Raw genomic sequence first — 57,671 nt, 5'->3', positions numbered from 1 at the left:
GAACCGTCACCGAAACGACGGTCGGAACGCTGGGCCCGTCGGTCCGCACCGTGGTTCCCGTCACAGCATCGGACGGGAAGGTCATCGGGCTGGTCGGCGCGGGCATCGCCGTCAAGCGGGTGAGCCTGGCGGCCGAGCGACAGGTGCCGCTCATTCTCGTGGCCACCGGACTGGTGCTCGGAGCGGCCACCGCGGGGGCGGCGCTGATCAGCAAGCGCCTGCTCCGTCAGACGCACGGCCTCGGCCCCGCCCAGATGACCCGCATGTACGAGCACCACGACGCGGTGCTGCACGCCGTACGGGAAGGCGTCCTCATCGTCGACGCCCAGGGGAACCTGCTCCTGGCCAACGACGAGGCACGGCGCCTGCTCAGCCTGAGCGCGGACGGGGAAGGACGGCCCGTCACGGCACTGGGGCTCGAACGGGAGGCCGAACAGCTGCTCGTGTCGGGCAGAGCGATCACGGACGAGGTGATCAAGGTCGGGGACCGTCTGCTGGCCGTCAGCCGACGCCCCATGACCCAGCAGCCCGGCCTGGGAGGCTGGGTCGCCACGCTGCGCGACACCACCGAGCTCAGCGCGCTGATGGGCCGGGTGGAGGTGGTCCAGGAACGGCTCAAGCTGCTGTACGACGCCGGCCTGCGCATCGGCACCACCCTCGACGTGACACACACGGCTCAGGAGCTGGCGGAGTTCGCCGTGCCCAGGTTCGCCGACTACGTGACCGTCGACATGACGGATGCCGTACTGCTCGGCGAGGAACCGAACCAGCCGAGCGCGAAGGAACTCCGTCGCGTCGCACTGCACGGCATCCGGAAGGACACACCGCTCTACCCGCCGGGTGAACTCGTGCAGTTCGCCCCCTCCACACCACAGGCCTCCAGCCTCAGTACCGGGAAGGTCACGCTGGAGGCCGACATGGCGTCCTTTTCCGGCTGGCAGGAGCAGGATCCCGACGGATCTCGCAAGCTGGTGGCCTACGGCCTCCACTCCATGATCGCCGTTCCGTTGCGGGCCCGCGGGGTCATTCTCGGCGTGGTGACCTTCTGGCGTTCGAAGTCCGCACCCTTCGCCCAGGAAGAGATCTCGCTCGCGGAAGAGCTCGTCGCCCGCGCGGCGGTGAGCATCGACAACGCCCGCCGCTTCACCCGGGAGCGCACCATGGCGGTCACGCTGCAGCGCAGCCTGCTGCCGCACGAGCTCCCCAAGCAGAGCGCGGTCGACGTGGCCCACCGCTACCTTCCGGCGGAGGCAGGCCTCGGCGGTGTCGGCGGCGACTGGTTCGACGTCATTCCGCTGCCCGGCGCCCGCGTCGCCATCGTCGTGGGCGACGTCGTGGGGCACGGACTGCACGCCGCCGCCAGCATGGGACAGCTGCGCACCGCCGTCCACAACCTCTCCACCCTCGACCTGCCGCCCGACGAACTCCTCTGGCATCTGGACGAGCTCGTCACCCGCATCGACCAGGACCGCGACGGCAACGGCGAAGCACCCATGCTCACGGGCGCCACCTGCCTGTACGCGATCTACGACCCGGTCTCGCGTCTGTGCACCATGGCCAGAGCGGGGCATCTGGAACCGATCATCGTGCACCCGGACGGCGACGCGGAGCTGCCCGGAGTGCCGGCCGGCCCCCCGCTGGGGCTGGGCGGACTGCCCTACGAGAAGACCGAGGTACTTCTGCCCGAGGGCAGCAGCATCGTGCTCTACACCGACGGTCTGGTCGAGGACCGGCAGCGTGACATCGACGAAGGCATCGAGCGCCTGCGCCACGCCGTCGCGCACGCCGGACGAACGCCGGACCAGATGTGCCAGGCGGCGATCGACGCCATGCTGCCCACGGCGCCGCGCGACGACGTGGCCCTGATCGTCGCCGGCACCCGGCTGCTCAACGGCGACCGCACCGCGTCCTGGGACGTACCGGCCGACCCCTCGGCGGTCGCCGGTGTCCGTGCCGCCGCCGCTCAGCTCCTCCAGGACTGGGGCATGGAGGAGGAGGCGTTCACCCTGGAGCTGGTCCTCAGCGAGCTGGTCACCAACGCCATCCGGCACGCGAGCGGCCCCATCCGTGTGCGCCTGATCCGCGACCGCAGCCTGATCTGCGAAGTGTCCGACGGCAGCAGTGTGTCCCCGCACCTGCGCCGGGCCGCCACCATGGACGAAGGCGGCCGCGGGCTCTTCCTGGTCGCCCAGTTCGCCGATCGCTGGGGCACCCGCTACACCTCGGGCGGCAAGGTCATCTGGACCGAACAGCAGCTCTCGGACGAGAAGTGACTCTGAAGTGACTCACCGGCCGTGACGTCCTGTCGTCGGGTCGTGTCGTCAAACTCCCGCCGTCCGCCCGAGGGGCGTGATGGGCGCCGCGCGGCTGTGGCACCTCCCACGCCCTTTAAGGCATGGGGGAGTAACCCAGAGTGCGTATGTTCTCCTGCAAGGTGTTCCTGAGTATCGGCCTACTGAGCGCCAGCGCCGCCATACATGCAAGGGGTGAGGTAGGGACGCTGGGCCTGTCGGTCTCGGCCATGTGCGTCACTGCGAGTCCTGGTCGGACCGTTCCTAAAGACTGAGCGGGATTGAGTCCTGTTGCCAGAACTCATGCTCAGCCGGACGCCCCGAACGGTGTTGGACGTCCTGGTTCCCCACGTTCGCTCCGCGTCCGGGGCGCACGGATCGTGTCCGTGGTCCGGGAATGCGGGGGCGGGGTTCCTCACGCCCCGGGGCCATCGGTTCGGCCTGGACGGTCCGATGCCCCTGCTCATCACTCCGGTGAGCAGGGGGCGGTGCCGTCCTCCCCCAGTGCCTTAAGGGCCTGGGAGGTACCCCCAGCCGGACCGGGTGTCCCAGGGCGCGCCTGCCGATCGCCACGGCAGCAACGTCGTGGCGAGTGGTGGTGCGGTTCTTGGTGGTGAGGGGCTTGTGCCAGTGCTGGGCGCCCCACTTGCTGGTGTAGGCCGGATCAACGGCGACAATGGTGATGCCAAGTTCGGCCGCCATGCTGACGAGCCGGGCCCGCAGCCTGCTGACGGGCATGCCGGAGATCAGCTTGCGGAACCGCTTGCGGCGGCCGTGCTTCTCCCGGGTCTTCTCCGCGGTGAAGTCGAGGTCCTCGATCGCAATCGCGAGGCTGTGGCGTTTGGCCCAGTGCAGCAGGCGGACGCCGCTCCAGAATGCTCCTGCTCGCAGATCTGATCCCGTCATCGGGAGGCACTCGCCAATGAAGCCGCCGCCCACTCCCGCCGACCCCGACGCCTGGAATGCCTACCTTGCCGAGGGCAACGCCAAGCAGGCCCGTAAGCGCGTGGCGGCGGACGTGCTGCTCCGCGACTCGTCGGGGCGGGTGCTGTTGGTGAACCCGACCTACAAGCCCGGTTGGGATCTTCCCGGCGGTATGGCCGAGGCGAACGAGCCGCCGGAGGAGACGGCGGTGCGGGAGCTGCGGGAGGAGCTGGGCCTGGACGTCGTCGTGCGCGGGTTTCTGGTCGTCGACTGGGTGGCGCCGCATGGGCCATGGGATGACCAGATCGCGTTCATCTTCAACGGCGGCACCATCGACGTGGAGGGGAAGCTGAAGCCTCACGACGAGGAGCTTTCGGAAGCGCGATTCGTGGATCTCGCCGAGGCGGGAGGGCTGCTGCAGGACCGGATGCGGCGGCGGCTGACGGAGGCGGTGCGGGCACTGTGGGAGGGGCAGACGGTGTATCTGCACGACGGGCAGGCACTCCCGGACTAAGGGCCTGTCCAGCCCGGTGTTCTTGTGGCTGCCGTACTCTTCATGGCCATGGTCAACTGGTGGGACGTGTTGCCGGACAACGAGCGCCAGCAGTGGTCGCTGGATCCGTTCATGGCCGTGGGGCCGCTACATTTCGGCGCAGGCCCCGATGAGGTGTCGATAGCGCTGAGCGGCATCACGACGGAATCCCAGCAGCACACACGGCACCAATCCGCGTTCGACGCCGTCTCCACGGTCGTGGAGAGCAGTTACCCGAAGTTCGGCCTGAAGCTGCACTACCGGGAAGAACGGCTGGCAGCCATTGTCGTCGACGCGCTGCACGGGCCTCAGGTCGTTGCAGACGGCATGCCACTGGTAGGGAGAGTTCCCTCGACGCTTGAGCAGTGGATGATCCACCGAGCTGAGGCTCGCGAGCCCCATGCCGAGCTCACCTACATGGACGCAGGCGTACCCGGGTCAGAATCATTGGGGGTCGTGATCGATGTGCAGCGAGCCGGCGACCGCCTGCTCACTCGACCGGTGTTCGTACCGCTCGAAGCCATGGACGACCTGTCCTACTGGCTTCCGAGAGAGGCGTGGTCACTTTGCTGAGCACTGGCTGATCACGGCCTAAGCAAAGACGCACACCCCAACAGCACCGCCCCGATGAAGGACTCGGACGCTCCAGGGACGGCCTGACGTCACAAGATCCGCTGGCCAGGCCCTGGAGATCTTCAAGGGTGTTGGGTTACGTGGGGGCGTGACGGCTGTCGTGGGTCGCATGCCGGAGGAATGAGGTATCCAGGTGTGGCGGAGGGCTGACGGCTGCGGAGCGGGCCCTGCGTCTCCGCGGGACGTTCAAGAGCTGTTGGCGTCAGAGGCGGGCGACGCGGGCCGAAGCAGTTCGCCACGGGCCAGGGCCAGGACGGTCCGGGCCGCGATGCCACCGATGAGGACGGTGACGGCCCCGAGGACGAGGTAGGTGTAGACGGCGTGGCCCGCCGGTTTAGCGGCATCGATCCAGTGCAGCGTGGTGGTGGCCACCACGGCCCAGGAGAAGGTGAAGGCCCACGTGGCGACCGTGAACCGCAGGCGCGCGTAGAGGGGGAGCAGCCGGAGCTGGACGATGACCATCAGCAGTCCGTATCCGGCCAGCACGGCCGCGATGAAGTCCACCCGGCCCTTGTCGAGTGCGAAGACGGCGACGCTGGCGATGGCGGGCGGGGCCACCTCGATCGCCATCGTCGGCAGGAGCGGCGCGGGCAACCGCGGACGGTGGAGCAGCCTTCCCGTGACCACCGAACCGAGGATGAACCAGGAGATCACGCCGAAGCCGAACATGACCACGGCCAGCAGGGTCTGTCCCACCGTCGCGGCGCTGGCGCAGGCAACCAGGCCGCCGGCCACCCCGGGCAGGTAGTAGCCGGGGTGCATCTGGTCCAGTTCCACGTGCCCGACGATCCACTGTCCGGTGAGCCACCCGCCGAACAAGACGGTCAGCACGAGAAAGACGTCCACCAGGATCCTCCCCGCCGTCGGGGAGTACGGCGCCAGCCCCAGGGACGCCATCAGCATCGGGGCGATCAGCGCCAGGGAGGCGAACGGACTGGCCACGGGATCTTCCAGGTCGGCCCGGAGCCTCCCCCTGCCGCCGCACACGTAGCGCAGATACCACCCCACCGATACCAGCCACACGACAGCTGCCAGTCCGATCAGGGCTCTTCCGACGGCCACCGGAACGTGCCCGGCCTGACCAGCGGTCACCCAGGTGCCGCCGAGACCAGCCAGGCCGAAGGCCATGCTGAAGACGTTGAGCGGGATGCGCTGCACGGCCACCGCCAACTCCTTCCAGATTTGGCCGGTGAGCCCACCGCAAGCGCATCGTCGGGCCGTGTCGGCTTTCCACACACACGCCCGCGACCCACATCACGGGTCGGACCAAGCGGATGTTCCGGATTTTTAGATCTTGCGCGAGGCCCAGCCGCCCCGCAACGCGACGCAAGGCTGACGAACTGATGAACCCTCTTCCGCTGGAGCGGTTGCGTGAGCCCTGTCTGCGTTTCAAACAGACGGGAGTTGCCCAACGCCCGCCAGCCAGCCGGTCCGTTGCAGTACTGGGGCGGGCCGCCCGCCCTCACGTTCCCCATCGCTCACCCGAACAACCGCTGTCACACACCTTGTTGGGGCGGGACTCCCGTACATAGCATCTCCCGGCAAGACAAGGTTTGAATCGTTTCAATCGTTTTCGTGCACGGTTTCGTTGTCCGCGGCGACACAGCGAGCGAGGAACGCATGGGCCAGTTCTGGAACCGGAGACTCTTCCTGAAAGGCACGACGGCGGGCGCGGGTGCCGGGTTCACCGCGCTGTCCGCCGGCCCGGCGGCGGCCACCGCGGGAACACCGGCGCGGGGTCCGCAGGACGATCGCACCGGAGCACTCCGCATCGAGCGCACCACCGTCGAGTACGCCGAGCGGGTCCTCGGTACCGACGTCGAGCACCCCCGCCTCAGCTGGGAGCTGTCCGCTCCGGGGCACGGCGCCCGGCAGAGCGCGTACCAGGTCCAGGTCGCCCTCACTCCCGGGGAGCTGACGGGCGGCAACGGGGCGGCGGCCGGGCAGGTCTGGGACTCGGGGAAGGTGGCGTCCGACCGCAGCGTGGGCGTCCCCTACGAGGGGCCCGCGCTGCGCCCCCGCACCCGCTACCACTGGCGGGTACGGGTCTGGGACGGCGCCGGGCGGGCCTCCCGCTGGAGCGAGGTCCGCTGGTGGGAGACAACGTTGTCGGAAGCCCAGTGGCAGGCCCGCTGGATCGGCGCCGACCCGTCCCCGCAGCCGCCCTCCCTCTCCGGGGCCTCGTGGATCTGGTCGCCGGACGCCACGTCCTCCGACGCCCCCGTGGGGCCGCGCTGGTTCCGGGCGGAGCTGCGGCTGCCCGACGGCACCCGGGTGCGGCGGGCCACCGTCGTCGCCACCGCCGACGACGACTTCACCCTCCACCTGGACGGCCGGGAGGTGCTTGAGGCGCCGGAGCAGCAGGACGGCTGGCGCACCGGCCGCGCGGCCGACGTCACCGCTGTCGTGGAAGAGGTCCTCGCCGCCGGCCGCCCCGTGGTGCTCGCCGCCCGTGCCACCAACCGCTCCGGCCCCTCCGTGAACCCAGCCGGTCTGCTGGTCCGGCTGCTCGTCGAGACGGAGGACGACGGAGCGGGTGGGGGCAGCGGAGGCGGCGGAGGCGAAGGACCGCACGAACTGGTCACCGGGCCCGACTGGCGGGTCTCCGCGACCGAGCCCCCGGACGGCTGGCAGCGCCCGGAGTTCGACGACGCGGCCTGGGACCGGGCCGCCGTGCTCGCCCCGTACGGGCAGGGCCCCTGGGGCAGTGATGTGAGCGTCGCCGTGCCGGAGCAGCCCGCGCCGCTGCTGCGCCGCGCCTTCACCGTGCGGCGGCCGGTCTCCCGGGCCCGTCTCCACGTCAGCGGCCTCGCCTACTACGAGGCCGAGATCAACGGCCGAAGAGTCGGCCGCCAGGTACTCGACCCCGGCTTCACGGACTACGACGAGACGGTGCTGTACGCCGTACACGACGTCACCGAGCTGATCCGGCGCGGCGACAACGCCATCGGCGTCACCCTCGGCCGCGGCTTCTTCGGCATGATCACCCCCAACGTCTGGAACTGGCACCGCCCGCCGTGGCACGGCGAACCCCGGCTGCTGGCCCAGCTGGAGATCGACCACCCGGACGGCTCCCGCACCACCGTCGCCTCGGACGGCGAGTGGCGGATCACCGAGGGCCCGACCCTGTCCAACTCCCTCTACGCGGGCGAGACGTACGACGCGCGCCGCGCCCCGGACGGCTGGACCAGCCCCGGCTTCGACGACGGCGGCTGGCGGGCGGCGGGCGTGCAGGAGGCCCCGCGGGGCGCCCTCAGGGCGCAGCCGCACGAGCCGATCGAGGTCATCGAGACGGTACGGCCGACGGAGATCTCCGAGCTGCGCCCCGGGGTGTACGTGGCGGACATGGGCCGCACCATGGCGGGCTGGACCCGCCTCACCGTCCAGGGCGCCGACGCGGGCACGGTCGTGCGTCTCGTCCATGGCGAGCGGCTGAAGGCAGACGGAAGTGTGCTCGCCGAGACCGGCCATGTCCCCGGCCGCTTCCAGACCGACGAATACATCTGCGCGGGCGGCGCGCGTGAGGTCTGGGAGCCGAAGTTCTCGTACAAGGGTTTCCGTTACGTCGAGGTCCACGGCCTGCCCGGGCGTCCGTCCCCGGAGCAGGTGCTGGGGCGGCTGGTGCACACCCGGGTCGAGGAGGTCAGTTCCTTCGGCTGCTCGGAGCCGTTCTACGAGTGGCTGGACCGTGCCATGCGCCGTACGGTCCTCAACAACCTGCACGGCATCCCGACCGACACCCCCATGTACGAGAAGAACGGCTGGACCGGCGACGCCCAGGTCGGCACGCCGACGATGGCGTACGCGTTCGGGATGCACCGCTTCCTGTCCAAGTGGCTGGGCGATCTGGCGGACAGCCAGAGCGGCGAGGGGCAGGTGCCGGTGATCGTGCCGAGCGGCGGCTGGGGCTACCGGGAGCTGGCCCCCGCCCCCGAGTGGACGACCGTGTACCCGTTCGTCGTGCGTGAGCTGTACCGGGTGTACGGGGACGAGCGCGCCGCCCGCGAGCACTGGACGACGCTGACCCGGTACCTGGACTGGGAGCTCGCCCGGCTGCGGGACGGGCTGGCGGTCACGGCGCTCGGCGACTGGCTGCCGCCCGGCTACGGCGGCGGCATCCCTCCGGAGGACACCCGGCTGACCGCGACCGCGTACCTGTACCGGGCGCTGCTGCACACCGCCGAGCTGGGCGAACTGCTGGACGAGGGCGCGGTCGTGAAGCGGTACCGGGAGGCGGCCGAGAACCTGAAGTCCGCGTTCAACGAGGCGTTCCTCGGCCCGGAGGGCCACTACCGCACGGCGAAGGACCCCGGCTACCGGCAGACCTCCAACGCGATCCCCCTGGCCTTCGGCCTGGTGCCGCCCGGCGCCCGCGCCTCGGTGGTGGACAGCCTCGTGGCGGACATCGAGGCGCGCGGCAACCACCTGAACACCGGCTGTCTGGGCACGAGCGTGCTGCTGAAGGTGCTGTCCGCCCACGACCGCCCGGACGTGGCCCACGCCGTCGCGACCCAGCGCACCTATCCGGGCTGGGGGTACTGGCACGCGAACGGCGCCGACACCATGTGGGAGATGTGGGAGCTGGACTCCCGCTCCCGCGACCACTATTTCATGGGCACGGTCGCGCAGTGGCTGTACGAGAACGTGGCAGGGCTGCGCCCCGGGGACGCCGGCTACCGCACCTTCTCGGTACGGCCCGACGCCCGTACGGGAGTGAACTGGGCGCGTACGTCGATCCGTACGGTGCGCGGCGAGGCCGCCGTGTCCTGGTCACGGCTGGACCGGGAGGTGCGGCTGTCGGTGCGGGTGCCGGTGGGCTCGACGGCCGAGGTGCACGTACCAGGCGAGACGCGCGCCCGGGTGAGCGCGCCTGAGGGCGCGGAGTTCCTGCGCAGCGACCCCGCGTTCGTGGTCTTCCGGGTCGGGCACGGGAAGTGGGACTTCACCGGCCCTGCGTGACCGGGCCCGAGGGCCGCGCGGGCGGTGCCGCCCGCGCGGCCACTCCGGGGGCGCCCCCTAGGGAGTCGTGGCGCCCGGCGGCAAGGCAGTCACCGGTGAGGCAGTCGCCGGTGAGGCGGTCGGTAACGTGGCGGTCGGTGGCGTGGTGCTGATCACCGAGATGTGGTCGCCGGGGCGGATCCGGGTGGAGAACCACTCGGCGTCGTCGGCGCCGAGGCCGATCCAGCCGTCCGTGACGTCGTAGGTGCCGAGAGCTTTCAGGTCGTCGGGTAGGGCGCCGACGTAGACCGGTTCGTCCTCCGTGTCGCGCAGTTCGACCACGTACAGGACCTTCACCGCGGAGCGGCCTTCGGGAGACACGTCGACGGCCATCTCTCTCATGTCGTACGTGGCGACCACCCTCATCAGACCCGTGGGGGTGGGCGTGCCGACGGCCCCCGAGGAGATCGGCATGACACGGTCGCCGACCGTGAGGGTGCGTCCGCGCAGATGGACCGTGCCGGTGACGGGCACCGCGGTGGCCGCGGACGGCGGGGCGGACAGGGTCGCCGCCGGGATACGGCGCCGATCGGGGTGGTCCGGGTCCGCGCCGAGGTCCAGCGTCAGCGTGAAGGCGACCACAGCGAGGGCCACGGCCCCCGTACCGAGCGCCGCGGCGGCGCGGCGACGGCGCCCCCGGCGCACCGCCCGGCTGCGAATCCCGGCCCCGCTGACAGTCGGCGCGATCGACTGAGAGGCGGCCAACTCCCTTAGCCGCGTGGAGAGTTCATCGGACACGGCCGCTCCCCCTCCGGACCGGCCGGTCGGCCTCGTCCCCCGTAAGACGCCTCGCTGACAACCGCCCGCCCACTGAACAGCCTCGCGTTCCGTCGCACCGGCCTCGGAGGCTCACACTTTCCCTCAGAGATCCGTAGTGACGTGCAGTGACGTGTCGTCTGTCGATCGTATGTGAGTGCGTGGATCGAATGCGTGACCTTTCCGCAGTCGTGTCGTTGATCGGATGACAGCACCACGGCTGAAGGGGAGGGGGCACGGGTGAGCCGGAGGCTTGCCCTCGGCGAGGGGGAGACGGCCCGCACCGCTTGTGTCCGCGGCCTGCTGCGGACGGGCGTGGTGGAGAAGACGGGCGAGGTGCTGGCGGCCACTGTGCTGGCCGAGCGGGTGGGCTGGGCTGCGGATCTGGTGTCCAGCATGGCCGCTGCGCTGCTGGCCGCGCACTGGAACGCGGCTGACGTGGGCCTGCTGGCCTCGGGCGTGGACGCCGGGGGCAGCGCGCTGCCGTCACAGGCGTGGATGGCGCTGAGACGGCTGGGCTGGACGACCAGCCCGCCCGAGGGTATCCGTGTCAATGACCGGATCGTGCGTATGGCCCAGGAGCAGGCTGGGCGCCTGCTGCGGTCGGCCGCTTGGCGGGCCGACCTGACCACCGCAGTTATCGGGACGTGGCCCGCCGACCCCGCCAAGCGGTCCGCTGACGAAATGGGATGGCGTCCGCGAGGTGATCCCCGACGGCCGGCACCTGCCCTCCGTAGTGATCAGATCCCGGACCCGGCAGATCGCCGCCTTCCAGCACCGGCACGGCCGGTTGCCGGCCGATGTGTTCGAGCTGGAGAGCGCACCGCGCGTGGCGCGGATACTGCTGCTATCGGCCTGTGATGGCCAGCAGGCCACCATCGTCCGCGCCGACGATCCGGGCCGGGCGCTGCTGAGGGTGCAGCTGCCCACCCGCCCCGACCCGCGCTCCTACCGGGACTGGACGTGGGTGGCCTGCCCGATCACGCTGCCGCCCACCGTCCCACCCCGCGCGGTGCTGCACCTGCCCACCCTGCGCATACACAGGGGCCGGGTGCGCGCCGACCTCGCCTACACCCATACCGTGCCGAGGGCCCGGCGCACCGGGCACACCGTGGCGCTGGGCGTCGACTGGGGACTGAACACACTGCTCAGCGCGGGCGCCGTCCGGCTCCACGACAACGGCACGATCACCGCGCTGGGCTGTGGCGCTCAATTTCGCGCGGCCGGAGTACTGGCCAAACAGCACCGGCTGCGCCGACAAGGCGAGTTCCTGCACGCCAAGACCGACCACTACCAACGGCTCATCGGCAACGGCGATGGCGATGGCGATGGCGATGGCGGTATCGACGGCCATCGTCTGACCGGCAAGCACGCTGTCCTGGCCGAGGAGATCCGGCACGTGTCCGCCCGGCGCTCGAACCTCAACGACGCCCTGGCATGGGCTGCGGCTCGCTGGACGGTCGACCAGGCGATCACCGCCGGTGCAAGCGTGATCTACGTCGAGGACATCCGCTCGATGGAGGCGAAGGGCATGGGCCGCACCCTCAACACCCGCCTGTCCCAGCAGGTACGGGGACAGATCGTGGCGCGGATGCGGCATCTGGCCGCCGAGGCGGGCATCGCCATCGTCACCGTCCCCGCGAGGGGCACCTCCCGGCACTGCCCCCGCTGCCTGGTCCCACTGCGCCACCGCACAGCCCCCGACCGGCCCACTACACCCGGCTGGAAGTGGGCCATCTGCCCCAACACTGCGTGCAGTTGGCAGGGCAACCGCGACACCGGTGCGTGGCAGCGCATCGCCGCACGCGGCCTCACTCACCAGACCAAGACCGTCACCGACCGCGCCAGCAGCACCATGGCCATCCGCAGTATGGTCGACAAGCTCGAAGCCGCCGCAGTGGTCGAACCGGTCACCACCGAAACCCGCGCCAAGGACCGGTCCAAGACCGGGCCCACCCGGCGCAGAACCACACGCCCCGCGCCCAGGCGACGCAGGGCACCCTCCCCCACCGGCCCCTCGGGCCCGGCGGGCAAGCGTCCGGAGGGACACGCACCAACGGGCCCAAGACGGCTGCCCCGCGCAGCCCACCGGCACCAGGGCGTGACGACGACCAGCACACCCACCACCCGCCGACACCGGCCACGCGGAGCAGCACTGGGCGCGGGATTCCATCTCCACGCTCATGCTTCCCCGCCCAGATGGGCAGAACCCACACCGGACCCTACGGTTCACATAGGTTCGCTTAGCTGATCAGAGACGCTACCCGCTCCACGCTCAGGTCGCACAGATGGTGCAGCACGATCGCCATCCGCTGCGGCTGGGCAATCGGCGCAAGCCGGCCAGAGCGGGCGCCGGCGCAGCAGGCCCGCGTCGGCGATCTGCCGGGCGAGCCGGGCGTAGTCGCTGCCTGCCTGGGTGGCGGCGGGCGATAAGCGTGTCGTCGAAGAGTGCTCCCCTTGGAAAGACCGGGCGGACTTGGCAGAACCCGGGGTGGCAAGGAGCCCCCCCGGATCCTCCCGGACTCCATAAAAACGCACTGGATGCAGAAAATCAATGCGTGCAAAAATGCGTCGGGTGCGGCATGTGGTACCGTCGCGCCATGAGTGAGGAGCCGGGCCTGCGAGAGCGCAAGAAACAGCGCACCCGACGCACCGTCATCCGGACGGCCCTGCGCCTGTTCAGCGAGCAGGGGTACGAACAGACCACCGTGGCCGGGATGGCCGCCGCGGCGGACATCGCCACCCGGACCTTCTTCAGCTACTTCGCCAGCAAGGAGGACGTGGTCTTCTTCGACTTCGCCTCACGCGAAGAGCAGGCCCTCGCCGTGATCGGCGACCGCCGGCCGGGCGAAACCGTGGCCGACCTGCTGCAGCGCACCATGGACCGGATGATGTCCGCCCCGGACTCCGACCTGGACCTGCTGCTCGAACTGGCCCCCGCCCGCGACGCGCTGGTCGCCGCCGTCCCGGCACTCCAGGCCCGGGAACTGCACCTCATGTTCGAGCTCCAGCGGAACCTGGCCAGAGCGCTGCACGAGTCCTACCCGGACGAACTCGACCTCATCGACGCCATGGCCGCCATCGGCGCCCTCGCCGGCGCCCAGCACATGGCCGCGACCGCCGCAGTCGAACGCCGCGACTCCCCCGAGCAGGTACGGCACAGCATCGACCGGGGCACCCGCATGGCGATCGACGGCCTGCGGGCACTCGACTCCTGACGACCCGTCCGCGACGCGGGGCGATGACGCACGCACACCCAGCGGATTTTTGCATTCGTTGCATTTTTTCACCCAGTGCGTTCTTATGGAGGTGAAGCGCGGCCGGACACCGACCTCGAAGGAGTGCCATGAGCAGCGCCGTACCTTCCACCCCTCCGCCGCTCCCCCTCACCCGCCGGAACCCGTTCGATCCCCCCGAAGAGCTGGGCCTATGGCGCGACGAGGCGCCCATCCGCCGCATGACCTACAGCGACGGCCATGTGGGCTGGCTGGTGACGGGACAGTCCGCGGCCCGTGCCGTGCTCTCCGACCCCCGCTTCAGCTGCCGCGCCGAGATCCAGCACCCGCCCATGGGGCCGCCCGACGACCAGCAGAGCTCACCGGCGCCGCCGGGCTTCTTCCTCCTGATGGACCCGCCCGACCACACCCGGTACCGCAGGCTTCTGACGGGCCAGTTCACCGTGCGCCGGATGAAGTCGCTGGAACCGCGGATCGCCGCCATCGTCGCCGACCACCTGGACGCCATGGCCGCGGCCGGGCCTCCGGCCGATCTGGTCCAGGAGTTCGCGCTGCCCGTCCCCTCCCTGGTGATCTGCGAGCTGCTCGGGGTGCCCTACGCCGACCGGGCCGGCTTCCAGCGCGACTCCGTCCTGCTGATCAGCTTCGACCTGCCGGAGGAGGAACGGGAGGCCGCCCTGCAGCGAATGACGACGTACCTCGCCGAACTCACGGCACACAAGCGCACCCACCCGGCCGACGACCTGCTCAGCGGCCTCGCCGCCCGCCCGGAACCGACCGACACCGAAATCGCCGGGATGGCCTCACTCCTGCTCCTCGCCGGACACGAGACCACCGCGAACATGCTCGCCCTGGGCACCTTCGCTCTCCTGCAGAACCCCACCCAGCTGGAGGCGGTGCGTGACGCCGCGACGGTCGGCGCGGCGGTCGAGGAACTGCTGCGCCACCTCAGCATCGTCTTCGTCGTCGTGCGCACCGCACGCGAGGACATCGAGATCGAGGGCCGGCCGATCAGGGCCGGCGAGTCCGTGACGGTCTCGCTGGCGGCGGCCAACCGCGATCCGCGGCACTTCCCTGCCGCCGAACGGCTCGACGTCGCGGGCGGCCGCATGGGACACCTCGCCTTCGGCCACGGCGTCCACCAGTGCCTGGGACAGCAACTCGCCCGGACGGAAATGCGCCTGGCCTACCCGGCGCTGCTGCGACGGTTCCCCGCACTGCGCCTCGCCATCCCTGCGGAACAGGTACCGCTGCGCGCCGGCACCACGATCCACGGGGTCACCCGCCTCCCCGTCACCTGGTGAGTCACCAGGTGGGTCGTCTGGTGACTCACCAGGGGAGGAGCGGCGCAGGGACGAAGGCGGGGCCTGTCGGGTGAGGTGCTCGGCGTGTCAATGGCGGTCATACTTGCGGTCACATGAGATGACTTCTACCAGTTTGCCCTTTCGGGACTCGTACTGGAACAGGAGCATCTGCATGGCATCACTGGCAACGGCCCGTAGACCCCGCCGCGGCTTGCGGCGGCTGACTGCGGTCGCGCTGACCCTGGGCACGGTCGGCGCGCTCGCCGGCGCGTCGCCCGGGGCGGAGCACACGCAGCACCGGACCAATCACGGCTTCGTGGAGCGCGACCTCGTCTCCGACATCCCGGGCAGGGCGGAGACGACCGACCCGAACCTGGTCAACCCCTGGGGTCTGGTCCGCAAGACCAACGGTGCGATCCTCGTGTCGAACAACGGCTCCGACACGGCCACCGCGTACACGGGCGCTCTGGACAACCAGCCGGTCAACAACACCGGGCTGGTCGTGCCGTTCCCCTCCGGTGCCGCTCCGGACGGGGTGGTGCGCAACGACACCGACAACTTCCGCTTCAGTGTCGCCGGGAAGTCCGGCCCCGCCCGGTTCATCTTCTCCTCGGAGAGCGGCTCCCTGTTCGCGTTCAACCCGGACGTGAGCCCGAACGCCATCCAGGTCGCGTTCGAGCCCAGCGGCAACAGGAACGCCGTGTTCAAGGGCCTGACCCTGGTGCCCGGCGAGAAGAAGGGCAAGGAGCACGACAAGAAGGACCACAACAAGGACAAGAAGTCCAAGCCGCGCATCCTCGTCGCGAACTTCCGTGACGCCCGCGTCGACAGCTTCAACACGAAATTCAAGAAGCTGCCGAACGACCACCGCTTCAAGGACCCGAGCCTCCCCGCCGGCTTCGCGCCGTTCGACATCAAGAAGATCGGCGACAAGGTCTTCGTGACGTACGCCCTCCAGGACGCCGCCAAGCACGACGACGTCGCCGGTCCGGGCAACGGCTTCATCAACGTGTTCAGCACCGAGGGCAAGCTCCTCAAGCGCTTCGCGAGCCGCGGTGTGCTCAACTCGCCCTGGGGCCTCGAAGTGGCGCCCAAGGGATTCGGGCAGTTCGCCGGTGACCTGCTCGTCGGCAACTTCGGAGACGGCCGCATCCACGCCTTCGACCTGAAGACGGGCCGGTTCGAGGGCACCCTGAAGAGCCCCGCCGGGAACCCGATCGTGATCCCCGGCCTGTGGGGGCTGCAGCGCGGCACCGACCAGTCCGGCGGCAGGCACACCATCTGGTTCGCCGCGGGTATCGAGGACGAGAACCACGGGCTGCTCGGAACCCTGCGCGCCGCGGGATGACCCGTCGTCACCGCACCTCGGGTGCCCGCCGGGCGGCCACACGGCCGGGCGGGCACCTGCCCTGACCCCGAGCTCTCGCGCTCGCCGGTCCTGCCGGCTCAGTCCGCCCGCAGGGCGAGCATCGGTGACCCCGTCGCGGTGCGGAAGGCGGGGAGACGGACGCGAGCGTGATCGCGCCGGCACCGTCCCGTCCGGGCGATTACGGCCGGTCAGGACTCTTCACGCACGGCGCCGCACATCCGGACAGCTGACCTCCTCGGAGGCGCCGTACGGCTCGACGAAGGTACGTGCGCCCGTCACGCGGCCGGACAGGCACAGCTGACCGCCCATCACCCGCAGGTCGAGGGTGAACTCCACGCTCTCACCGGAGCGTTGCGGGCCGTGGATCCGCTCGTCGATGTAGCCGAGGCCCCGCAGGACGTCGCCGACCTGCCCCGGCGTCGGGTCGGCCGTGTCCTTGAGCGCCTTCGTGATGCGGCGGGTGTGGATGCGGGCATCGCACTTCTCCACGGAGCTCAACTCCACCTCCTTCCTGGCGGACTCGGGGTCCTGGGGTTCACCTGCGGGCGGCGGCTCGTCCGGGAGGGACGGCTCGGGGAGGGCAGTGGTGGGCGGGGCCGCCGTATCCGTATCCGGCTCCGGCTCCCGCTCGGGAGGCGGCTCCGGGTCCGGAACGTCCTTCAGGCACGGCTTGGCGAGGGAGGTGAGCATCTCCATGAAGGCGAGGAACTCGGCGTCACCGGAGTCGGCATCGCCGCCCCCGGCGCGGGACGCCGCCGGCGAACCGGCCTTCGCGTCCTCGTCACCCGCCCGCTCGGTGCCACAGGCGGCGAGGGTGAGGGCGCACAGCGCCGCCAGCGCCGCGCCACGCCGGGCGCGGGAGGCGTGGCGCGAGGGGCGGACGATACGGCCGATAACGGGTTTTTCCCCGGAAAGTCGTCGCATGTTCGCAGTGTGGGTGCGAGCGGTGAATCGGGCATGAGTACGGCTACTCAGAGCGAGGCCGTACGTACTCATCCGGGGGATCGACTCGCGGCCTGCGCTCGATACCGCCCCGGCGTCGTACCGAACTCCCTCTGGAAGGCGTGTGAGAGCGCGTAAGGGCTGCCGTAGCCGACTCGGTCGGCGATGGCGGCCAGGGTGTCCGGGGTGTCCCGGAGCAGGGTGGCGGCGAGGATCAGGCGCCACCACGTGAGGTACGCCATCGGAGGGCGGCCGACCAGGGTGGTGAACCGGCGCGCCAGGGTGGGACGGGAGACGCCCGCCTCCGCGGCCAGGCGGTCGTTGCTCCACGGCGCGGCCGGGTTCGAGTGCAGCGCCCGCAGGGCGGCAGCCGTCACCGGGTCGCCCAGTGCGCTGGGCCAGGCTCCGCTGGTGGTCTCGGTCATCCAGGAGCGGATCATGTAGACGAGGAGGAGGTCGAGCAGGTTCGGCAGCGCGATGCAGGAGCCGGGCTGCCTCTCGTCCAGCTCACCGGCGAGCAGGTCGATCGCGGCACGGAGTTCGAGGTGACGTCCCACTCGGTTGGGAAGGTGGACGATCTCGGGCAGCTCTGCCATGAGCGGGTGGATGCGGCTGCAGTCGAGCCAGTACTTGCCGCAGAGCATCTCCGTCTCGTCATGATCAGGCTGGACTCGCGGCCCTGTCTGCCCTGTCTTCCCTGTCTCCTCAAGCCATTGCCCGAACGGCACCGCCTTCTCCTGCGCGACCGCCGCATCGACGGGGGAATCGGCGATCACATGGCCCGCCCCATGAGGCAGCAGCACCGCGTCCCCCACGCCGAGAGGTACCGGTGCGCCGCCGTCGGGCAGCAGCCAGCAGTTGCCCTTCAGGACGACGTAGAAGCCGGCGCCGTCGTACGGGTCCAGCCGTGCGCACCAGCTCCCCCTCGTCCGCACCCGGTGGGACGCGGGGTGCCCGAGGTGCACGACAGAGATCGCGTCGCTCACCACATCCATCCACCCAAAGTATCTGCCGTACAGAGCATGAGACGGATTCTTATTTTATTGAGCTGGATGCGCATTGAGAGGATCGTTCGGGCCTTCTTAGGGTCGAGCACATGACGAACGAGAACGCGAGCGTGCAGAGCATGGTGCTGGGGGATGTCGAGGTCATCCGGGTCGTTGAGTGGCACAGACCCTTCGCGCCTGCTTCCGGCATGTTTTCAGGAGCTACTGCCGACGTATGGAAGGACAACGAGGACTGGCTGGCACCGGACCACTGGGAGCCGGACAGCGACTGGGCGGTGCTTGCCTTGCAGACGTGGGTGCTGCGCAGCGGTGGGCGGACCGTCGTGGTCGACACCGGAGCGGGCAACGGTCGCGAGCGGCCCGGCATGCCGCCGTTCCACCAGTGCCAGGGGGATTTTCTCGGTCTTCTGGCCAGGGCCGGTGTGCGCCCACAGGATGTCGACGTCGTCGTCAACACCCACCTCCACGTCGATCACGTCGGCTGGAACACCGTCGACGCGGACGGGGAGTGGGTACCGACGTTCCCCAACGCCCAATACCTCATTCCGGCCGCCGACGACTTCCACTACGGCCCGGACAATGCATACGGGAACGGCCTGCAGCAGGTCGACCGCCTGATCTACGAGGACAGTGTCGCGCCCGTCCACCAGGCCGGACAGACCCTGCTGTGGGACGGCCTCCACCGCATCGACGAACACCTCACCCTGGAGTCCGCGCCCGGCCACACTCCCGGTTCGTCCGTGCTGCGACTCGCATCCGGGAGCGACCGGGCGGTCTTCGTCGGAGATCTGCTGCACAGCCCGGTGCAGATCCTCCAGCCCTGCTGCAACAGCAACGCCTGCCTGGCCCCGGAACAGGCGGTGACCAGTCGCCGTCGGATTCTGGAGCGGGCAGCCGATGAACGGGAGTTGCTCGTCCCCGCGCACTTCGGTGGTGCGGGTGCCGTGGAAGTCCGGCGGGAGAGTGGTGGGTTCGCCCTCGGCGCCTGGGCAGCAGCGTGACGCACACGTCGACCGACCGGCCCGCAACCAGAGCCGGCCGGACCCTCGTCCCGGTGCTCGCCTTCACGGGCATCGTGGTCGCGGTGATGCAGACCCTGCTCGTCCCGGTCATCAAGGATTTCCCGCAACTGCTGGGCACCGAGCCGGGCAACGCCACCTGGGTCATCACCTCGACTCTGCTCTCCGGCGCCGTCACCACGCCGGTCGCGGGCCGCCTCGGCGACCTCTACGGCAAGCGCCGCATGCTGGTCCTCAGCCTCGCGGTGATGGTCGTCGGCGCGCTCGTCAGCGCCCTCACCAGCGACCTGCTCACGATGGTCGCGGGCCGGACCCTCCAGGGCTTCGCGATGAGCGCGATACCCCTCGGCATCGGCCTGATGCGCGACACGCTCCCCAGCGAAAAGCTCGGCTCGGCGATGGCCCTGATGAGCTCCTCCATGGGCGTCGGCGGCAGTCTCGCGCTGCCCGCCGCGGCCCTGGTCGCCCAGCGCACCGACTGGCACGCCCTCTTCTACGGCGCCGCCGGCCTCGGCGTCCTCTGCATCGCCCTCACCCTTCTCCTCGTCCCCGAGTCCCCGACCCGCGCGCGGGGCACCTTCGACGTCCTCGGCTCGATCGGGCTGTCCGCCGGTCTCGTCCTCTTCCTGCTGCCGATCACCAAGGGCAGTGACTGGGGCTGGACTTCGGCCACCACGCTCGGCCTGTTCGCCGCGTCGGCGGTCGTGCTCGTCCTGTGGGGCGGGATGGAACTGCGGCTCAAGGCACCGCTGGTGGACCTGCGCACCACGGCCTCCCCCGCGGTGCTCCTCACCAACCTCGCCTCGATCATGGTCGGCTTCTCCTTCCTGGTCGTTTCGCTGGTCCTGCCCCAACTGCTGCAGCTGCCCGAGTCCACCGGCTACGGCCTCGGCCAGTCGATGGTGGTCGCGGGCGCGCTCGTGGCGCCGCTCGGCCTGACCATGATGTTCACGGCCCCCGTCTACGCCCGGCTGTCCGCGAAGTACGGCCCCAAGGCCACCCTGATCCTCGGCATGGCGATCATCGCGATCGGCTACGGCGCCGGCCTCGGCCTGATGAGCGCCGCCTGGCAGAGCCTCGTCATCACGGTGATCCTGGGCCCGGGCATCGGCCTCGCCTACGCCTCACTCCCCGCCATGATCATCGGCGCGGTCCCCGCCTCGGAGACAGGCGCGGCAAGCGGCCTCAACACCCTGATGCGCTCGATCGGCGCCTCGGTCTCCAGCGCCGTCATCGGCATGGTCCTCGCCAACACCGCGAACGACATGAACGGGGTCACGGTCCCGACCCTGCAGGGCTTCCGCGTCTCCTTCCTGATCGCGACAGGCGCGATGGCGATCGGCCTGTTCATCGCCCTGTTCCTGCCCCGAGCCCGCCCGCCTCACCACGTCCAGCGCGCTGTCCGTGCCCGGCGCGATCTGCAAACGCAGCCGAGCGAACCCACTCTCAACAACGCCCCGGGCGCCTGGTGAGGGCACCCGGGGCGTGTGCTGTCGCTCCCCGTTGTTCGAGCTGCCCGGGTTATCCGAACTGGCCGGGTTATCCGAACTGGCCGGGCTGGTAGTCGCCGGCGGGCTGCTGGACGATGACGTTGATGCGGTTGTAGGCGTTGATGAGGGCGATGAGCGAGACCAGCGCGGCGAGCTGGTCCTCGTCGTAGTGCTTGGCGGCGTTCGACCAGGCCTCGTCCGAGACACCACCGGCCGCGTCCGCGATGCGGGTGCCCTGCTCGGTCAGCTCCAGGGCGGCGCGCTCGGCGTCGGTGAACACCTTCGCCTCCCGCCAGGCCGCGACCAGGTGGAGGCGCTGCGCGGTCTCCCCTGCCGCTGCGGCGTCCTTGGTATGCATGTCGGTGCAGAAACCGCAGCCGTTGATCTGGCTGGCGCGGAGCAGCACCAGATCCCGCGTCACGGCCGGCAGGGTCGAGTCCGAGACGACCTTGCCCGCCGAGTTGATGTACCGCAGGAACTTCTCCGCGACCGGGTTGCCGAAGAGGTTCAGTCGAGCTTCCATGCTGGGCTCCTGTGTCGTCGTTGGCGGTTACACCTCACTGACGGAGCGGCCCGACGCGATGTGACAGGAACGAATGTGACGTACGTCTCCGACGAGCACCCCGCTGGTAGATGACGCTGCTGTCGCCGGGCGCGGCGGAGGCGCCCGGCGCGGAGGTCAACTGGAGAGGGGAGGTCAGCTGGAGAAGGGGACGGCGTCGGCCGGGTCGGCGTGCCAGTTCGTGGCGATGGGCCTGTCGACCGTGACGGTGTCGGGGAGGTCGAGGGTGATGGCGTTGGTCTCGTCGCCTGCGACGGAGAGGTGGAGCAGGTCGAACTGCCTGCCGTTGTTGTCGTTGGTCGTCTTGGGGTTGATGCCGGCGTACGCGGCCTTGGAGCCGGAGAGAGTGACGCTCTCGCTGACGCTGTGCTCGGCCGGCGACACCTCGGTGTCGGCGGAGGAGCCGAAGGACGCGGAGGGGAAAACGCCTTCCAGGGTGCAGGTGACGCCGGACTTGGCTTTGGCGGTGACGAGGAGGTAGCCGCCCGCCTGCGTCTCCGAGCTGACCGTGAAGGTCAGGTCGTTGGTTCCACAGGCCTGCGCGTTGCCGCTTCGGCTGTCGGCGGTGGCAGTGGCGGTCGCGGTGGCGGTGAGGGCCACCGCCGCGACGGCGGTCAGGACGAGGCGGGCGGAGCGGGCGGCAAAGCGCGAACGCATCGAGATCTCCATGGTGCGGAAGTGGGTCGTCCAGCGGGCTGCTTGGACGACCGCAGCTTGTTCCGCGGTCCGTCCCGCCCGCCACAAAAGGCGGCCACTACGGGACGCCGGAACGCTGGAACGGGCACTGACCAGCACAGACGCTGACAGCCTGGAACGGGTTGCCGGGACGAGGAGAGCCGCTGATCTCTTGCACGGGCCCATGCGATGTGCCACCCCCGCGCACACGGTCCCGTTCCGGCATCTTGCCCGATATTCGTTCATGGTGCGACACTTCGGAACCGCTGCCTGCCCGCGATCCTGTCGGTGCATCAGGCGCTGCCCCGCACGACCGGCTGATCTCGACAGCGAGGGAGTGGGTGTGTCGCGTACGCGTAGACCGTCAGGTGCCAGAAGACCGTCAGCTGCTCGTAGGGCATTACCGTTACGGGCCCGAAGGTTCGGACTGGTTCCCGTGGGCGCCGCGGCAGCCGTGCTCGCCCTCCTGCTCTCCGCCTGCGGCGGCAACGAGCCGGCCGGAAGCGGCTCCACCGCCCCCGCGAAGCTCGACCCCGAGGCGGACCTGAGCAAGCAGCGGCTCACCGTGTCGAACTGGGACGGCTACATGCCGGAGGACCTGCCCGCCAGGTTCAAGTCCGCCGTCGGCACCCCTGTCACGGTCGCGAAGCACACGACCAACGAAGAGATCGTGGCCAAACTGACCGCCGCCTCCGGCAGCGGCATCGACGTGGCGTTCGTGTCGGGCCAGTACGCGCAGGCGCTCGCGGAGCAGGGGCTGCTCGAACCCATCCACCACGAGCTGGTCCCGAACCTGAAGAACCTGGACCCGCTGGCGTCCCGTCTCGCCCACGACAAGGGCAACAAGTACTCCGTCCCCTACACCTGGGGCACCACCGGGCTCTGCTACCGCAAGGACCTCACCGGCTACACCCCCGACAGCTGGAACGATCTGCTGAAGCCGCGCGCCGCGCTGAAGAAGAAGATCACCATGCTGAAGACCGAGCGCTGGCTCTTCCTCCCCGCACAGAAGGTGCTCGGCTACTCGGTGAACACCACCGACGCCCAACAGCTCGCCCGCGTCAAGGAGTTGCTGCTCGACGCCAAGCAGGGACTCCTCGCGTACGACGACACCACGTTCGGCGACCGGCTGAAGTCCGGGGAGGCCGCGCTGGTGGAGGCCTGGGACGGCTGGTGCCCGACCGACGACAAGCGGATCGGGTTCGTGGTCCCCAAAGAGGGCAGCGACCTCTGGGCCGACACGATGGTCGTCCTCAAGTCGTCGAAGAACAAGGAGGCGGCGCACGCCTTCATCAACTACGTCCTAGACGCGAAGACGCACTCCTGGGCCGCCTCGAACATCTTCTACAAGGTGCCCAACGCGGCGGCCATGGCGGATCTCGATCCCGGCCTGGTGAAGAAGTATCCGACCCTCGCCATGACGCCCGAGGAACTGCTGAAGGGCGAGTCGGCCGTCGACCTCGGGGACGCCACGACGGACTACGCGCGGATCGTCACGGAAGTCACCGCGGGGTGATGGCGGCCGGTGGCCGTGCGGGGGCGGGCCCGGTAACGCGTCGGCTGAAGGGGGGCTCCGGAGCGCGCACGCGCACACAGGCCGGCTCCGCGGCGCGCACACGAGCCCGCCTCGTCCTGATCGGCCCCGGCTTCTCGTACCTGGTCGTCCTGCTGGTGCTGCCGCTGGCCCTCGTGATCGGCTACACCGCCTTCCGGCGGGGGCGGTTCGGCGGGATCGCGTACGAGGACGGGGTGACGGGGGACAACTTCGCGAGGATCGCCGACCCCCTGTACGCCGGCGTCCTCACGGACTCGCTGCGGATCGCGGGCATCACCACGGTGCTGGCGCTCGCCCTCGGCTACCCGACGGCGTACGCCATCACCCGGCTGACGGCACGGTGGCGTACGGTCGCCCTGGTCCTGGTCGTGCTGCCGTTCTGGACCAACTTCCTGGTCCGTACGTATGCCTGGATCGTGCTGCTGTCCAGCGAAGGCATGGTCAACAGGGCCCTCACCGGTATCGGGGTGACCGACCGGCCGCTGCGGCTGCTGTACACGGAGGGGGCCGTCGTTGTCGGGCTGCTCTACGCCTATCTGCCGCTGATGGTGCTGCCGCTGTACGCGGCGATCGAGCGGGTCGACCGACGGCTCCTCGAAGCCTCCGCCGATCTGGGCGCGCGCCCGGCCCGTACGTTCTGCAGCGTGACGCTTCCGCTCACCCTGCCCGGCGTGCTGACCGGCTGCGTCTTCGTCTTCGTGCCCAGCCTCGGCAACTTCGTGGTCCCCGAACTGCTGGGCGGCGGGCGCACGGTCATGGTCGGCAACCTGATCAGGGACCAGTTCCTGACCGCGCGGGACTGGCCGTTCGGTTCGGTGCTGGCCCTCGCGCTCATGGCGTTCCTGGTCCTGCTGCTGATGGCGCAGGCCTGGGCCGGGCACCGGACGGGGAGTCGTCGTTGATGCGCCGGACAGGGGAAAGCGCGGGCCGTCCGATGCGCCGACCGGGGCGGCTTACCGTTCGACGGCCGGGGCGGCTTCCCGTTCGGCGGCTGGCGGCGGGACTTCCGCTGTGGCTGACGTACCTGTTCCTCTACACACCCGTCGTCGTACTCGTCGCGATGTCCTTCAACCGGTCCGAAAGCCCCTACCGGTGGGGCGGGTTCGGCAGCGGCTGGTACGGCACGCTGGCCCGCGACGACGAGGTGCTGAGAGGCCTGGCGAACACGGTGATCGTGGCGGCCGGCGCCACCGTCCTGTCCACGGTCCTGGGCACGCTGCTCGCCGTGGGGCTGGCCCGCCACGCGAACCGGTCACGGCTGCTGCACGCCCTGTCGGTGATGCCCGCCGTCCTGCCGGACATCGTGCTCGCGATCGGCCTGCTGGCCTTCTACTCGATGGTCTCGGCAACCCTCGGCCTGCACTCGGTCCTGCTCGCACACACCGTCTTCGGCCTGGCCTTCGTCACGGCGGTCGTCCGCACCCGGATCGCCCATGCCGACCCCTCGCTGGAGGAGGCCTCACGCGATCTCGGCGCGGGAGAGATCAGCACCTTCCTGCGGGTGACCCTGCCAGGACTCGCCCCGGGCATCGTGGCGGGCGCGCTGCTGGTGTTCACGCTCTCGCTCGACGAGTTCGTCATCGCCTTCTTCACCGCGGGACCCCAGGACCCCACCCTGCCGATCGTCGTCTACTCGATGATCAGGTTCGGGGTGACCCCGGAGATCAACGCGCTCGCCACCGTCCTGCTGACGGTGAGTTTCACCGTGGTGATCGCAGCCCAGCGGATCAGCCGGCTCGCGGAGGCATCGTGATCCGTATCCATGAGGTCACCCGGCGGTTCGGCGACACCATCGCCCTGGACGGGGTGAGCCTGGACATAGAGGAGGGCGAGTTCTTCGCGCTGCTCGGCCCGAGCGGCTGCGGCAAGACGACCCTGCTGCGTGTGCTCGCCGGGTTCGAGACGCCGGACGGCGGCACGGTCACCCTGGACGGCCACGACCTGCTCGCCCTGGCCGCGCACCGGCGACCGGTCAATCTGATGTTCCAGTCCTATGCCCTGTTCCCGCACATGAACGTGGAGCGGAACATCGCGTACGGGCTGGCGCGCGAAGGGCTGCCCCGGGCGGAGATCAGGGAACGGGTCGCCGAGGTGCTCGACACGGTCGGGCTGAGCGCCCTGGCCCGGCGACGGCCGCAGCAGCTGTCCGGCGGGCAGCGGCAGCGCGTCGCCCTGGCCCGCGCCATCGTCAAGCGGCCCCGTCTGCTGCTGCTCGACGAGCCGCTGTCGGCGCTCGACAAACAGGTCCGCGCGGAGATGCAGCTGGAGCTGAAACGGCTGCAGCACGAGGCCGGCATCACCTTCCTCGTCGTCACGCACGACCAGGAGGAGGCGATGTCGCTCGCCGACCGGATCGCCGTACTGGACGCGGGGCGCGTCCAGCAGGTCGACACACCCGTCGAGCTCTACCGCCGCCCACGGAGCAGATTCGTCGCGGGCTTCGTCGGCGCCAACAACATCTTCGCCGGACGGCTGCTGGCCTCCGGCGGACTCGACGTACCGGGCGTCGGCGTCCTGCCCGCGGCGGCCGAGGGCACGGCGACCGGGCACACCACAGGGCTCGTCGCCGTACGCCCGGAGAGCATCCGGCTCGCCGTCCCGGATGCGGACACCCCGGACGCTGACGCTCCGCTGCACGGCACCGTGCTGGACATCAGCTTCTTCGGCGGCTCCTCACGGATCGCGGTCACGGTTCCCGGCCTGGACCGGCCGGTCCTGCTCACCGCGCCGGGCCCGGCCCCCGTGGCGTCCGGCGCCCGCGTCGCACTGACCTGGCACCCGGAGAGCGCCGTACTGATCGAGAAGACGATCGAGAAGACGGGAGAATCCCCTTGAACGGTCCCTTGAACGGACCCCTGAGCGGACCCCTGAGCGCCCCTCTGACCATCCTCTTCGCACCGGAGAGCGCCTACGGCCCGACGAACAACTGCGTCGGCATCGGAGACGTCCTGCGCCGCCGGGGCCACCGTGTGGTGTTTGCGGCCGAGGCCTCCTGGAAGGGCAGGCTCAGCCCGCTCGGCTTCGAGGAGGACCTGGTCGATCTCGCGCCGCCGCCCGAACAGCCCCAGGACGCGGGCCAGTTCTGGAAGGACTTCATACGGGACACCGCGCCCGAGTTCCGCAAGCCGACGATCGAGCAGCTGGACACCTGGGTCAAGCCGGTCTGGGAGGAGCTGGTCTCCGGCGCCCGCTACTGCGAGCCGCGACTGAAGGCGATCATCGACCGGGTCCGCCCGGACGTGATCGTCGAGGACAACGTCGTCTGCTTCCCCGCGCTGACCACGGCCGGAGTGCCCTTCGTACGGATCGTCTCCTGCAACCCGCTGGAGATGAAGGGCGAGCACGTGCCCCCGCCCTTCTCCGGGTACCCGGCCGACGACCGCACCGGCTGGGACGCCTTCCGGGCCGAGTACGACCGCACCCACCGCGCGCTGTGGGCCGACTTCAACACCTGGGTGACCGAGCAGGGCGCACACCCCCTCCCCGACCTGGAGTTCATCCACGAGGGCGACCTGAACCTCTACCTCTACCCCGAGCTCGCCGACTACGCCGACGCCCGCCCGCTGGGCCCCACCTGGCACCGGCTGGACTCCTCGGTCCGGGAGACGGAGGAGGAGTTCACCCTGCCGCCGGAGCTGGCCGACCCGGCGGGCGGTACGGAAGACAGTGCGCTGGTCTACTTCAGCCTGGGCTCGCTCGGCTCCGCCGACGTCGGCCTCATGCGCCGGGTCATCGCCTCACTCGCCCGCACCCGGCACCGGTACATCGTCTCCAAGGGCCCTCTGCACGACGAGATCGACCTCCCGCCGAACATGTGGGGCGCCGAGTTCCTGCCGCAGACGCGGATCCTGCCGCTGGTCGACCTCGTCATCACCCACGGCGGCAACAACACGACCACCGAATGCCTCCACTTCGGCAAGCCCATGATCCTGCTGCCGCTCTTCTGGGACCAGTACGACAACGCCCAGCGGATGGCCGAGCTGAGCCACGGCGTCCGGCTCGACCCGTACCGCTTCACCGACGCCCAGCTCCACGGGGCCCTCGACGAACTGCTCGGCGACACGGGCCCACGGGCCGCCCTGGCCAAGGCCTCGGAGACGATCCGGGCACGTGACGGGCTGCGGACGGCCGCCGATCTGATCGAGCGGGCCGCGTCGGCGTGAGCCGCCTGAGCCCGCTGTTCTCGTGTGGCTGCGTCGCGGAGTGAAGGAGTAATGATGGAAGGAGGAAGGTCGCAGTGTGTGCCCACCCCGAGCACCGCTCACCTGGGGAAGTGAACCGCGATGATGTACTGGTACGGACACGGCGGCGGCGGATGGATGTGGCCGTGGATGGTGCTCGGCAACCTCCTGGTCCTGGCGGCGATCGTCGTCATCGTCGTGATTGTCGTCCTGTTCTTCCGCGCTCTCTCGCAGCGTCCGGGCGCACCCGGCAGCGGGCACGGCGGCTGGGGCACCCCGCCCTCCCCGGCCCTCCGGGCCCCCGCTCCGGTCCTGAGCAGATCCTCGCCGAGCGGTACGCACGGGGCGAGATCGACGAGGAGGAATACGAGCGGCGTATGGCCACCCTCCGCGGTTCACCACCACCAGGCCCGGCACATCCCTGAACCAGACCGGCCCGTCCCTGAACCAGCCCGGCGCACCCCAGGTGCTGCCCGCGGTGATCGTCGCCGTTGTGGTCGCCGTCGAAGGTTGGGCGTTTCTTATCGGTTTCCTGGCCGCTCTCTAGCCTCCTGCTTGAGTGCCTGTTCCTAGGGTCGTGGACGTCCCCGAAACGGCCCGGACCTGCGGTGTTCCGCTGCTGTTCCGGTGCCTGCACGACGTCCCTGACACCCTTGGAGATCTTCGACATGAACGCATCCAAGCGCGCCCTCGCCGCCGCTGTGTCCACCGCCGCTCTGCTGGTCGGGCTGGTCGCCTGTGGCGGCTCGGACTCCAGTGACTCCGCCTCGTCCTCGAACAGCGCCGCGGCCGGTCAGGCCGGCGGCGACACCCAGGCCGCGGAGGGCGGTGCGCAGGCCGAGGAGGGCGGCGGTGACCCGGTGGAGACCCCGCTGACCGGTGAGGCCAAGCAGAAGGCCGAGGCCGCGGCTCTGGCCGAGTTCCCCGGCACGGTGATCAAGTCCGAAGAGGACGCCGAGAACCCCGGCACGTACGCGGTGGAGATCAAGAAGGCCGACGGCAGCGAGGTGGAGGTCTACCTCGACCCGAAGACGTACAAGGTCGTCAAGACCAAGGACGAGGCCGGCGACGACGACTGATCCGCCTCCGGAACCACCCGGAACCACGGGGTCGGCCTCGCCGGCTGCAGGCAACCTCACCGCCTGCGGCCGGCGAGCCCGACCGTCTTCTTGGGTTCTTCGAGCGGGGGCGTCCCCGAACGCGTATCAGAGACTGCCCGGATGACGACTGAGACGGATTGGCGTGATCATGGCACGCGGGACAGTGCGCTTGTGTGAGCCTGACGCCATGCAGGTGCTGCTCATCGAAGACGACGAACGGATCGCCGGCCCGCTGGCGGAAGGCCTGGCCCGCTACGGGTACACGGTGGAACGGGTGCGCACCGGCTCCGCGGCGCTGGCCGCGGACGACCCGGACATGGTTCTGCTCGACCTGGGCCTGCCGGACATGGACGGCATCGATGTCTGCCGGGCCCTGCGCCGGCGCTCGGACGTACCGATCATCATGATCACCGCCCGGGGTGAGGAGATCGACCGGGTCCTCGGCCTCGAACTGGGCGCCGACGACTACATGGCCAAGCCGTTCGGCGTCCGTGAACTGGTCGCCCGCATCCGCGCGGTCAGCCGCCGCGCCCGCCCCCAGGCCACGGCAGGTGCCGACGCCCACGGGGGCGCCCCCGACGGCACAGCCGACCTGAGCCCGCCCGCTCGGACGCCCGGCGCCACCGGCCCCGCGCCCGCGCCCGCGGGGGCACCGCAGGCAGTGGGGCCGCTGGTCATCGACCGCCGCACCCGCCAGGTCCACCTCCACGGAACGCCCGTCGCCCTGGCGCCCAAGGAGTTCGACCTGCTCGCGCACCTCGCCATGGACCCCGGGGCCGTCTGCTCGCGCCGGGAGATCGTCGACCAGGTGTGGGACCCGCACTTCTTCGGCCCCACCAAGACCCTGGACGTGCACGTGGCCGCCCTGCGCCGCAAACTCGGCGATCCCGCCTGGATCGAGACCGTCCGCCGGGTCGGCTTCCGCCTCCACGTCCCGGATGCCGCACCGCCCTCCGATGCCCCACGGCCCTCCGACGGCGCACGCGACAGTGCACGGCCCTCCGACCACGTGCACCCGGCAGCCGGTACCGGTACATGACCCGGCGTCTGCTTGCCGGCCTTCTCGGCCTGGTCCTGCTGGTGCTGCTGGGCCTGGAGATCCCCTTCGGCCTCCTGTACGCCCGCGCCGAGACGTCCCGTCTGTCCAACAGCATCGAGCGGGACGCCGGAATGCTCGCCGAGCTCGCCGAGGAACGCATCGAGGAGAAGAACACCGACGAGCTGCCGGAGCTGGCCACCGGCTACGCGGAGGGGACCGGAGCGCGGATCGTCATCGTGGACAGCACGGGTGCCGTCCTGACCGACTCCGCCTCCCTCACCCCCGTCGGCGCCGATCTGTCCGCTCAGCCGGACATCGCCACCGCCCTGCGCAACCAGCCCACCGTCGGCACCGCCCGCGATCCGGACAGCGGCACCGAGTTCCGCTACGCCACCGTCCCCGGCTCCTCCGGCAGCACCATCCGCGGCGCCCTGCGGCTCAGTTACCCCACCGACGTCCTCAACGGCCGGGTCCACGACATCTGGCTCACCCTCGCCCTGATCGGCCTGAGCGTGCTGGCGGTCGTGACACTCATCGCTCTCGCCCTGGCCCGCTGGATCATCCGGCCCGTCCACGCCCTCGAACGCGCCACCACCCAGCTCGCCGAGGGCAGCCTCACCAACCCGCCGGCCACCGACCTCGGCCCGCCCGAACTACGGCGGCTGGCCGCCTCCTTCACCCACACCGCCACCCGCCTGCAACACCTGCTCACAGCGCAGCGCGCCTTCGCCGCCGAAGCCTCCCACCAGCTCAAAACGCCCCTGACCGCGCTGCGGATCCGGCTGGAGAACTTCGAACCGCACCTCGACCCCGCCGTCCACGACAGCCTGGAAGAGGCCATCGGTGAGACCGAACGCCTCGGCCGCATGATCCAGGGACTGCTCTCCCTGGCCCGCCTGGAGGCCACCGCCACCACCCCGGAAGCCGCCGACCTGGACACCGTGGTGGCCGAACGTGCCGCCACCTGGGCCCCGTTCGCCGCCGAACACCACGTCGGCGTCACCACCGCCGGGCGCCGGGCCGGTCACGTCTGGGCCATCCCCGGCGCGCTGGAACAGATCATCGACAACCTGCTCGCCAACGCCCTGCGCGTGTCACCGCCCGGCACCACCATCACCCTGGCCACCCGCCCCGCGCCCCAGGGCATCGAACTGCATGTCGTCGACCAGGGCCCCGGCATGAGCGAGACCGAACGCCGGCGCGCCTTCGACCGGTTCTGGCGCGCCTCCGACAGCCACCACGACGGCACCGGGCTCGGCCTGCCCATCGTGGAACAGCTCACGCGCGCCGGCGGCGGCCGCATCACGCTGGAAGCCGCCCCGGGCGGAGGCCTCGACGCCGTCGTACACCTCCGCCCCGCCCGCAGCCCGGCCCGCACGATGACGTCCGGGGCTCAGCGGTAGTCCCGCCGCTCACCGAAGAAAACGAAGGAACCGGACGATCAGGTGCTCCACAGCACCCTGCCCCCGGGGGCCGCGATGACCACGTCGCCATCCTTGCGGAGGACCAGCTGCGCGCCCGGGTTGCCGTTGGTCTGTGAGGCCCAGATGGGCCTGTCGTCGCCGTTGTGGATCACGAGGTTGCCGTCCTGCTGGAACCGGGCCGTGTGGCCCTCTCCGAAGGTCATCGACGCCCAGGTGGCCTTGCCGTCCTCGTTGTAGACGACGAGGTTGCCGTCCTGCTGCATGGTCATCCTGATGCGGTTCGTCTTCCAGGACTCGCCGGTGGAGAGGATATTCGTGGCCGATATGACCGTCTTCGTCCATTCAGGGGCCTTCTTCTCCTCCGGCGCCGACTTGCGACTGACGGAAGGGGAAGGCGCCTCGGGGGAACTCTCGACCACCGGCGCCGGGGCCGGAGGGGCAGGAGCGTCGGGCGTGGCGGAGGGGCTCGGCTTCTCGGGCTTCTTCGACTCCTTGACGCTCGGGGAGGGCGAGGGCGCCTCGGGGGTCTCGCTCGCCGCCACCACGGTCTGCGCCCGCTCCTCCCGATCGTCGTCGTTCCCCGACAGGAGGAGAGGAACGACGACGAGCGCGGCGACGGCGCCCACGGCCGCGGCAGCGGCCGTCCAGGCGGTGGCGGACCAGACGCGGGGGCCGGGGTCAGACCGCGCGGGGCGCGGGCGGGCTTGCGGCGGAAGGTGTCCGCGAACCCCTTCGGGGCCCCGGGCTTCTCGGGCGGAGTTGCGGACTTGGCGGGCTCGGGCTGTGGTGAGCTGGGCTCAGACATGGCTTCGGACTCCGGGGGGTGTGTTACGGCAGGTCCTGTTCGTCCAGTTGCATCAGCTGGGCGGAATCGGGCGCGGTGAGTTCGGCGACCCTCATGGCCTGGCGTTCCGTCATGTGCTGGAAGAGCTGTCGTGCTGTTCGGCCGTTGCCGAACTGGGCGTTGCGCGGGATGAGTTCGACGTATTCGGCGAGTGCCTTGCGGGCGGCGGTGGTGAGTTCGTACCGGTGCCGCTGGGCGTGGTGCTCGACGATGCTGACGAGTTCGGCCGAGGTGTAGTCGGCGAAGGTCAGGCTGCGGGTGAAGCGGGAGGACAGGCCCGGGTTCGAGGTGACGAAGCGGTCCATGTCGTCGGGGTATCCGGCGGCGATGACGACGACCTCGTCACGGTGGTCCTCCATGAGTTTGACGAGCGTGGCGATGGCCTCCGTGCCGAAGTCGTTGGAGGCACCAGCCGGGACGAGCGCGTAGGCCTCGTCGATGAAGAGGACGCCGCCGCGGGCGCGGAGGAACGCCTCGGTGGTCTTGGGGCCGGTGTGGCCGACGTACTCGCCGACGAGGGCGCTGCGGTCGACCTCGATCAGGTGGCCCCGGGAGAGCAGGCCAAGGGCCTTGAGGAGGCGGCCGTAGAGGCGGGCGACGGTGGTCTTGCCGGTGCCGGGGTTGCCGGCGAAGACCAGGTGGCGGCTGAGCGGCGGGGCGGGCAGCCCTGCCTCCTCCCGCAGCCGGACGGTCTGCATCAGCTTGACCATGCCGCCCACGTCCCGTTTGACGCCGCCGAGGCCGACCAGCTCGTCGAGTTCGGCGAGCAGGTCCTCCAGGGTCTCGGGCTCCGGCTCGGGCTCGCCCTGCTGCCACAGTTCGTCGCCGTCGGTGGCGGAGGTGGCGGCACCGGCACCGGCGGCGGGGCCGGTCGGAGCGCCCGGGCCCGTCGGGGTACCCGGACCGGCCGGACCGGCCGGGCCGGTCGGTCCGGTCGGACGGGACGGCGGGGGACCGCCCGGCCGGTCCGTCAGCGCGGGGAGTACGGACGTACGGACGCGGATCGCCGCACAGTCCTCGAACACCGGCTCGGCCCCGTCGGCCATCCCAAGGTCCTGCCCGCAGTCGAAGACCCGGCAGCCCCGGAACCGCACCTCGGCGCCCTTGCCGACATGCAGCGCGGGGAAGGCGGAACCCGACACGTCGCAGTGGTCGAAGGTGCCGCTGACCGAGTCGCCGACCAGGATGCCGTTCTTGCCGCTGCCCTCGACGCGCACGCCGCTGACCTCGGCCGCGGCGCCCCGCCCCAGCACCAGCCCGCTCCCGGCCCCGCCCGACACACCGCCGCCCGACATCGCGAGCCGTCCCCCGGCGTCGACGGCCACACCGGCGCCCGCCGCCTGGGCGACCCGGACGCCCACCAGCACGGCGGCGGAGCCCGAGCCGATCTCGACGCCGCTGCGCCGCTGGCCGAGGAGTGAGCAGTCCCGCAGTTCGGAGGGTTCCGCGGGCGTGGACCGCACCCGTACCCCGGTCTCGCCGCCGGTCACGCGGACCGCGCCCAGCACCGCCCGGGCCTCGTCCTCGACGTGCACACCGCAGGACTGGAAGTCCTCCAGCGTGCTCTCCGTCATCTCGACATGGGCGCCGCCCACCGCGGCCAGCCCGTGGTCGCCGCCCCCGCGCACCCGGCTTCCGCTGATCACGGCGACCGCCCGGTCGCCCAGGTGCAGCGCCGTGCCGTCCGCCCGGTCGACCACCGCGTCGGCCAGTACCAGCGTCGTACCGCCCGTCGCCAGCACGCCGTGCCCGGCCGGTGCCTCGACGCGGCAGCCCCGGGCGCTGAGCCGGGCAGTGTCGGCGGCCTCCAGGCCGTTGCCGCCGGGCTCGGTGATCCGGCAGTCGGTGAGCTCCGCCCGCGCCTCGTGCGAGACCCGCACCCCGGACCGGGCGGCCCCGTCGATGCGGCACTCGGCGAGCAGGGCCACCGCGGTGTCCTGGACGAGCACGCCGTTGCGGCCCGCGCCCGTCCACGCGCAGTCCTGGGCCAGCAGCCGTGCGCCGCCCCGCACCCGCAGCGCCGACCCGGAGGTGCCCCGCACCCGCAGCCGCTCGGCCACCAGCACGGCGGAGCCGGACAGCACCACGCCGATGCCGTCCACCTCGTCGATCAGTGTGTCCTCGGCCCGCGCCCGGGCGTCACCCGCCAGGTGCAGGGCGGTGTTGCGGGCGCCGCTCAGCGTCGTACGGCGCAGCAGCAGCACACCGCCGCCGTTGACGGGGTCGGCCAGTTCGGCGGTGAGTTCGGCGTCGGGGGTGAGCGCCGCGTTGGCCGCCGCCGACGAGCCCGCCGCCGAGCCGAGCACCTCGGCCCGGCCGCCGCTCAGCTCGCAGTCCTCCAGCAGCAGCCCGGCCGCGTCCTCGACCCGGACGAGCGCCTCGGCCGGGTCGGCGCCGCGCAGCACCAGCCCGGTCAGTACGCAGTCCGGGGCGGTGACGGTGACGGCGGGCCCGGTGGGAGGGCGTACGACCACGGAGCCGTAGCCGGCTTCCGGCTCGATGACCACGCGGCGGGCGAGCCGCAGCGGCTCCGCGTACTCGCCGGGCTCGACGCTGAGCAGCGCCCCGGCGGGGGCGGCGGCCAGCGCGGCGGCGATGGTCCGGTACGCGCCCCGGCCCTTGGCGGCCACGCGTATCACCGTCATGAGGAGGGCCCTCCGTTCTGGCCCCCGGTCGAGCCCTCAGCCGGGCCACCGGCTGGGTCCCCGCCCGGATTCGTGTAGTAGTCCGGGCCGGTCGACTGGGTGAGCGTCTTGCCGATCCACAGGTTGGAGAAGAGCTTGTCGATCATCTTGCCGATGCCGCCGACGACGAAGATGTCGAAGGGGCCCTGGCGGTGGTACCAGCGACCGCCGAGGTTCTGGGTGATGATCGTCTTGCCGAGGCCGGTGGTGACACCGCCGAGCGCGCTGCCCGCCATGCCGACCAGACCGGCCAGCAGGGCGTCCCCGCCGGACAGGTGGACGGTGTTGCCGTCCTTGTCCTTCACGCCGAAGATCGCCGCCGAGGCCGCGCCGCCGATGAATCCGGACGTCATGCCGCTGAGGAGGCCCATGCCGTAGTCGTAGGTGCCGGAGCGCCAGCGGGTCACCTTCTCGTTGCCGCCGTACTCGGTTCCCCAGTTGTCGTCGTTGGGGCGGCGGGTGTAGGGCTGGCCCTGGTCGATCTGGCTGAGCCCGGTCTTCCACGGGCCGCCCCGGTAGGCGGCGAAGTGCCCGGCGGAGAAGGTGCCCTTGACGCCCGCGCTGACGCTGGCGCCGAACGCGGCCTTGGCCACGTCCATGCCGCCGAACGGGGTGCCGGTGGCGGCCGCGATGATGCCGTAGACCATCAGGTTCATGGCGAAGTCGAGGATCCACTCCTGGACCATGTCGATGGCGATCGACCGCGCGGCCCGGTTGATGAACGGAGTGTACGTGGACACGCCGTTCGTGGTGGCGCCCCATTCCCAGTTGTTGCCCTCGCGCCACATCCGGTTGAAGCCGCGGTACTCGTTGAACACACCGGTGAAGTTGGTCTCCCGGCCGATGAGGGAGACCCGGCCGAAGGTGTCGGTGTGCCAGACGAACCCGGCCATGGTCCGCTCGTCGATCATCGTCACGCCGTCGGTGCCGTAGCGGCGCCACTGCTTGTGCCAGTCCTCGCTCTCCAGGAAGGTGCCGTCGTCGAGTTCGACCTTGCGGCCGATCTCGATGCCGTTCTCGTACTCCTTCCACACATGCGGGTTGGCGTTGCCGAGTCCGGCCGGGTCGGGCACGTACTCGCGCACGCGGTGCGGGGCGTCGGTGAACCAGGAGGTGCCGGCCGGCTTGACCGGGATCTCCTGGATGACCCGGTTGCCCAGGCTGGGCACCTGGTCCTGCCAACTGGCGCCGGGACGCCAGTCGGGGATCTGGTTGCCGCCCGCGTCGAACCACTGACGGATGCGGTCGGCCCCTCCGGTGCCGAAGTTGTTGACCGTGCCGTCGGCGTCGACCTTGTTCCAGTGCCAGGTCCGGCCGCCGCCGCCCGCGTTGGGCACGGACCAGGAGTCGATGCTGGTGCCGTTGGCGGTGATCCGGTGGTCGCGGACCAGTTGGCCGGCCGCGTCGAAGTCCTGGAACGCCTCCCGGTCCCAGCCCCAGGGCGTGACGTCGCCCCGGGTGTGGTTCAGCTTGCGGATGCCGCCGTTGCCCAGGCTGTCGGTCCAGCGCACGTCGCCGTTCAGCATGTTGACGGAGGTGACCTGGATGTCGTTGCCGGTTCCCGTCGGGTTGGGCCAGGTGTCCTGGCGGCCGACGACGAGGCCGTGGTGGTCGTAGCGGGTCCAGTCGCCGTTGTTCAGATGGGCCGGGGTCTGCTGGCCGGGCGCGGGCCGGTACTCGACGACCGTGCCGTCGTCCAGGCCGGACCGGACGACGTTCCACTGCCGGCCCTGGATGTTCGGCGTGTACCAGTCGTCACCGTCGTTGAGGCCCGTGGCCACCCGGTCCTGCCAGACGACCCGGCGGCCGTCGATCGTGGGCGTCGTGAAGTCGTTTCCGTCGTAGGTGCGGTGGCCCTGCGGTTTGCCGTCGCCCTGCGACCAGGGCAGGTAGTTGTTCTGGCGGTTGATCCCGTCCGGCATCTTCACGTCGCCGACGGTGAGGGTGTCGCCGTTCGTCAGCTTGCGGGTCTCGCGGACGACGTCCCCGGTGCGGATGATGTCGGTCGTGGTGTTCTGGCTGACGAACCGCACACCGTGCACGGGGGCGCCGCCGCCCGCCGGGGTCTGCGTGAAGTGGTGCACCTGGAGCTTGCTGTCCCACTTCAACCAGGGGGCGGCGTCGAAGCTCATGGCCCGGTAGTCGCTGCTCATCAGCCAGCGGAAGGACACCGGGGGCCGCTGCTCGGCGAAGCGGCGCGTCTCCAGGAAGTCGCCGTCCTTCAGGGTCAGTCCGCGGCCGTTCTCCTTGCCGTGCGTCGACCAGGACGTGTACTCCTTCTTCGGCACGCCGTCCGCGCCGATCTCGGTCTGGTGGAAGCGGCGTACGTCGTGCACGCTCCAGGTGAAGCGGCCCCACTTCTCGTGGACGAGGACGCTCTCACCGGACTTCGGGTTGACCATCGTGTCGGTGTAGCCGCGGCCGGGACCCCAGTTCCGGGTGCCTTCCGCGATCGGCCGGAACTCGCCGTCGAAGCGCGTCCAGGTCGTCTTCGCGAAGCTCTGGGTCAGCGGCGAGTTGTCGAGCTTGGCCAGGATGTGCCCGCCGTCCGGGGTCTCCTGGAAGTGCCGGACCCGCGTGTCGATGCCCTTGGAGGTCGTCACGTCGAACCAGCTGCGGCCGCTCTCGCCCCAGTGCCGGGTGCCGAAGCGGGTCACCGCGCCGCCCGCGTCGTACTCCGTCCACACCCCGCGCTGGTTGAACTTCCCGAAGGTGCCGACTCCGGCGGGCGAGTGGTACGCGTCGACGACATGGCCGTCGGGCAGCGTGCGCCGCTGGAAGACCTCGACGCCGGAGTCGCTGGTCAGCCGGACCTGGCCGTTGCCGAGGCCCTTGGCGTCCAGCTTGCCGGTGTCGTACCAGTTGCGGGCCCCGGTCACCGGCTGTGGGTTGCCCGTCGCGTCCAGCCGCACCCGCTCCCAGGTGGGCTTGGTGACGCCGTCCGTCGGGTGGGTGACCTTGAGGTACTCGTTCGGCTTGATGGCGCCCTTGTTGACGACGTTGAACCGCTGCTCGGTGAGCTTGCCCAGGTTGTCATAGAGCTTGTACTCGCCCGCCCGGACGCCCGGGAAGCCGTCGATCCGGTAGCCGCCGCCCGGCTGCGGGGTGATGGTGTGCCCGCCCGGGGGCACCGGGGCCAGGTCGCCGTCGAGCAGTGCGTGCGTGTCGGTACGGATGAACCGGACGCCGGCGGAGTCGGAGAGCCGGACGGTGTCGAACTGATGGGTTCCCTGGCCGTCGAAGACGCGGAAGGTGCCGGTCCCGGCCGTGTCCGTGGCCGCGAAGTCGACCCGGCCGTTCGGGTTGACGAGCAGGACCTCCCCGTCCTGGCTGATGCGGAAGCCGCCGCCGTTCGGCCGGGAGGAGACCAGGACGTCGTCCATCTTGGCCAGGCTGCCGTCCAGCAGGTCGACGGCGCCACCGGGGTGGAACTGCAGGGACCGGCCGATGGGGCCGCCGCTGCCGTCGACGATGGCGCGGGTGACGTTGAAGCTGCCGCCCGGACCGGCGGTGACGGAGGCGTGCGGTACGGGGTTGCCGCCCACGTCCTTCAGGACGGGGACCGGGTTGTTGCCGGTCGCCGGGGTGTGCACCAGGCCGCTGCCCTGGGCGGGGGGAAGCGAGGCGACGTTGTCGGTGTGCACGCCCTGGGAGTTGACGACGATGTGGTCGTTGCCCTGCTGGATCCGGAAGTGGCCGTTCGGCTGCGGGACGACGATGCCGTTGTCCATACGGGGAGTGCCGTCCAGGCCGAGCCGGATGTCACGGCCGCCCAGCGGGCCGCCCTGGATGGACAGCAGGTCGTTGGTGTGCGTGCCGGTGCCGTCGTAGACGGTCGTGCGGTTGTTCGCGGCCGGAACGTGGAACTCGTTGCCGACGCGGGTGACCGCGCCCTGGTCCACACCACCCGTACTGACCCGGCCCACCGGGCCGCCGCCCGCGGTGTTCGGCACCAGCACCAGATCGTTCGTACCCTGCAACGCGACCACGTTGTGCGTCTGGACGCCACCCCCGTCGACCACCCGGGTAGGCGTACCAGTCAGGTTCACGTCCAGGCGACTGCCCGCGAGCGGACCACCCTGGATCGACACCAGGTCGTTCGTGTGCGCGCCGGTGCCGTCGTAGACGGTCGTGCGGTTGTTCGCGGCCGGAACGTGGAACTCGTTGCCGACCCGGGTGACCGCGCCCTGGTCCACACCACCCGTACTGACCCGGCCCACCGGGCCGCCGCCCGCGGTGTTCGGCACCAGCACCAGATCGTTCGTACCCTGCAACGCGACCACGTTGTGCGTCTGGACGCCACCCCCGTCGACCACCCGGGTAGGCGTACCAGTCAGGTTCACGTCCAGGCGACTGCCCGCGAGCGGACCACCCTGGATCGACACCAGGTCGTTCGTGTGCGCGCCGGTGCCGTCGTAGACGGTCGTGCGGTTGTTCCCGGCCGGAACGTGGAACTCGTTGCCGACCCGCGTGATCGCGCCCTGGCCGACACCGGCTCCGTCGACCCGGACCAGGGTGCCGGTCTGGGTGTTCGGCACATGTACCAGGTCGTTCGTGCCCTGGAGGGAGATGACGTGGTGGGTCTGGCGGCCGTCGGGGCCGACCACGATGTGGCGGTTGCCGTCCTCGATGCGGAAGGCGTTGCCCGGCTGTGGGGTCACCGTGGCGCTGGTGATCCTGGCCCCGCCCGCGTCGACCAGTTGCTGGGTGCCGCGGTTGATGTAGCCGCCGCCCTGGATGGTGAGCGCCTCGTGGGAGAAGGCGCCGTTCGTGGTGTGGACGTTGACGACTCCGGCCGGGGTCCCCTGCGTACGGACGTGGTAGCCGCCTCCCGCCGGGGTGACCGAGCCGCCGGGGTGCGGGACGGCGACCGCGTCGGTGAGCTGCAGGCCCGTGCCGCCAGGGGCGGGGATCACGTACATGTTGTTGCCGATGCCGCCGCCGGTCAGCTGCGTACCGGCGCGGCCAGGCATGCCGGTCGCCGGGTCGTACAGCTGGAATCCGCCGGTGGTCGGGATGTTGAGCTCACTGCCCACGTACCGCGCCTGGCCGGGCGGCAGCTGGGTCCCGGACACGTGCCGTACGGCGTTGGCGTTGAGCAGGTCGATACCGACCGTGGTCCCGCTGTGCGGGCCGCCCGCCAAGGTGATCAGGCGCTCGTCGCGGACGGGGCTGAGTGTGTTCGTGTTCGCGTTCAGGGTCAGGTCGAGCTGCCGGACCTCGACCCCGCTCACCGCGTGGTCGACGCGCAACAGGTCGGCGCCGTTCGGGCCGGCGCCGGGGAGGTGCTGGGTGGTGATCGTGGGCAGGCCCTGGCCCTGGACCGGACTCACCCCGGTGATCTGTCCGGGGGTGCCGCCGAACTGCACCTGGATGCCGGCGCCGTTCACGCCGGGCACGTTCAGGGTGGCGGGCGGGACGGTGTTGACGGGGGTGGGGACGGGGACGTTGGAGGAGCCAGGGGCGGCGTTGCCGGTGAGGCCCGGGTTCGCGGGCGGCATCGCCCCCAGCGCGTGGGAGTTGCCGAGCGTGCCCGGTGCGAAGTGCTGTACGCCGCCGACCGGCGCCCAGTTGTTCGCGGCGTTCAGGGAGTAGGTCCACTGGTCCGTACCGCCGTTGTTCGGCAGGGCGTGCTGCACACGGAGGACGTCCGCGCCGTTGTCGACGTCGTGCCAGGCGGTGACGCCTGGCACGCCGCCCGTGTTGACGGTGACGTTCGTGCCGTGCGGGCCCGTTCCCGGGGTGACCCGGACGCTGACGCCGGGCAGCGAGGCGTCGATGTTGGTGAACGTGTGCAGGAAGTTGAACTGCTGACCGTGCATCATCCGGACCTCGACGGTCCGGGGCACCAGCGCGGTCAGGTCCACCCGGCCCACGTTCGGCACGTCCACGATGACGGCGCCGTTGCCGGGGCCGTGCAGGTCGCCGGTGTTGGCGGGGGTGGGCATGGGGGTCGGGGTGATGTGGGAGACGGGGGTGGCGTTCAGGTCGCCGACGGGGTTGGCCAGACGGCCCGTGCCGAGGGCGTCGACCTGGGCCGGGTTCACCGACGGGGTGTCGACGTGGGAGACGGCGGACCCGTTGACAGCCGACCCGTTGACGCCTGCCGCGGGGACGTCCACCCGGGCGCCGTCCACCCCTGCGGTGTGCGCCCCGCTCGCGTTGACGGACGGGACGTCCACCCGGGCGCCGTTGACGTCGACGCCGTTCACTCCACCGGCGTTGACGGACGCGACGTCCACCCGGCCGACGTTCACATTGACGCCGCTCACTCCACCGGCGTTGACCGCCGGGACGTCCACCCGGCCGACGTTCACGTTGACGCCGTTCACCCCGCCCGTGTTGACGGACGGGACATCCACGCGGGCGATGTTCACATCGACGCCGTTCACCCCGCTCGCGTTGACGGACGGGACGTCCACCCGGGCGACGTTCACGGAGGGGATGTCCACGTGGGCGGCGCTCACCGACGGGGCGTCGACCCGGCCCGGGTTCACCGACGGGATGTCCAGCTGTCCGACCGACGGCATGTCGATGCGCGAGACCGAGGCACCCGCCGACGGGATGTCGGTGATCCGCGCGTCGACGCTCGGCATGTCGATCCGGATGGCCGTCGGGCCCGACGACACCGAGCCCAGGCTCGGCACGTTGATCTGCCCGACGGACGGGACGTCGACCTGCCCGGCGGTCGGCACGTTGACGGCGCCCACGGAGGGCGTCGGCACCGACGCCAGGCCGTCCATCTGTCCCACGCCCACCGTCGGCACGTTGATCCGCGTGGCCCCGGCACCGACGCTGCCCAGGCTCGGCACGTTGATCTGGCCCGCGTCCAGCGCACCCCCCGCGCCCAGCGACGGCACGTTCAGGCCGCCCGTCCCGGGCGTCGTCACCGAGGAGACCGGGCCCAGCTGCGGGAGGTCGATCCCGCGCACGTTGCCGAGCCCGCCCGTCGACGGGATGTCCACGAGCTTGGCGTCGATGCCCGGCACCGACGCGGAGAGCTTGCCGCCCAGCCCGTTGAAGCCGCTGAGGTTGATCGTCCCGATCGAGCCGGTCGATATCGACGGCAGATTACTGAGCCCCGACCCGACTCCGCCGCCCGCGAGGTTCGGCGTGAACTGCCCGGTGTTGATGCTGGGCAGCGCGCCGAGGCCCGCCCCGGGCCGGAACAGGTCGAGGCCGGCCGCGACCCCGCCGCTGATCTTGCTGGTGGCCCCGAGGAACTGGCCGCCCGCGAAGGCCCCGTACCGGTACATGCCGAAGATGCCGCGGTCGATGACGCCGATCTTGAGCGCGAAGGCCAGACCGTTGCCCATCTCGTCGGCGGCCACCGGCAGGAAGAACCGCAGCCCGTTGAGCCCGCGCACACCGTTGACCATGCTGTGGCCCAGCGAACTGCCCAGCCCGCGGATGCCGTTCAGGCCGGTGATCGCGGACCGCAGCCCGAAGAACGTCTTCGCGCCCATCAGGTTGATCACGGTCAGCTCGGAGGCGGCGGGGATGATGCTGAACGTCTTGCCGAACGCCCCGCCGCTCATCGTGAAGCCCTTGATGCCGGGCATGAAGGTCATGTTGGGGACCTTCAGTCCGCTGATGCCCTTCAGCCCGTTGTTCAGGAAGATGTTGGTGGCCCGGAAGGCGTCGTCGATGCCGAGGGTGAGGCGGGTGAAGAGCCCGAGCGCGTTGGGGCCGCCCAGGAACAGGTTCTTGCCGCCCTTCCAGGCACCGGCCCCGAAGCCCTTCAGGCCCTTCCACACGTTGGCGAGGTTGATGCCCTTGGTGGTGGGCGCGATGACACCGATGATCGACAGCACCAGGTCCGTGATGCTGGCCTTGCCCTGCGAGAAGTCCACCGCCGTCTTGATCAGCAGCGCCACGTTGAGCGCGATGGTGAACAGCGCCAGCGGGCCGCCGACGATCATCGCCGGGATGACGAGGATCAGCGCCAGCCAGCCCAGCGCCTTCCAGATCTCCTCGCACTCGTCCACCGGCGAGGCGATGCTGTCCGCCGCGTCACGGATGGCGTCCGCGGCCGTGCTCGCCGCGTCCTCCAGGATCTCCCTGGCGTCCTCGGCGGTGGCCTTGTGGGTCTCGCGGCCCTCTTCGTCGTCCTCGGCCAGCGCGGCCGCCGCCGTCAGCGCGGCATCCGCCCGCTGCTGCTGCTCGCGCATCACACCGGCGTACGTCCGCAGCGCCGACTGCACGTCCACGTGCGCCTGCCGGAACGTGGACACGTAGTTCCGCAGGTCGCCGTCGATCACCTCGCGGAGCGCGTCGGCCGTCTTGCCGACGAAGGCCCCGTCCGTGGTGTTCATGATCTCGGTGAGACCCGAGTCGATGGTGTCCGCCAGCTCGACCAGGTCGTCCTGGGACGTGATGACGTCGTCGATCCGGTCCGGGTCGCCCGGTGTCGGGTCGCTTCCCAGACCGAGCGCGCTCCAGTCGGCGGGACGGGCCACGGGACACACGCCCTTTCCGGTCAGAAGGTCTTCGGGAGGTCTTCAGAAGGTCTGCTGCACAGTCCACGCTCCAGGGCCGGGAAAAGGTTCAACTACTGCGCCAGATTTTTTGGTTGAGCCACGTTGAACCATTTGGGGCCGCTGTTGCGTGGAGGGACCAGAGGGAACGAACCCGGGGCGACCGGGCCAGGACCGAGCAGGAGGCGCGGTGCCCGACTTCTCCATCGACTACGGGGCCCTGCACGATGTGCAGCGGCAGATGCGTGAACTGGCCGACGCCGCGGACTCGGGCGGCGCGACCGGGGTGTTCAAGGATGTCGGCGAGGCATCCAGCTCCGAACGCAAGACGCTGTTCGGTTCCTCCGACCTCTCCTACGCCTTCAACCTCTTCTACTCCCGCTCCAGTTCGCGGACGAAGCAGGCGAAGGACGGCCTCAAGGAGCTCGCCGACACCTTCAGCGGTGTCGCCGACACCTTCTTCAACGCCGACGCCCAGCTCTCCAGCGCCGCCGGTCTGATGAGCGGCAGCATCGGCCTGGACGAGTGGAAGAGCGACAAGGAGGCGTACGACTCCTGGCAGGAGGACAAGACCGCCTGGGACGCCTACCTGGAGGAGATCGGCGCCGCCGACTACTTCGAGCAGAACCCCGACGCCGAGATCGGCAAGGTCTGCAACGCCGACGACGCCCCCGGCTGGTGCGAGACCTGGATCAACGACGACGACGCCCCCGACGACCCGGGGGACCCCCCGGAGAAGCCCTCCGAGAAGCCGCCGACCGAGTACACGTACGAGGACGAGCAGGGCAAGGTCCAGGTCTCGGTCGAACTGGACGACGACTACAACGTCATGAAGGAAACGTCCACCATCACCACCCCGGACGGCCAGTCCTACACGTCCGTCACCACCTACGACTCCGCGCCGGAGATCAAGGAACCGGAGAACGGCGACTCCTACGACGCCCGCGACTACACGATGGAGACCACCTACGCGGACGGCTCGAAGACCACCACCGAGGTCGTGATCAACGACGACGGCTCCGGAACCATGACGACCACCGACGGCGACGGAAACAAGACCGTTTCCACACGCTCCGGCCCGGACGAGGACTGGTCGGAACCCGAGGAGGAGGACGAGTAGTCCCTCTGGTCCCTCCCGTTCACCCCTCCCGGAAACCCAGCCGACAAGGCACCCGAGCCGACAAGGCACCCCAGCCACCAAGGCACTCCAGCCAACAGGGCACCCCAGTACCCAAGGCCCGCAAGGCCATGGCCCCCGAGAAAGGTCAGTCACGCATGGCAGCGAACATCTCCCTGTCGTACTCCGAGATCGAACGCGTCTCCAATCTCCTCGACACGAGCGTCGAGGACACCCTCGTCCCGCGCATGGACGAGGCCAAGACGGAGGTCGACACCCTCCTGGACAACGCCCTGGTCCTGACCCAGGCCAGCCCGGCACTCCAGGCGCAGTACGAGAAGTTCACCCAGTCCCTGAAGGACGCCACCGAGTCCATCAAGGGCTTCGCGGAGCAGTTCCGCCAGATCTCGACGTCCGTCCAGGAGATGGACAAGGACATCGCCGACAAGGTCAACAGCAACGGCTAGCAGGAGGCACAGACAATGGCAGCAACCCTCGGCAACCAGGACGTCGTATTCGACTACGACGAGATCGCCCGCGTCGCCACGAACATGGGCACCAAGCTCACCGACATCAGCACCGAGCTGACCAACCTGGAGACCACGGTCAGCAACCTCCTCCAGGACGGCCTCGTCTTCGAGAAGGCCAGCCCGGCGCTTCAGTCGGCGTACGAGAGCTTCAGCAAGCAGATGAACGAGTCCGCCGCCAACATCAAGGCCTACGCGGACAGCTTCAACGACATCGCCGAAGCGATCGCCGAGTCCGACACGACGATCGCGAACGACGTCAACGCGGCGCAACAGGGCTGAGTCCCGCCCCGGCGGCAACGGCGCGCACCGCCGGCCGTTGCCGCCGGGGTCCTGCCGTCCGGCCCGTGCCCCGGCTGCCGCCACGGCCGGGGCACAACCGTCCGTCCGGCCCGTGCCGGACCGGTCCGGCCAACGGAACTCAGGCAGTCCGGGTCGCCCCGGGCCACCGATGACGGCACCCGAGATCACCCGAGTCACTTCCTCAGACGCATCAGCAGATGACCACGGCGGAACCGTTCCCCCTCACATGGCTCACGCAGCATCCGGCCGACCTCGATGAAGCCGGCTTCGCCCGCCAGCCCCGCGAGGTCGTCGATCGACCACCGGTAGGCCGTCGTCACCTTGTGGTCGAACGCCGTGGTCGGCCCACCCTCCGACTCGAAGAAGGCGAGCAGGAGAGTTCCGTCGGGCGCGAGTACCCGACGGAACTCGGCGAAGTACGGGGGCACGTCCTGCGGCGGGATGTGAATGACCGAATACCAGGACACGATGCCTTGCAGCCGGCCGTCGTCCAGGTCCAGGGCATCCATGGAACCGACCTCGAACCGCAGGTCCGGATATGCCTCGCGGGCGAGATCGATCATCACGGGCGACAGGTCGACCCCGAAGACATCCAGCCCCAGATCCCGCAGGTGCGCGGTCACCGGTCCAGGGCCGCATCCCAGCTCGGCGACGGGCCCGGAACCGGCGGCCCGCACGGTCTCGGCGAACGCGGCGAGCACCGCACGATCCAGGGGAAGATCGTTGAGGTCATTGCGGGGGAGCTCGGCATAGACCATGGCGACGGCATCGTAGGCATCGGCTGTCGCACGGTGATACGAGGAAAGTTCAGTCACAGGCGAGGACCCTAGAGTCTTCCCCACGCTGACGACCGACTCTCGGACAGGACCTGATTGAGACGCTTGAGTCTCCAGCGGCTGGAAGGTCCAGGATCGCGCCCATGGACGACGAACGCCCCGACGTGCTCACCATCGGCCGGCTCGCACACCGCACCGGACTTCCGGTGCGTACCCTGCGCTTCTGGTCGGACGAGGGAGCGGTGCCGCCCGTGGCCCGCTCCGCGAGCGGCTACCGGCTGTACGACGCCGACTCCGTGGCCCGCGTCGAGCTGGTCCGCACCCTGCGGGAGCTGGGCCTCGGGCTCGACGACGTGTGCCGGGTGCTGAGCGGTCGGACCACGGTCGCCGAGATCGCCGACGCGCACGTGGCCGCGCTCGACGCACAGATCCGCTCGCTCAAAGTGAGCCGGGCCGTCCTGTCCACCGTGGCGACACGTGGTTCCACCGCTGAGGAGACAGCACTGATGAACCGGTTGGCGCGGCTTTCCGCCGCCGAACGCAAGCAGATCATCGACGAGTTCAAGGAGGAGGTGTTCGGCGGTCTCGACGTCGAGCCGCGCCTGCGCGACCGCATACGCACCCTCAGCATCGAATTGCCCGACGATCCCACACCTGAGCAGGTCGACGCCTGGATCGAACTGGCCGAACTGGTACGGGACCCCGGCTTTCGCGCCCGGTTGCGCACATGGATGGAGCTCAACACGCCCGTACTGGGGCAGGGTCGTCTCCCCGGGGCGTCCATCTGGTGGGCCAGGCAGGTCGTACAGACCGTCGCGGAGGTCAGGAAACGCGGGGTCGACCCCGAGGGACCAAAGGCGGCCGAGATTCTGTCCGAGCTGTTCGGCGACGCCGATCGGGCCGCCGTGCTGCACAGCCTGGAAGCCGGAATCGAGGCAGAGGCAGAGCGCTACCGCAGGCTTGTCGCCCGCGTGCGCGGGCAGGATTCGTCGCCCGACGCGACCGAGGAGCTGGAGTGGCTGGCGCGGGCCCTGCGCGCACCTGAGAGTCCCAACTGAGTCTGCATGGACGTGATCAGGGACGGGCGCTTCAGCGGAAGGCGGCGATGTTCTCCGAAACCCACTGGTCGAACGGCCTGGCGGGGGATCCGGTGACCTGGGAGACCGTGTCACGCACCGTCAGCAGTTCATCGTTGACGTCCCCACCCGTCACATCCAGCACCGCATCCGCGGCCTCGGCTCCCAAGAACGTGGACATGTCCCGGTGGGCCTCCTCCCGGCTGATCTCCGCAAACGGCACCTCCCGCCCCAACACCGCCGCGATGGCCTCCACCTGCCGGCGGGCCGTCACCCGCTCCGGGCCGGTCAGCGCATACGTCTGCCCCTGGTGACCGGATTCGGTCAAAGCTACTCCCGCCACCGCCGCAACGTCCGCCGGGTGAATCGTGGGCAGCCCGGAGTCCGCATACGGCACGCGGACCGTCTGGCGCTCACGAATTGACGCCGCCCACCACAGAGCGTTCGAGGCGAACTGTGTCGGCCGCAGAACCGTCCAGGTCATGCCGCTGTCCTTGAGCAACCGCTCGACAGCCATGTTCTCGCGGGCAGGTCCCAGATGCGGATGCGTCTGGACGGTGATGGACGACACGAGCACCACATGCTCGACGCCTGCCTGCCGGGCGGCGTCAAGGATGTCGGCGTCAGAGCCTATCCGCGACACGAGGAACAGCGAACGCACTCCTTCCAGTGCGGGCTCCAGGGAAGCCACGTCAGCGAAGTCACCTTCACTCGCTTCCACCCCCTCGGGGAACGAGGCCCGCGCAGCGTCACGGGTGAACCCCCGCAGTGGCCCGGCACCGCACGCATGCAGTTCCTGGAGCAGAGCCCTGCCTATGTTCCCGGTGGCTCCTGTCACGAGAATCATGCGCCTTCTCCTGTCGTCAGATGATCAACCAGAGAAAACGCTAGAAACTCAACAACACTTGAGGTCAAGAGGATCGCTGACAAGGTGCCTGCCGGCGAGTGCGGAGGGTGGCCGGGGGCGTGGAGCGGGCGGGTAGCGGCTCGGCGGAGCCCGGCCACCAAGCGCCGTCCCGGGGGGGCGATCACCCAGTCGCCGCGGCCCCGGAGGATGGCCGAGCCGTAGGGGGGGTCACCCGTATGGCTGGGCCGTGGCTGCGGCGGGAGGGACGACCGCCTTTAGTGATTCATGGAGGCCGCACGCCCGACGGGCGCGGCCCCGAGCGCCCCAGTGTCGGACGGCAGCACGCAACCGGTGGCGGCGGACTCTTGGTCATTTCGCCCCACGGACGAGAGGCAGGTGCCAGAACCATGGCGATCACAACCTCGGCGTTGAAGAACGAATACACCAAGCGGGCCATGCATCTGCTGGGCATCCGCAAGACCGCCCCCATACCGAAGGAGACCCCGCACTACCGGATGCCGGCGCTGGAGGCCGGCGGCGGCCATCTGGTGCTGCGCAAGTACTCCGGCCCCGAGATCCCGCCTGCGGAATGGGAGAGCCTGGAATACACCACCTACGCCACCGACCCGCACACCTTCTTCGCCCCGATCACCTCGCCGACCGGCCGGGTAGAGCTGGTCGGCGCGTGCGAGGCAGGCAAGAAGGACCTGGACTGCACGTGGACGCCGAACGCGCAACGGTGCCCGACGATCGTGGCGTGGCTGGAGTCGATCGGGGCGCAGTTCGGCCGGGTGCAACTGCTGCGGATGGCGCCGAACACCCTGCGCGAGTGCCGCTGGGGCCTGCACCTGGACGTCAACAACGCCGCTAATCCGCAGAGCAGCGGCTGGATCGTCCGGGTGTGGCTGGAACTGACCGACGACCACTCCAGCGCGCTACTGGTGCGCAGCAAGGCCTTCGACCGCTCCACCGAGACCTCCATCCGGCTCCCCAAGTACCAGCAAGCGGTCGTGGACTCCGAGAAGCTGTGGCACGGCGGCCACCATAAAGGGCCTGGCATCCGGTACGCCCTCATCGCCAGCTTCGAAAGCAGCCCCGAACTGGAGCGGTGGATCGCCTCGCAGCTGCCGTAGGGAGGTGCGGGAAGAGCGCGTCTCCTCGGGACAAGGCCGTACGGTCCAGCCGCCCTCGAAGTGCGCGGCGGGCGGTGCGTCGATACCAAAGCTGCCTCTCGGCGGGGTGGGCGCCCGGCGGAAAGTGCGACACTTCTCGGGAAAGTGTCGCATTTCGCGAGTCACCAGTAGGCCCCCGCTTCGGCGACGCAGGAACCTGGGAGACCGTGCGAGGCGTACTCACTGAGAGAACTCAGGGGACGCGCCGAGCGACACCTCTCCGAGTCCGACCTTCGCGACTGGCGTCCCAGCGGGGTGGTCGACGGTCGACCGCCGCCGAGAAGCCAACGAAACGGGGCGGCTGAGGCTGAAGACGCCGCGTAGCGCAACGCGCGGCCTCTTCAGGCGTTCGGTTCGCTCTCTTCGGGCGCATCGACGGCCGGCTGTTCGACGACGAAGGATCCCTTGCCGCGCACAGTGACGATCAGGCCACGCTCGCGGAGTTCCTGCGCGGCACGCCGTGCGGTGAGGCGTGCCACACCGTACTCGTCAGCGAGGTGGTTCTCGGAGGGGATGGGCCTGTCCGGGGCCAGCTCCCCAGACTCGATCTTTCCGGCGATCACGTCAGCCAGCTGTACGTAGAGCGGTCTCGCGCTCATCGGGTCCAGTGTGGCCTTCCGGCTGTTCCGTATCGCTCATACGTCCAACGTAGAGCGGCAGCGACCTACACAATCGTGTGGATCCCTCTGCACTTGTATACAGAGGGCTACTCGCCACCGGCACCGACGTCCTCGGCCTCGCCCGCAAGGTGCTGGACGACCCCGCATCGCCGTACACCGAGGTGCGGTACGCAGGCCTCCGCCTCGCCGAGTGCCTCACCGACGCCCTGCGCGTCGCCGAGTCCCGGGGCATGCGCCTGCCCGCACCCCAGGACGAGGAGCCTGAGGACACGGCGAGTCCCGGAGAGCGAGAAGGCACCCCGGCGACCGGACCACCCTCCCGTATCGGATCACGCCCCTCACGAGCGGCGAATCCGGCGCGATAGACATCGTCTTCATGGTGTTCGGGCCGTAAGCCCCGACAAAGACAGAGGGCGCCCCTCGCAACCTTGCGTTGCGAGGGGCGCCCTACGCGGCCGAGGAGACTAGCCGCCCAGCACCGTCAACGGCACCTGCACCATGATGGCCGTCCCCGACTCGCTCGCGGTCCAGCCGCGGCCCGCGGGGAGCGGGGTGCGGGCCTGTTCCGTGGAGATGCGGACGCCGATGAGGTCGCCCTCGGCGATGCTCTTGGGGCCGAGGAGGATGCCGCGCCGGGAGCGGCGGGCCATGCCGACCCAGCCCAGGGAGCTCATCGACTCGGGCAACCCGGCCAGCAGCAGGCCCTGCTGGCGGTCGCGCCCGGCGGCGGCGACCTGCCTGAGGACCTTGTCGGCCCGGCCGCTGAGCAGCAGGTCCGCGTCGTCCACGACGACGACCGTGGGCCGGCCCGCGACCGCCTTGAGGGCCTCGGTGACCGCGTCCGCGGAGGGGTCGGGGTCGGTGAGGACCTGGGCGAGGTCGTGGGCCGCGAGCTGCCTGAGCTGGGACTCGCGGGGCGTGATCACGACGAGCGAGGTACCGCCCAGGAGCAGCGACACGCACATGGAGGCGAGGGTGGTACTACGCCCCGTACGCGGGGGGCCCGCGACCATGAACGACCCGCCGCTGGCGGCGAAGTCGAAGCCGAGGGGCTCACCGGTGTCGCCGCCGACGCCGAGGAGCGCCCACAGCGGGCGGCGGTTCGCCTCCGGGATCTGGTCGACGGCGTCCTGGAAGCCGATCAGCGTGGGCAGTTCCGCGATGCGGAACGGGCGCCGGGTCTGTGCGATTGCCGCGTCCCGGGCCGTCGTACGGCGGCCGATCTCGCGCAGCGCGTCGCCCTGGTCGGCGCCGTCCTCGGCCGGCAGGAGCGCGATCTGGGCCTCGATGCCGCTGGGGGCGAGCCAGCCGCGGCCGGGGGGAATGTGCGCGGGAACCTTGTTGCGGCTCATCCCGGCGAGGTTGTAGTCGCTGGGGTCGGCCTGCTTCAGCAGCAGCCGGTTGTCGTTGTGGGCCGCCAGGCGACCGCCGAGCAGGACGCGTTCGGAGGTGGCGATGACGTGGATGCCGGCCGCCGTGCCCTCGCGCAGCAGCCGGACGACCTCGGTGTAGACGCGGCCCCCGTCGTAGTCGTCGAGCATGGCGCTGAGCGCGTCCCAGCCGTCGATGAGGAGCAGGAGCCGGGCCGGGCGGCGGTCCTTGGGGAGCTTGGCCCGCAGTTCGCCGAGTCCGGCGCAGTCGTGCTGCGAGATCAGCCGCTGACGTGCCGTCAGTTCGCTGCTCAGGCGGGCGATGATCCGTTCCAGCCGCTCGGTGTCGTGCCGGGAGACGACGGCCCCGCAGTGCGGCAGCGATTCGAGGGCGGCGAGACCGCCGCCGGACGCGTCGATGCCGTAGATGTGGAGATCGGAGCTGGGGATGGCGAGGGCTGCCGCACCCGCGATCGTCCGCAGTACCTGGGTGCGGCCGGAGCGGGGCGAGCCGATGACGTAGAGGTGGCCGAAGCTGGAGAAGTCGATGACGCCGAGCCGCTGTTCCTGGCGCTGCGGGATGTCCAGCAGCGCGTACGGGACGAGCGGCAGAGCGCCCGGCGGGGTCTTCGGCACCGGCGGCAGGTCCTCGATGCCGACGCTGTCGGCCATCGGGGGCAGCCAGGGGCTGGCCTGCGGCTGGTAGTCGTCCAGCATCTCCGCGGCCCGGCCGATGGCCTCGACGAGGGCGCTCAGGTCGGTGAGCGGCTCCTCCCCGGGGACCACGGCCGCGGCCAGGTCGTCGTCCTCATGGGCGGTGACCTCGGTGGGGCGGCCGAGCCGGGCCCACGTCAGTTCGACGCCGCGTACGGGCCGGGCGGCCGCCGACTTCTCGGCGGGCGCCGCACCGCCGCGTTCCGCGCCGACCCAGGCGCTCTGGAACGGGGTGGGTGCCCCGGAGCCGCGCCGGATCAGGGCCCGGCCGGGGTTGCTGGGCGAGATGCTGACCGCGTCGGGGGCGTTGATGATGTCCTGGCTCTCGGACCGGTCCGTCACCCGCAGCGCGATGCGCAGGTTGGTGTTGGCGCGGATCTCGTTGCTGACCGAGCCGCCGGGCCGCTGGGTGGCCAGCACGAGGTGCAGGCCGAGGGAGCGCCCGCGCTGGGCGAGGCTGATCAGACCCGGTACGAACTCGGGCAGTTCCCGTACGAGCGTGGCGAACTCGTCGATGACGAGCAGCAGTCGCGGCAGCGGCGGCAGCTTCGGGTCGCGGGCCCGCTTGGCCCGGTACTCGGGGTGGTCCTTGGCCTCGACGTCGGCCAGCACCTGCTCGCGGCGGCGCAGTTCGGCGTCGAGGGAGGCCAGGGCCCGCTGGACGAGGTGCCCGTCGAGGTCGGTGATCATGCCGAGGGTGTGCGGGAGCTCGGCACACTCGCGGAACGCGCTGCCACCCTTGTAGTCGACGAGGACGAAGGCCAGTTCGTCGGGCCGGTTGGCGGCGGCCAGCGAGGCGATCATGGTCTGCAGCAGCTCGGACTTGCCGGAGCCGGTGGTACCGCCGATCAGCCCGTGCGGCCCGTCCCTGACCAGGTCGAGGCGGAGCGTCCCCTCGTACCCGGAACCGAGTACGAACGCGGTGGACGCCGGGCGGCGGGTCCACTCCGCGGCCAACGCGGCCGGGTCCGGCGGCTCCTGGCCGATGAGCGGCAGCAGCCGTACCTCGGTGGGCAGCCCGGAGTCGCTGTCGACCGTGACGTCCCGCACCGGTGCCAGCGCCCGCGCGACCTCCTCGCACCAGTCGGGGGTGACGAGGTCGGCCCGGATGCCCTCGACGGCGGGGGCGCCGGAGGTCCGTACGGTCAGCCGGTTGCCCTCGGTGGTGACGACCGCGGTGCACTCCTCCGGCAGCAGCCGCTCCCGCTCGTCCACGCACAGGCTGAAGATCCGCACCGCGGGACCCTGGGTGAGCACCTGCACCACGCCGGGCACGTCCCGCAGCCGGCGGGCGCCGTCGAGCACGACGAGCACATCGGGCTCGCTCAGCAGGGTGTGGCCGAGGGCGGAGGACGCCTGGGCGGTGAAACGGGCCTGGATGTCGGCGATGAGTTCGTTGACGCGGTGGGCGGTGCTCTCCGGGTCGTTGCCGAGCGCGATGACGCTGCCCGGGCGGCCGGGCCTGAGGTGCGGCAGCCAGCGCACCCAGCTCCAGGCGTCGGCGTGCTCGTCGCTGGTCAGGACGACGATCCGCAGGTCGCGCGGGCTGTGCAGGACGGCGGCCTGGGCGACGGCCCAGCAGGCCACCGTGCGCGGGGTGTCGCCCTGTCCGGCGAGGCCGACGACGCCGAGGTCGGCGAGTTCGACGCCGAACGGCGCGTCGGCGAGGCGCCAGTGGACGTGGCGGTGGTTGGTCTCGCGGGCGTGGTCGTCGATGCGCTTGAGGGAGGGGCGGGTGACGGTGCCGACCCGCAGGGTGAGGTGGTCGGGGTCGCGGCGGCGGCGCTGCCAGAGCAGGCTGCCGGGGCCGGTGGCGGTGAGCAGCACGGTGGCCGGGTCGGGGAATGTCGTGTTGCGCAGGTCGCGTTCCTCGACGGTCGCGTCCCGCATCTCCAGCTCCAGGGCCGCCCGGCGCAGCCGGTAGACGCGCAGCGCCTCCTCGTGCGCCCTGCGGCCGGAGCGGCGGCCGATGATCCAGTTGCTGACCGCCATCATCGGCGTGAAGAAGATGAAGATGACGAAGTAGAAGGAGCGGAACAGGCTCATCATGACCAGGCCCATGACCAGCGGGGCCATCATCATCATGAACGGGAAGGGCCGGTTCCTGCGCTCACCGGGCGGACCCTGCATCCGGATCGACTCGGTGTCCAGGTGCGGGGCGATACGCGGCGGCCGGTTGTACTCGATACCGAGCCCGTCGGCCGACGGGTTGACGGCCGCGTCCGGCTCGAACGGCGGCATGAGCCGCAGCAGATGGTCGCCGAGCGAGAGGTCGGCGTACGGGGGCCAGGGCTCGGTGCCGTAGTCCGGGGCCGGCAACTGTCCGGCGGGGGGCAGCGCTTCCGGGGCCGGCAGGCCGTCGGGGCCGGGCGGGGCGGGGCGCGCGGAGTGGCCGCCGGGGCCGCCGTCGTACGGTCCGGCGGGTTCCTCGGCGGTGAGGGGGTGCCGGTCTCGGGGTCGACGGGGGGCGGCGGGGTGAGGCTGCGCAGTCCGTGGCGGGCCGGGTCGGCGTCCTCGGGGAGGCGGAAGGTGACCTGTCCGTCGTCGCCCACGGTGACCCAGACACCCTGCTCCGGGGCGTCGCCGCCGTCCAGCCGGAGGGCGCAGCCGCGGTCGGTGCCCACCTCGTGGCTGCCGGGGCCGAGCTGCCAGGACCGGCCCGCCCTGGGGCCGCCCACGTGCCGGATCTCGACCAGCACGGGGTCGGTGGAGGGGGTTCCCAGGACCGGGTGGCGGTGCTGGAGGGGGCGGGGGCGCCGAGGCCGAGGACGGCGCCGGCGCGGATGCCGCTGGCGGCGACCGACAGGTCAGGGCTGACGGGCCGGTCCCCGAGGTAGAGCCGGGGGCTCTGCAGAGCCTCGCCGAGGTCGGCGACGGTGGCGTCCTCGGGGAGGTCCAGCAGATGGTCCGCCTGACGACCGTCGACGTCGGCGGTGGTGAGGGTGAGTTTCACTGAGCGGTCCGTTTCACGGCCGGTCCACTGACGGCCTCGGCGGCGGGGAGGGGGCGATTCACTGAGCGGCTCGATTCACAGCCGGGCTCGGCCCGGCGCCCGGCGACCGTGCGGGCGCGTATCACGGGACGGCTCGATCCACAGCCGGGCTCGGCGGGGCGGGCGGCGGCGGTGAGGGTACGAATCACCGGACGGCTCGACTCACAACCGGGCTCGGCACGACGCCCGGCAGCGGCGAGGGTACGAATCACCGGACGGCTCGACTCACAACCGGGCTCGGCCCGACGCCCGGCAGCGGCGAGGGTACGAATCACCGGACGGCTCGACTCACAACCGGGCTCGGCACGACGCCCGGCAGCGGCGAGGGTACGAATCACCGGACGGCTCGACTCACAACCGGGCTCGGCCCGACGCCCGGCGGCGGTGAGGGTGCGTATCACGGGGCGGCTCGTTTCACAGCTGGGCTCGGCGCGGGGGTCTCGGGCGGAAGGGGGCGGAAACGGGGGGCGCGTCGGAACCGACAGGCCTCGGCGGGCCCGTACGGAACACCTCCGCCGACTCCTCGCCCTCCTCGAACAGATCCACATCGCCCAGCCCGCCGACGGCCTCGGCGGCCGGGGCGGGCGGCAGGACCGGCGGGATGCCGGACAGCACACGGGCGATGGCCCGGCCCAGCGCGTCGCAGCGGACCAGCAGCGGGGTGCCGGGGACGGCGAGTCGGCCGTACTGGTCGGTCAGCAGGGTCCGGACATAGCCTCGCCCGGGACCCCGGACGAGGACCCGCAGAGCAGGGGTGTCCCCGGGCGGGGCGGCCAGCTCCGGGGGCAGCGGGTCCGGCAGCTCGGCGGCGACCAGGACGGGCGCGATGCCGAGCCGGGGCGGGGTCTCGCGGGCGGCCCGGTAGGCCTCGCGCACGGGCTCGCCCGCGTGGTGGCGGTGCACCCCTTCGGCGACGACGACCAGCGGCCTGGGCAGCCGTACGTCGAGCTGCGCGGCGAGCGCCTGGACCAGGGCCCCGGACGCGCGGTCCTCGCCGGTCACGGAGAGCACGGGCGGGCCGACGGCCAGGTCGAGGAACGCGCAACTCTGCTCGCCGTCGTGTTCCGCGACGCCGACGGCCACGACGATGGGGCGGACATCGGCTGCTTCCGGCGTCACCGAGGGCAGTTCGGCACGGTCCACGGTCCAGGACTCCGGCTCGCCGCGCCCCGCCAGCAGCACCGTCACCGTGTCGACGCCGACCAGCGCGGCGTAGGGACGCGCGGGCGCGACGGCCAACCGGGCCGCGGCCAGGGCACGTTCGGCGTCGCGCCACGTGGCCGGGTTGCCGAGCCGTCGTACGAGCAGCCGCAGCGCGCGCCGGTATCGCAGCCAGGCGCGCAGGGGCTCGGCGAACGCGTAGGCCGTGACCGCCACTTCCCGGCGCAACCGCGCCCAGGCGGCGCGCCATCCGCCCCATCGCATGGCCCACATGCGCAGGAGCAGGAAGAGGAGCAGCGCCGCACCGGCGATGCCCAGCCACCGGTAGATGGTGTCGCTGTTCTCACGGAACCAGACGAAAGGGTCGGTGTTCCTCACTCGGTATTCCTCATGCCAATCTCGCCATTCCTGCTGTTCCTGCTGTTCCTGCTGTTCGTGCCGTACCTGCTGCTCTTACGGTTCCTGCTGCTCCTGCCATGACTCGCGCCGTGCCTCATGTCATGCTCACGCTGCTGGAATCTCGCGCCGCATGGCTTCGAGTGCGTAGTGATTGCGCGACTTCACCGTGCCCTGCGGCACGCCGATCGCGCGGGCGGCCTCGGCCCTGGTGCGATCGTGCAGATGAACATGGAAGAGCACCTCGCGGTGCTCCGGCGACAGGCGTGCCAGGGCCCTCCGCACGACCTGCCGGTCGACCACGGTATCGGCCAAGTCGCCCGCGCCGTCAGGCCGGTGCAACATATCGTCGGGCAGGGCGCCCACCGGCACCGCCCGGTCGCGTCTGTGGGCGTCGACGGCCAGGTTGCGGGCGACTCTCAGGAGCCAGGCGATGCGGTGGTTCTCGTCGTGCGCGTCGAGATCGGTGAGCCAGGCCCGCAACATCGTCTCCTGCACGATGTCCTCGGCGCGGTGCAGATCACCGGAGGTGAGCCGGTTCGCATAGCGCAGCAGGCGCGCCCGATAGCGTTCAGCGGCGGGCGGCGGGACGGGTAAACCAGTGGGGCGAGCATTGGGCATGGTCTGCTCCAGGACGTGATGTCGCTGCAAACAGAAGCTATTCATACTCAGCCGCTTTTTCTTCCCTCAGTTTCCGGGAAAAACCCGACAAAGCCAAACAGAGGTAGCTCAGATCAACCTCAGAATTAATTTTCCGTCAAGTTACCAATAGCGACCAGCAACCCAAAAGCCGCCAACCGCCACAGCAAAAGCCGCACTTGCCGCCTCGCCCGACACCACGCGCGACGCCACGCGTCGCGGTCGAACACTCCCGTCACGACTCCCCGCGGGTATCAACGAGTTCACGGACGTCCCCGTGTACCGGGTGGGCACCTGCCCCTGTTTGCCCGACCTACCCCAGGGCACCCGCTATGCAACCTTCCGGCGCATAAACGAGTCTGACACCACGTCAGCGTCGAACAACCAAGGGGGAAAGATGCGACGAATCGGAGCGGCACTGGCGGCACTTGTCCTGGCGGGCGCCGGACTGGGGGCCGCGGCGACCAGCGCGGGCGCCGCACCGGCGACCGCGGCACAGGCCGCGGCCTGCCCGACGGGCTGGGGCAGCGGCACCAAGAGCGGTGCCGCCACCGGCACCGTGCCGCTGAAGAACATCAGGACGGGCCGGCACGACTGCTATGACCGCATGGTGGTCGACGTGCCCGGCGGCGGGGACGTCGGCTACCACGTCCAGTACGTCGACCGGCTCCACCAGGACGGTACGGGCGACTACATCCCGGTCGGCGGCGGGGCCGTGCTCGAAGTCCGCGTCTCCGCGCCGAGTTACGAACCGGAGACCGGCACACCCACGTACCCGGGACAGGTGGGCCGCCCCCTGCCCGGTGTGGACGTCGGCGGATACAGCACCTTCCGGGACACCCGGTTCGCGGGCAGCCTCGAGGGCGAGACACAGGTCGGTCTCGGTGTCCGCGCCCGGCTGCCGTTCCGGGTGACCCAG

42 protein-coding genes and 2 pseudogenes (2 of these 44 only partly in view) are annotated in these 57,671 nt (G+C 70.6%); 28 read left to right on the top strand and 16 right to left on the bottom strand.

What is annotated here, in order from left to right; all coding sequences use genetic code 11:
* Window positions 1-2,273, top strand: the 3' portion of a protein-coding gene (locus E0500_RS10125) for a SpoIIE family protein phosphatase (protein ID WP_131569339.1). Its footprint begins 391 nt before the window's first position; the window shows 2,273 of its 2,664 coding nt (coding positions 392-2,664); the start codon falls outside the window, past its left edge; its stop codon occupies window positions 2,271-2,273.
* Between the two features lie 282 nt (window positions 2,274-2,555).
* Here E0500_RS10125 and E0500_RS10120 read toward each other — a convergent pair.
* Window positions 2,556-3,155, bottom strand: a pseudogene (locus tag E0500_RS10120) (IS200/IS605 family accessory protein TnpB-related protein); the annotation flags it as partial.
* A 58-nt stretch (window positions 3,156-3,213) separates the two neighbouring features.
* On the opposite strand from E0500_RS10120, the gene E0500_RS10115 reads away from it, so the two are divergent.
* The 3 genes and pseudogenes from E0500_RS10115 to E0500_RS10105 form a co-directional block, all read left to right on the top strand.
* Window positions 3,214-3,729 carry an NUDIX hydrolase gene (locus tag E0500_RS10115; RefSeq protein ID WP_131569337.1) on the top strand — a complete coding sequence of 172 codons (516 nt, stop codon included), beginning with the start codon at window positions 3,214-3,216 and terminating at the stop codon, window positions 3,727-3,729.
* 42 nt (window positions 3,730-3,771) lie between these two features.
* Complete coding sequence (locus E0500_RS10110) at window positions 3,772-4,320, top strand: hypothetical protein (protein ID WP_131569335.1); 549 nt, start codon at window positions 3,772-3,774, stop codon at window positions 4,318-4,320.
* 17 nt (window positions 4,321-4,337) lie between these two features.
* Window positions 4,338-4,427 (top strand): annotated as a pseudogene (locus tag E0500_RS10105) (IS5/IS1182 family transposase); the annotation flags it as partial.
* 139 nt (window positions 4,428-4,566) lie between these two features.
* Here E0500_RS10105 and E0500_RS10100 read toward each other — a convergent pair.
* The gene (locus E0500_RS10100) at window positions 4,567-5,544 is read right to left on the bottom strand and encodes a TDT family transporter (RefSeq protein ID WP_131569333.1); all 978 of its coding nucleotides are present in this window, start codon (window positions 5,542-5,544) and stop codon (window positions 4,567-4,569) included.
* Between the two features lie 411 nt (window positions 5,545-5,955).
* Between E0500_RS10100 and E0500_RS10095 the strand changes: the two genes are divergently transcribed.
* On the top strand, window positions 5,956-9,339 hold the full coding sequence (locus tag E0500_RS10095) for a glycoside hydrolase family 78 protein (protein WP_309505011.1): 3,384 nt from the start codon (window positions 5,956-5,958) through the stop codon (window positions 9,337-9,339).
* 57 nt (window positions 9,340-9,396) lie between these two features.
* On the opposite strand, the gene E0500_RS10090 is transcribed toward E0500_RS10095, so the two are convergent.
* A complete protein-coding gene (locus E0500_RS10090) occupies window positions 9,397-10,116 on the bottom strand; it encodes a L,D-transpeptidase (protein WP_131569331.1) in 720 nt (239 codons plus the stop codon).
* Between the two features lie 721 nt (window positions 10,117-10,837).
* Here E0500_RS10090 and E0500_RS10085 point away from each other — a divergent pair.
* The 4 genes from E0500_RS10085 (at window position 10,838) to E0500_RS10070 (ending at window position 16,022) form a co-directional block, all read left to right on the top strand.
* Window positions 10,838-12,385 carry a transposase gene (locus E0500_RS10085; protein WP_258572724.1) on the top strand — a complete coding sequence of 516 codons (1,548 nt, stop codon included), beginning with the start codon at window positions 10,838-10,840 and terminating at the stop codon, window positions 12,383-12,385.
* Window positions 12,386-12,734: 349 nt separating this feature from the next.
* A complete protein-coding gene (locus E0500_RS10080; protein ID WP_131569097.1) occupies window positions 12,735-13,352 on the top strand; it encodes a TetR/AcrR family transcriptional regulator in 618 nt (205 codons plus the stop codon).
* Window positions 13,353-13,480: 128 nt separating this feature from the next.
* Window positions 13,481-14,674, top strand: coding sequence for a cytochrome P450 (locus E0500_RS10075; protein ID WP_131569095.1), 1,194 nt, complete (start codon window positions 13,481-13,483; stop codon window positions 14,672-14,674).
* Between the two features lie 172 nt (window positions 14,675-14,846).
* Window positions 14,847-16,022: a TIGR03118 family protein gene (locus E0500_RS10070; protein WP_165935159.1), complete on the top strand. Its 1,176-nt coding sequence runs from the start codon at window positions 14,847-14,849 to the stop codon at window positions 16,020-16,022.
* Window positions 16,023-16,241: 219 nt separating this feature from the next.
* Here the strand turns inward: E0500_RS10070 and E0500_RS43670 are convergent, their stop codons facing one another.
* Window positions 16,242-16,967, bottom strand: a complete 726-nt coding sequence (locus tag E0500_RS43670; protein WP_258572722.1) for a hypothetical protein — start codon at window positions 16,965-16,967, stop codon at window positions 16,242-16,244.
* 68 nt (window positions 16,968-17,035) lie between these two features.
* Entirely contained in the window at window positions 17,036-17,980 is a 945-nt protein-coding gene (locus E0500_RS10060) for an AraC family transcriptional regulator (RefSeq protein ID WP_131569088.1), read from the bottom strand.
* Window positions 17,981-18,081: 101 nt separating this feature from the next.
* On the opposite strand from E0500_RS10060, the gene E0500_RS10055 reads away from it, so the two are divergent.
* Both E0500_RS10055 and E0500_RS10050 read left to right on the top strand, forming a co-directional pair.
* Window positions 18,082-18,993, top strand: a complete 912-nt coding sequence (locus tag E0500_RS10055) for an MBL fold metallo-hydrolase (RefSeq protein ID WP_131569086.1) — start codon at window positions 18,082-18,084, stop codon at window positions 18,991-18,993.
* On the top strand, window positions 18,990-20,483 hold the full coding sequence (locus tag E0500_RS10050) for an MFS transporter (protein ID WP_309505010.1): 1,494 nt from the start codon (window positions 18,990-18,992) through the stop codon (window positions 20,481-20,483). The genes E0500_RS10055 and E0500_RS10050 overlap by 4 nt, the downstream gene beginning before the upstream one ends.
* Window positions 20,484-20,550: 67 nt before the next feature.
* On the opposite strand, the gene E0500_RS10045 is transcribed toward E0500_RS10050, so the two are convergent.
* Together E0500_RS10045 and E0500_RS10040 are read right to left on the bottom strand one after the other, a co-directional pair.
* Window positions 20,551-21,024 (bottom strand): carboxymuconolactone decarboxylase family protein, encoded by a 474-nt coding sequence (locus E0500_RS10045; RefSeq protein WP_131569084.1) that lies wholly within the window; start codon window positions 21,022-21,024, stop codon window positions 20,551-20,553.
* Window positions 21,025-21,198: 174 nt separating this feature from the next.
* Window positions 21,199-21,720, bottom strand: a complete 522-nt coding sequence (locus tag E0500_RS10040) for a DUF4232 domain-containing protein (protein WP_258572721.1) — start codon at window positions 21,718-21,720, stop codon at window positions 21,199-21,201.
* Window positions 21,721-22,174: 454 nt separating this feature from the next.
* Here E0500_RS10040 and E0500_RS10035 point away from each other — a divergent pair, with 454 nt between their 5' ends.
* The 9 genes from E0500_RS10035 to E0500_RS09995 all read left to right on the top strand — a co-directional run bounded on the left by E0500_RS10035 (window position 22,175) and on the right by E0500_RS09995 (window position 31,016).
* A complete protein-coding gene (locus E0500_RS10035; protein WP_131569080.1) occupies window positions 22,175-23,254 on the top strand; it encodes a spermidine/putrescine ABC transporter substrate-binding protein in 1,080 nt (359 codons plus the stop codon).
* Window positions 23,254-24,195, top strand: coding sequence for an ABC transporter permease (locus E0500_RS10030; protein ID WP_131569079.1), 942 nt, complete (start codon window positions 23,254-23,256; stop codon window positions 24,193-24,195). The genes E0500_RS10035 and E0500_RS10030 overlap by 1 nt, the downstream gene beginning before the upstream one ends.
* Window positions 24,195-25,046 carry an ABC transporter permease gene (locus tag E0500_RS10025; protein ID WP_258572719.1) on the top strand — a complete coding sequence of 284 codons (852 nt, stop codon included), beginning with the start codon at window positions 24,195-24,197 and terminating at the stop codon, window positions 25,044-25,046. The genes E0500_RS10030 and E0500_RS10025 overlap by 1 nt, the downstream gene beginning before the upstream one ends.
* Window positions 25,043-26,128, top strand: a complete 1,086-nt coding sequence (locus tag E0500_RS10020) for an ABC transporter ATP-binding protein (RefSeq protein WP_131569077.1) — start codon at window positions 25,043-25,045, stop codon at window positions 26,126-26,128. Before E0500_RS10025 ends, E0500_RS10020 begins: the two co-directional genes overlap by 4 nt.
* Before the next feature lie 8 nt (window positions 26,129-26,136).
* Entirely contained in the window at window positions 26,137-27,456 is a 1,320-nt protein-coding gene (locus E0500_RS10015; RefSeq protein ID WP_258572718.1) for a glycosyltransferase, read from the top strand.
* A gap of 152 nt (window positions 27,457-27,608) precedes the next feature.
* Complete coding sequence (locus E0500_RS45375) at window positions 27,609-27,899, top strand: SHOCT domain-containing protein (RefSeq protein WP_181587225.1); 291 nt, start codon at window positions 27,609-27,611, stop codon at window positions 27,897-27,899.
* Between the two features lie 243 nt (window positions 27,900-28,142).
* Complete coding sequence (locus E0500_RS10005; protein WP_258572715.1) at window positions 28,143-28,553, top strand: PepSY domain-containing protein; 411 nt, start codon at window positions 28,143-28,145, stop codon at window positions 28,551-28,553.
* A 208-nt stretch (window positions 28,554-28,761) separates the two neighbouring features.
* Window positions 28,762-29,613, top strand: coding sequence for a response regulator transcription factor (locus E0500_RS10000; protein WP_131572197.1), 852 nt, complete (start codon window positions 28,762-28,764; stop codon window positions 29,611-29,613).
* Window positions 29,610-31,016, top strand: coding sequence for a HAMP domain-containing sensor histidine kinase (locus tag E0500_RS09995; RefSeq protein WP_131572196.1), 1,407 nt, complete (start codon window positions 29,610-29,612; stop codon window positions 31,014-31,016). Before E0500_RS10000 ends, E0500_RS09995 begins: the two co-directional genes overlap by 4 nt.
* A 38-nt stretch (window positions 31,017-31,054) precedes the next feature.
* On the opposite strand, the gene E0500_RS09990 is transcribed toward E0500_RS09995, so the two are convergent.
* From E0500_RS09990 to E0500_RS09980, 3 genes are all read right to left on the bottom strand, one after another.
* Complete coding sequence (locus E0500_RS09990) at window positions 31,055-31,663, bottom strand: hypothetical protein (RefSeq protein WP_181586934.1); 609 nt, start codon at window positions 31,661-31,663, stop codon at window positions 31,055-31,057.
* Window positions 31,664-31,865: 202 nt separating this feature from the next.
* On the bottom strand, window positions 31,866-34,526 hold the full coding sequence (locus E0500_RS09985) for a right-handed parallel beta-helix repeat-containing protein (RefSeq protein ID WP_181586933.1): 2,661 nt from the start codon (window positions 34,524-34,526) through the stop codon (window positions 31,866-31,868).
* Entirely contained in the window at window positions 34,523-43,024 is an 8,502-nt protein-coding gene (locus tag E0500_RS09980) for a hypothetical protein (RefSeq protein ID WP_181586932.1), read from the bottom strand. Before E0500_RS09980 ends, E0500_RS09985 begins: the two co-directional genes overlap by 4 nt.
* A 208-nt stretch (window positions 43,025-43,232) precedes the next feature.
* Between E0500_RS09980 and E0500_RS09975 the strand changes: the two genes are divergently transcribed.
* The 3 genes from E0500_RS09975 (at window position 43,233) to E0500_RS09965 (ending at window position 44,968) form a co-directional block, all read left to right on the top strand.
* The gene (locus E0500_RS09975) at window positions 43,233-44,162 is read left to right on the top strand and encodes a serine/arginine repetitive matrix protein 2 (RefSeq protein WP_131569856.1); all 930 of its coding nucleotides are present in this window, start codon (window positions 43,233-43,235) and stop codon (window positions 44,160-44,162) included.
* A gap of 155 nt (window positions 44,163-44,317) precedes the next feature.
* Window positions 44,318-44,626, top strand: coding sequence for a hypothetical protein (locus E0500_RS09970; protein ID WP_131569854.1), 309 nt, complete (start codon window positions 44,318-44,320; stop codon window positions 44,624-44,626).
* 15 nt (window positions 44,627-44,641) lie between these two features.
* Complete coding sequence (locus tag E0500_RS09965; RefSeq protein WP_131569852.1) at window positions 44,642-44,968, top strand: WXG100 family type VII secretion target; 327 nt, start codon at window positions 44,642-44,644, stop codon at window positions 44,966-44,968.
* 194 nt (window positions 44,969-45,162) lie between these two features.
* Here the strand turns inward: E0500_RS09965 and E0500_RS09960 are convergent, their stop codons facing one another.
* Window positions 45,163-45,804 (bottom strand): class I SAM-dependent methyltransferase, encoded by a 642-nt coding sequence (locus E0500_RS09960; RefSeq protein ID WP_131569851.1) that lies wholly within the window; start codon window positions 45,802-45,804, stop codon window positions 45,163-45,165.
* Window positions 45,805-45,908: 104 nt separating this feature from the next.
* On the opposite strand from E0500_RS09960, the gene E0500_RS09955 reads away from it, so the two are divergent.
* Complete coding sequence (locus E0500_RS09955) at window positions 45,909-46,823, top strand: MerR family transcriptional regulator (protein WP_131569849.1); 915 nt, start codon at window positions 45,909-45,911, stop codon at window positions 46,821-46,823.
* Window positions 46,824-46,854: 31 nt separating this feature from the next.
* Here E0500_RS09955 and E0500_RS09950 read toward each other — a convergent pair whose 3' ends face one another.
* Window positions 46,855-47,688, bottom strand: a complete 834-nt coding sequence (locus E0500_RS09950; RefSeq protein ID WP_131569847.1) for an NAD(P)H-binding protein — start codon at window positions 47,686-47,688, stop codon at window positions 46,855-46,857.
* A gap of 407 nt (window positions 47,689-48,095) precedes the next feature.
* On the opposite strand from E0500_RS09950, the gene E0500_RS09945 reads away from it, so the two are divergent.
* The gene (locus E0500_RS09945) at window positions 48,096-48,821 is read left to right on the top strand and encodes a hypothetical protein (protein ID WP_131569845.1); all 726 of its coding nucleotides are present in this window, start codon (window positions 48,096-48,098) and stop codon (window positions 48,819-48,821) included.
* A 380-nt stretch (window positions 48,822-49,201) separates the two neighbouring features.
* On the opposite strand, the gene E0500_RS09940 is transcribed toward E0500_RS09945, so the two are convergent.
* On the bottom strand, window positions 49,202-49,459 hold the full coding sequence (locus E0500_RS09940) for a GntR family transcriptional regulator (protein ID WP_131569843.1): 258 nt from the start codon (window positions 49,457-49,459) through the stop codon (window positions 49,202-49,204).
* Window positions 49,460-49,536: 77 nt separating this feature from the next.
* On the opposite strand from E0500_RS09940, the gene E0500_RS09935 reads away from it, so the two are divergent.
* Complete coding sequence (locus E0500_RS09935) at window positions 49,537-49,845, top strand: hypothetical protein (RefSeq protein WP_131569842.1); 309 nt, start codon at window positions 49,537-49,539, stop codon at window positions 49,843-49,845.
* A 99-nt stretch (window positions 49,846-49,944) separates the two neighbouring features.
* Here E0500_RS09935 and E0500_RS09930 read toward each other — a convergent pair whose 3' ends face one another.
* A complete protein-coding gene (locus E0500_RS09930) occupies window positions 49,945-53,883 on the bottom strand; it encodes an FtsK/SpoIIIE domain-containing protein (RefSeq protein ID WP_258572713.1) in 3,939 nt (1,312 codons plus the stop codon).
* Between the two features lie 173 nt (window positions 53,884-54,056).
* On the opposite strand from E0500_RS09930, the gene E0500_RS43665 reads away from it, so the two are divergent.
* A complete protein-coding gene (locus E0500_RS43665) occupies window positions 54,057-54,401 on the top strand; it encodes a hypothetical protein (RefSeq protein WP_258572711.1) in 345 nt (114 codons plus the stop codon).
* 569 nt (window positions 54,402-54,970) lie between these two features.
* Here E0500_RS43665 and E0500_RS09925 read toward each other — a convergent pair.
* Together E0500_RS09925 and E0500_RS09920 are read right to left on the bottom strand one after the other, a co-directional pair.
* On the bottom strand, window positions 54,971-56,095 hold the full coding sequence (locus E0500_RS09925) for a hypothetical protein (protein ID WP_181586931.1): 1,125 nt from the start codon (window positions 56,093-56,095) through the stop codon (window positions 54,971-54,973).
* Between the two features lie 126 nt (window positions 56,096-56,221).
* Window positions 56,222-56,734 carry a sigma-70 family RNA polymerase sigma factor gene (locus E0500_RS09920; RefSeq protein WP_131564114.1) on the bottom strand — a complete coding sequence of 171 codons (513 nt, stop codon included), beginning with the start codon at window positions 56,732-56,734 and terminating at the stop codon, window positions 56,222-56,224.
* Between the two features lie 415 nt (window positions 56,735-57,149).
* Here E0500_RS09920 and E0500_RS09915 point away from each other — a divergent pair, with 415 nt between their 5' ends.
* Window positions 57,150-57,671: the 5' portion of a hypothetical protein gene (locus tag E0500_RS09915; RefSeq protein ID WP_131564115.1), read on the top strand. The gene runs 54 nt beyond the window's last position; the window shows 522 of its 576 coding nt (coding positions 1-522); the start codon lies at window positions 57,150-57,152; the stop codon falls past the right edge of the window.

Source organism: Streptomyces sp. KM273126 (assembly GCF_004337435.2).
Lineage (GTDB): Bacteria > Actinomycetota > Actinomycetes > Streptomycetales > Streptomycetaceae > Streptomyces > Streptomyces acidicola.
The sequence above is the reverse complement of the archived record's forward strand: the minus strand, read 5'-3'. Positions and strand labels throughout refer to the sequence as shown.

What these genes read in the sequence shown, in the direction of transcription:
- E0500_RS10115 (WP_131569337.1), top strand. Translation starts at nt 3,214, where the DNA reads ATGAAGCCGCCGCCCACTCCCGCCGACCCCGACGCCTGGAATGCCTAC.
- E0500_RS10110 (WP_131569335.1), top strand. Translation starts at nt 3,772, where the DNA reads ATGGCCATGGTCAACTGGTGGGACGTGTTGCCGGACAACGAGCGCCAG.
- E0500_RS10080 (WP_131569097.1), top strand. Translation starts at nt 12,735, where the DNA reads ATGAGTGAGGAGCCGGGCCTGCGAGAGCGCAAGAAACAGCGCACCCGA.
- E0500_RS10075 (WP_131569095.1), top strand. Translation starts at nt 13,481, where the DNA reads ATGAGCAGCGCCGTACCTTCCACCCCTCCGCCGCTCCCCCTCACCCGC.
- E0500_RS10070 (WP_165935159.1), top strand. Translation starts at nt 14,847, where the DNA reads ATGGCATCACTGGCAACGGCCCGTAGACCCCGCCGCGGCTTGCGGCGG.
- E0500_RS43670 (WP_258572722.1), bottom strand. Translation starts at nt 16,967, where the DNA reads ATGCGACGACTTTCCGGGGAAAAACCCGTTATCGGCCGTATCGTCCGC.
- E0500_RS10060 (WP_131569088.1), bottom strand. Translation starts at nt 17,980, where the DNA reads ATGGATGTGGTGAGCGACGCGATCTCTGTCGTGCACCTCGGGCACCCC.
- E0500_RS10055 (WP_131569086.1), top strand. Translation starts at nt 18,082, where the DNA reads ATGACGAACGAGAACGCGAGCGTGCAGAGCATGGTGCTGGGGGATGTC.
- E0500_RS10045 (WP_131569084.1), bottom strand. Translation starts at nt 21,024, where the DNA reads ATGGAAGCTCGACTGAACCTCTTCGGCAACCCGGTCGCGGAGAAGTTC.
- E0500_RS10040 (WP_258572721.1), bottom strand. Translation starts at nt 21,720, where the DNA reads ATGCGTTCGCGCTTTGCCGCCCGCTCCGCCCGCCTCGTCCTGACCGCC.
- E0500_RS10030 (WP_131569079.1), top strand. Translation starts at nt 23,254, where the DNA reads ATGGCGGCCGGTGGCCGTGCGGGGGCGGGCCCGGTAACGCGTCGGCTG.
- E0500_RS10025 (WP_258572719.1), top strand. Translation starts at nt 24,195, where the DNA reads ATGCGCCGGACAGGGGAAAGCGCGGGCCGTCCGATGCGCCGACCGGGG.
- E0500_RS45375 (WP_181587225.1), top strand. Translation starts at nt 27,609, where the DNA reads ATGGATGTGGCCGTGGATGGTGCTCGGCAACCTCCTGGTCCTGGCGGC.
- E0500_RS10005 (WP_258572715.1), top strand. Translation starts at nt 28,143, where the DNA reads ATGAACGCATCCAAGCGCGCCCTCGCCGCCGCTGTGTCCACCGCCGCT.
- E0500_RS10000 (WP_131572197.1), top strand. Translation starts at nt 28,762, where the DNA reads ATGCAGGTGCTGCTCATCGAAGACGACGAACGGATCGCCGGCCCGCTG.
- E0500_RS09995 (WP_131572196.1), top strand. Translation starts at nt 29,610, where the DNA reads ATGACCCGGCGTCTGCTTGCCGGCCTTCTCGGCCTGGTCCTGCTGGTG.
- E0500_RS09985 (WP_181586933.1), bottom strand. Translation starts at nt 34,526, where the DNA reads ATGACGGTGATACGCGTGGCCGCCAAGGGCCGGGGCGCGTACCGGACC.
- E0500_RS09970 (WP_131569854.1), top strand. Translation starts at nt 44,318, where the DNA reads ATGGCAGCGAACATCTCCCTGTCGTACTCCGAGATCGAACGCGTCTCC.
- E0500_RS09965 (WP_131569852.1), top strand. Translation starts at nt 44,642, where the DNA reads ATGGCAGCAACCCTCGGCAACCAGGACGTCGTATTCGACTACGACGAG.
- E0500_RS09955 (WP_131569849.1), top strand. Translation starts at nt 45,909, where the DNA reads ATGGACGACGAACGCCCCGACGTGCTCACCATCGGCCGGCTCGCACAC.
- E0500_RS09950 (WP_131569847.1), bottom strand. Translation starts at nt 47,688, where the DNA reads ATGATTCTCGTGACAGGAGCCACCGGGAACATAGGCAGGGCTCTGCTC.
- E0500_RS09945 (WP_131569845.1), top strand. Translation starts at nt 48,096, where the DNA reads ATGGCGATCACAACCTCGGCGTTGAAGAACGAATACACCAAGCGGGCC.
- E0500_RS09940 (WP_131569843.1), bottom strand. Translation starts at nt 49,459, where the DNA reads ATGAGCGCGAGACCGCTCTACGTACAGCTGGCTGACGTGATCGCCGGA.
- E0500_RS09920 (WP_131564114.1), bottom strand. Translation starts at nt 56,734, where the DNA reads ATGCCCAATGCTCGCCCCACTGGTTTACCCGTCCCGCCGCCCGCCGCT.